This window comes from Achromobacter sp. ACRQX (assembly GCF_022346505.1).
GTDB classification, from domain to species: Bacteria; Pseudomonadota; Gammaproteobacteria; order Burkholderiales; family Burkholderiaceae_B; genus Achromobacter; species Achromobacter animicus.
This window is the reverse complement of the sequence record NZ_JAKRML010000027.1, coordinates 1-55,239: the sequence shown is the minus strand read 5'-3', so window position 1 is coordinate 55,239 and position 55,239 is coordinate 1. Positions and strand designations below refer to the sequence as shown.

Genomic DNA, 55,239 nt, shown 5'->3' with positions numbered 1-55,239 from the left:
TTCAGTTCGTCAGGCCACCCACCTTCAGGAGCGGGGGGAACGTCGATCACGGCCAAGCCATGGCGACCCACCGAGTGGGCTTCAACCCAATCGCGGGCGTACGCGGACCCGCCGGCCTTTTCTTCCATCCACTCGCTCAGCAAATCAGCCATTTCCACGCTGATCGCATCGCCTTCCGAGCGCTTGAGCTTTGCGCGCAGGCTTTCCGGGTGGATCGACTTGCCGCGGCGCTCCGTCAGAAAGCGAGCCGCGTCAGCCACACCGCCCGGCGTCTTGCGCACGCAGTTGTACAGAACGTCAAGCCAGTCAGTGTTGGTATAGCGGCAGGTCATGCGTCACCTTGAAATCTGATTTCTTTCAGCCTTTCGGCCCTTGTGCGGTGCAACTAAGATTCACCGCATGGAAAACAACAACTCTTCAACCGGACTACGAAGCGCCAACTACGGCGGCTTTTCCTCGCTTCCGAGGCTTGGCAGGAAGCCCAAGCAGCTCAGGACGCATCGACCGTCGAGCTAAGGCCGCGATAACGCGGTCTTCAATGGCTCGCGTCAATTCATCAGGCCACTTGTCGACGGCTTGATACGTGATGCCAATTTCCTTGGCTGCTGATGTCACGGTTCCGCCTAGAAGACGGATGGCTTCGGCTTTTTTCATGCCCTTATTGAACCATAGTTCACGCCCTGAAAGCAACTATGGTTAGACGAAAATCGGCTACTTTTACAACTATGGTTGAGTATCGAGATCGCCTTTCCGCCGCAATGCAGGCGGCGAACGTTTCTGCGTCCAAATTGGCAGAAGGCTTGAACACGTCCTATCAAGCCGTGAAGAAGGTGATCGACGGGAAGTCGAGTGCGTTCAACGCAGCGAACAATGCCCTTGCGGCTAGGCTTCTTGGTGTTTCCAGCGATTGGTTAGCACTTGGAGAGGGCGACATGAAGTCGGGCGCAATTGCCGCGCCACAGCCCTCCCCCTGGCCTTTCTCCACCATCCCGGAAGATCAAGTCCGAGAACTGTCCGATAGCAGAATGAGACAGCTCGAGGGAGCGATTGCCCTGGCTATCGCCCAGATGAAGTTGGGAATACAGGTAGCCCCACAGCAGCCTCAAATGCCTGCTGCTGCCGTCATCCCGCTGCGCGCTCACAAGCCGGGTGGACTGGTCGACATGGACAATGCCGATGATCCGTTTCCTATGCGCATAGCAGGCCTGCCTCCGGCGCCCTGGGAAGGGGGAGATACGACCTACCAAGCGGAGCGCAATCCAAAGATTCGGATCAGCACGCAGACTGGCGTGACCGCTAACGTGGGGCCTGGCGAACCCCATGCTGCGAATGACAAGTTTGAAAAGGTCCCCGAGCTTGCAGAGGTCCGTCTCGCCGCGGGCGATGGCATCGAGAACCAGGACGAATCTCAGACAGGCATGATCCAGTTCCGCCGTTCGTTTTTGAAAGCAGTGGGCGCGGACAATGGAAAAGCGCGTGTGGTATATGCGAAAGGCGACAGCATGGAGCCGGTCATTAGGGACGGCGCTGCCCTGCTAGTCGTGCCCAATGAGAACCTGACGCTGCAGGACGTGGCAACGGGCGGTGTGTACGCCATCAACTACGACGGCAAGATGCTCGTAAAGACGGTGGCACGCGACAAGCTCACTGGACGCTGGGTTGCCCGCTCGTTCAATCCTGCGTACTACGACATACCTCTAGAAAACGGATCGCCAGTGAGAATACTTGGGCAGGTCGTATGGTCAGGAGCCAGGCTTCGGGACGATGAGGCTGGGCAATGGATACGCTCGTAAATACATAAGGGAACGGACCGGATGAACCGACTAGCATTTATTGCCATTCTTATAGGCTTGGGTGGCTGCGCCGCCGTTCAGAACATCTCGGCCACCGATATCAGGAACCAAGCGCACCTGCGCGCAGAGAAGGATTTCCCTCTCACTATCGCCCAAATTAGCCAGGCGCTGTATGAGCATCAATCAAAGTGCAGCGATGCGGGCAAGGTTGTCCAGAACCCGGGGAACCCCAACGAAGGCTTCATAACGGTTGAAATGCCCGGTCTCTCCAAAGGTAGCGTCGCGCTCTTGATAGATCTGCGGCAGGAAGGAAACAGCACGCATGCCAAGGGCTATACGTACTACTCGACCTGGAAAGGTCACGTGGCAACCATTTTCAAGGCTATCGAGGACCCCGCAGACTGCGGTTAGTCTAGAGGTACACGAACTCTGGCGCTAGAATCGCCACATGATCGCAATCATCTTCTTCTGGTTGTTGTTCGCGCTTGTCGTGGGCATCGTTGCTTCCGGCCGAGGGCGCAGTGGGTTCGGATGGTTCATCCTGGCCTGCCTGATCAGCCCCCTGCTGGCAGGCATCTTCCTTCTGGTCAGCGCGAATCTTGCCACGAAGGCCGAACGTCCGAATCCATCGACGCACGTGAAATGCCCGGACTGCGCTGAGCTTGTGCTGGCTGAGGCGAAGGTTTGCAAGCATTGTGGTTGCAAGCTGGTCCCTGTGTCGCAGCAAAAGGATGCGGCAGGCGCTCCCGTGAAACTGCCTCCTCCGAAGTACGAACCGTCTGGCTGGATGATGTTGTTCCTGATCGGCGTTGTAGTAGCCGTGATCTATATAGCGAAGTGACCTAAGCATCCCAGGCGAACCCGCAATTAGCGGGTTTTTTTACGCCCAACACTGAACTATGGTTGACTTTTGGAAATGAACCATGGTTCAATGGAATCACTGCAAGACATCGCACCGCTTAGTGGCTCAGCCCGGCACCGCGAAGCCGCAGGGATTCCAGGCGGTGGCCCCGCCGAGAGAGAAAGCCCGGATGCCCAGACCGTAAGAGTGGTGGTGAACCACGCGGGAATTGCCTAGCCAGGGCTGCAACCTGGTGGACCGGATCGCTAGGACGAGTGCCCCTTGGGAGTCCTAGACGCTGCGAGCAAGGGAAGAGGATATGGCCTCGAAGGAGGCCACATTCACCAGCCCGTTCTATGAGCGAGCTGACGAATGAACAAGGAGAGAGATATGCCTGAACTTGACGCGGGCTACGACTTCACCGGACTGACGCAAGCACAGGAATGGCTGATCTGCTTGCAAGGTTGGCGTGTCGGCTCGAAGTACCCGGACGGTTCGCCGTGGCCGCAGCCCAGCAAGCGCACGGTGAAGAAGTTGATTGATCGCGGCTTGGTCGTTGAACGGAAAGTTGACGTTCCAGTACGCGGCGGATTTGTGATGGTCAGCGAGTACGACGTGCCTTTGGCTGTCCACCTTGCCTACTGCATGAGTCAGTAATTCCTGCGCCGTGACAGGACGCAGACACGTGAATCCTGAAAGAAGCGGCGGCGCGACGGACCTGCAACGCGGTTTCATGGCCGTGATTCGCGGAATTGCGCGGCCGACAACGTTCTAACCCCTCCCTATTAGCAGCCCGAATGGCAAAGGAGAAGATATGACAACGCATACGCCGGGACCGTGGGAAGAATACAAGGGCATCGTCAGCGCAGAGAACGGGAGCGTGTTTAGCATTGCTGACTGCCGAAATGCTTTCGTAGGGAGCAATTGGAGCGGGACCGACTTTGCCACCCGATCGCACCGCGATGCCAACGCCCGCCTGATCGCCGCAGCCCCGTTGCTTCTTGAGGCGCTGAAGGACCTCCTTGCATACCACTCGCAACCGACCGGTTTCGATACGGCTGTGTGCATGGACGACAAGCAGTTTGGCGAGTTCCTCAAGGGAATCACGGCAAATGGAGACGAGCTGGCCGCAAAGGCCCGCGCTGCCATCGCCAAAGCCACCGGAGCATAGCCATGACAACCACCCACTACACGGCATCCGCCAGCAACGCCATGGCCAGCTGGTACCAGATGTGGGACCACGCCGACGCTACGTACTGGGTAACGCTAGGCCGTGACGGCTGGTACTCGTACGGTCTTGGCGTTATGGACGACTTTGGCGATCTGGTGAAGGTTAGGTAACGCGCTCAGGGCCGCGCAAGCCCTGAACTCTCATCAGACGAAACCACGGGATTACCGCAGCGCTTTAGCAACGTTGCGTCAATCAAGCGTTAATACGTGTAGTTCGATACGTCAAGGGTACGAAACAACCGGGGCTATACACCGGGCGTGGTTTCGTCTGATGAGGGTGAATACGCAGGCTGATGCGTGACCAGCATTCCCGAAAACTCCGAATGTCGGCTAACGGCGCTAGGAAAGTAGGTTCGCTGGCATTTCTATGCCGGAGATTCAGCACCGGCCACCCTCTCCCAAATCTCCCTGGCGCCGTGCAACAGTCGGCCGTCTCCCGGACGAAACCCGGGGTCCTCAAGAGAGGCGACCTTTCCGTTGCGTAAGCGGCGGTAAATCGACCTGGCCGGGTATGGGTCGCCTCCCTTGATGGCAGCAGTACCGTGCTAGCCGGTCCGGGCCAAACCCGGCTGCTATCACCCACCCGGCTGGGTCAAGTCCGGCTGGACCGCAACGAGCGTGCAGCGCCGAGCGCGTACGCAGCAGACGAGCGGAATCAATACGGCGGTGGAAGTCCGCGCCGGAGACGTAACCGGCACATTTATAAGTTCCCCTCTTCCCCTAATTCTCCCGTGCAGGGTATGCCGGGGGAGAGCGGGGGCTTACCTGATTGGAGATCGTATGAGCGACAAGATCATCATCCTTGAGCACGAAGGCACGTCGTACATCCGCACCGGCTACCAGACGGTGAGCCCGGAAAGCATGCTGGTGAACGGCCGAGCTGGGGCCGCTCAGACCTGCCCGGGGAATCCCCGTTGGCTCATGGTCTCGGGCAGCATTCAGACGCTGGCCCGGATCCCTGCGCCGGGGCTTGAGCTTATCGGGTGGAGCCTGAAGCCTGAATACCGCGACGTCACGACGTTCCCGGCCGAGCTGGGAGCGGACGCGTTCCGCTACGAATACGACGAAGACGAAGAGCACTGCTACATCCCCACGGACCCTACTGCTGTCTACAAATCGGTCTTCTACGAGAAGAAGCACCAGAACGTCCAGCGCGAGCCACAGCCGCTCGAGTTTTTGGTAATTGACCGGGACTGCGCCCCAAAGGCCAAGCCGGACGACATCAAGGTCGAATTCCCTGCCAGTCTGCGCGAGTACCCCGAAACGTGGCACAAGCACCCGGTCACCATCGACGGCAATGCCTTGTTTGGGCGCGCAGCGACCGCGCTGGTAGAGGCGGCGCGCGAACGAAGCAGTGACTTTGCCGTCACCGACCATCGCAATATTGGAACGGTCACCCTCATGGGATACATGCACCATGAGCCGAAGCAAAACGATTACAAGGTGGGCCGCCGCACGGTGCGCCGGACGCAGACCAAATCCGAATTCAGGATCATGGAACTCGCGTCGGCGGCGTCCAACTACGCGAAGAGTGCCGACATCGTTTGCCGCGGCCTTTCCGGCAGAGACTGGGCCGATCTGGAATCCAAGATCAACAGCTTCATCGACTTGGTGCTGTCGTACATCAAGCCAGGCAGCGTGCGCGTGTGCGAGTGCTGCAAGGGCGACGGCTACATCGTGACGGTGAAGCCATGATTCTAGGCCCCGCCATGCTAGCCGCCCTCAAGCACATGCTGCACAACGCCTGGGCCATGCGCTGGTACTACGCAACCCTAATTATCCCGCTCGCGTGCGTAGTGGGTTGGAGCTAACCAATGGACAGATGGCATGGAGACGAACAATACGAAGTCCTCACCGCCACCGTGCAGGACGTATGCCAGACGCTGGGCAACCCTGCTAGCTGGGACGCAGACGGGCATGACGCGATGTGGTGGACCAAGCGGCTGGAGGATGCGGACTTCTTCGCAAATCTCGGGCATGCGGATCATCTGGCTATTTTGCAGGCGGTGATGAACAGCAATTCTCAGTGGTGCTTGCATCTTCAGAGAGATATCAAGCACGCGATCAAGATTGAATTGGAGGGATAGATGAACACTGACAAAGACGGCGGCAACGCCTTCCCGGTCCCTGGTTTGCAGGACGATCCCGACTTCAACGGCCTAAGCGTGCGCGACTACTTCGCGGCCAAGGCCATGCAGGGGTGGCTTTCCAGCTACGACCCCGGCGACAAGCACCCAGTCCCCGCCGGGGATGCCGATTACGTGGCGCAACGTTCCTACGCCATGGCCGACGCCATGCTGGCCGCGCGAGCTAAGACATGACCCGCCTACTCCGCAAGATCCTCCAAACAGATGCCCACACCGCCGTGGGCATTTTCTCGATCATCTGCGCCATCGTAGGCGCTCTGGCATGCGTCCAACAGGCCGACCAAGAATCCGCCGAACGTTGGGCGAAGGACGGCGGCACCCGATACGCCGCAAAGGAATAGACATGGCACTCTTTCAACGAGCCACCAACACCCAGGCCTACCTGAAGGCCGGGATTATGGGGTTTGCTGGTGACGGCAAGACCTACACCGCGTCGGAGATCGCCATTGGCCTGGTTGAACTGATGCGCCAGCGCGAGTTGCCTGCCGGGAACAATCCGGTCATGTTTCTGGACACGGAGACGGGGTCGGACTGGGTAAAGCCCCGTTTCGACGCCGCCCATATCGAACTGTTCACCGCCAAGACCCGGGCATTCGTCGACCTTCTGACCGCCGTTCGTGAAGCGGAGGCGTCCGGGTCTGTTCTTCTGATCGACTCCATCAGCCATTTCTGGCGCAACCTGACCGAGGAATACGCCCAGCGCAAGAACCGCAAGCGCGGCCTGGAATTCCAAGACTGGGCGTGGCTCAAGTCCGAGTGGGGCAAGTTCACCGACCTGTTCGTTAACAGCAAGTGCCACATCATCATGTGCGGCCGCGCTGGCTACGAATACGACTTCTTCGAGAACGAGTCCGGCAAGAAGGAACTCGCGAAGACAGGGGTCAAGATGAAGGCAGAAACCGAGACCGGCTACGAGCCGTCGATTCTGATCCTGATGGAGAAGAGCCAGGAACTGGTCGAGGGTGGCGGTACTCGGGTATGGCGCACGGCTACGGTTCTCAAGGATCGCAGCACCCGCATCGACGGCAAGACGTTCGAGAATCCGACCTTCCGCGACTTCCTGCCGCACATCGAGTTCTTGAACCTAGGCGGCGAGCATCTGGGGATCGATACCACCCGCACCAGCGAAGAACTGTTTGCAGAGGATGGCGAACCGCGCTGGCAGAAAGAGAAGCGCATGAAGGAAATCGCCCTGGATGAGATCGCCGAAATCGTCGGCAAGCACTACCCCGGGCAATCCGCGGACGCCAAGAAAGCCAAGGGTGACCTGCTGGAAGACGTATTCGGCAGTCGGTCCTGGGAACGCATCAAGTCGTTCGACTGGCCGACTATCAACATGTTCCGCGACGACCTCTGGGTAAAGCTGGAAGGCAAGCATTACGCCTGGGAGAAGCCCGACGCGCCACCCGAACCCGAGGAAGAACCAGACCAAACCAACCTGATCCCTGAAGGGGAACCTGCATGAGCAATGACCTGAACCGATGCGAATTCATCGGCAGACTGGGCAAAGAGCCTGACACAAGATTTTCCCCTGATGGCACCGCAGTGAGCAATTTCTCCTTGGCCGTAGGTTGGAAGACCAAGGAGAAGGAGGGTGTCGAGTGGGTCCGCGTAGTCGCCTTTGGCAAGCTCGGGCAGATTTGCGCGGACTACCTGACCAAGGGCAAGCAGGTCTACGTGTCTGGTCGGATGACGACTCGTAAATGGACGGACAAGGACAGCGGCCAAGATCGCTACAGCACTGAAATCGTCGCTGACCAGCTTCAGATGTTGGGTGGCAAGAACGACGAATCTGAGCAGCGCCCGACCTCTAAGCCAGCAGCGCGTCAGGCCGCACCAAGCACCAGCGACGACCTGTCGGACATACCTTTCTAGCCTTCCCGGCAGCTCCCAGCACAACCCACCTGGAACCCGCAGCATCCGCTGGGGGCTGCCACCCTATTCCTTGGAGGAATGCATGTCACCTACTCATGTCTGGGTGCTCGAAGCCCATATAGCTGGAGTTTGGCGTCACATGTGCTCATGTGATACCCGAGAAGAAGCAAGGCACATCCGCGCATGCTCGCCCGCAAAGAAGCTTCGCATCCGCAAGTACGTACCCGCCTAACGGAGCAGATATGGACCTCGCGCAACAACTTGAGCAAGCCGACGCCGACCGCGTTGACGGCATCACGACCGACAAGCAGTACATGCAGCGCCGTGCCGAGATTGTGGCTCGGGCCGTGGACTACGACTACCTGATTATGCAAGCCAAGGAGCGTGCGCTCCTGAGGGGGATGTGATGGAAGCGAACGAATTCCGTGACGACGATGAAGACCCGGTGGAGAGCCTTGTGATGGTCTGGGGCCTCCCGGGCTTCGTGATCGGCCTGGGGCTGGCTTGTGTGTTCTTCCTGTACATCGCCAACCGCATTGCATCCTTCTTCTACCCTGGAGCGTGAACAAATGACCCAACAATGGAAGCTTGTCCCGGTTGAGCCGACACCCGAGATTCTGGCAGCCGCCGCCGTGGCTGTGTGGCCTACCGCGTCAGAAGCCGATATCCAAATGGCCCGCGCCGCTGCCAAGATCGTGCTGATGAGCATGGATGCCGCTCCCGGCTCAAGTCTCGAATCCATCGCACTCGGGATCGCAACGATGGCTCCGGCTTACCGCGCCATGCTCGCCGCTGCCCCCACCCCTCCAGCCAGCGCACAGGACGATGCGAAGGACGAGCAGGCAGCGTTCGAAGCATGGGGAATGGCTGGCTGCGAAATGGTCGATGACCCGCAAAGCGGCCGGTTCGACATCGCACGCCATTGCGCATGGCAAGCATGGCAGGCCCGGGCCTCCGTTGCCGCTCCCGCTGCTGGCGATGCGCGGGATGCGGCTCGGTATCGAACCGTGCGTCAGTCAGTGGCTGACGAGGCAAACGGCGCGGACCAAATAAGCGCCGCCGGTGAGGCAATCGGATTGCGGCCGGGTGCCTACCCGACGCCGGAGCAATTTGACGCGATGATCGATCACATTGCAGCCTCTCAGCAGCAGGAGGGGTGATGCGAGTCGAGCACATTGGCGGAGCCACCCTGTACCTGGGCGACTGCCGCGAGATCCTGCCGACGATTCCGAGGGTCGAAGCGGTGATAACCGACCCTCCTTACGGGCAAAGCTACAAGGTGAACACCTTCTACAAGGGAGGATCGCGCGAATCAGCAGTTGTCCAGCGTAATGGGAAGACCCTGCAAATGCTTCCGAATTTGCACGCTGAAATTGATGGCGACGACGAGCCGTTTGACCCAAGGCACCTGCTCGATGTTGCGCCTGCCGTTTTGATCTGGGGAGCGCACAAGTTCGGCCATCTGCTACCACAAGGCCGCACCCTGGTCTGGGACAAAGTGCCGACTGGAAAGCTGCGCTCCCAGGGGGACGGTGAAACCGCATGGACGAACGTCAACCCGGGCGGGGCCCTTCGCATCTTCCGCTTGCTGTGGGACGGTCTGTGCGTAGGTGAAGGTGCCCGACACGAAGTTACGTCGGGCCAGAAGCGGGTTCACCCGATGCAAAAACCAGAAATCCTAATGCGATGGAGCATTGATCAAGCTGGCCGCCCTGCGTCCATCGTGGACCCTTACATGGGAAGCGGTTCAACCGGAGTGGCAGCCATACAGGCAGGTTGCAGCTTTTACGGCGTTGAGTCCGTGGCCGCCTACTTCGACATCGCCTGCCGTCGAATTGAAGACGCTCAACGACAAGAGAGGTTATTCGCATGACCACCCACACCCCCGCCCCGGCTCAGCAGGACTTCGTCGCGACCGAGATCAGCGGCATCATCAACGTTTGCGGCGACAGCCCCACCGCCATCGTCAGCGTCGAACGCATGCGCTTGTGGCTGTCCAAGCTGCGCGCCCCTGTAGCCGATGAGCAAGAAATGTCGCTTGCGGTCGCGCTTCACTTCGCCGATTTCCCGCGCCCGTATCACACACTGCAAGCGCCCGCCGATACGAATGGCGAACTGTATCGGGCACTCGCTGTGCTGGCCCGCGAATACCGCGCCGCCCAGGCAAGCGCCCCTGTAGCCGGGGAGGCGCGGCCCTTCGCGGTTCTCGCTGTCCATAAAAACGGAGAGATACGCTCGTACTCAACCGGGCAAGCCTTGGCGGACGCCCCGATCCAAGACCACGAGCGCGAGCTACAGCGCAAATATGGATACGAGTTGGTCACGGTGTATGCCGCGCCCCAGGCCAGCGAGGCGGTGCCGCGCGCTGGATATGCTGGCGTGACGGTATGGGTCGGGGATCGGCAGGCCACGCAGATCGTGACCCAGCAGGGTCTGGAGCTTTCCAACAAGGACGAGCTGCTGGAACGCTTTGAGGTGGCTCGCGCCGCCCTGTCCGCGCAACCGGGCGCGCAGAAGGAGGGCCGCGATGCAGAGTGATCGCGAATTGCTGGAACTGGCGGCACGCGCAGCACTTGGACGAACCAGCATCCCCGACCAGCACATGGAAATGGTTCGCAGAGGCTGGAATCCCTTGGAAGACGACGCAGCTGCCATCCGCCTTGCTGTTCGCCTGTACATGACAGTTCAGCGTAAGACAGACCGGGCCATAGCCCACGCTGAGCACCCTATGTGCACAAGCACTATAGAAGTGCCATTCCTGGCCGAAGACCAGGGCGAGTTCATTGGCGTGCGGAGAGCGATTGTGCTGGCGGCTGCGGAAATTGGAGCTGCCCAGATCCACCCCGACCACAAGGACGGAGGCGCTTGACTCATATATAGCGCATAGCGCCCTACTGTGATTGATTAATGAGACAGACATGACCAAAGACGAACTAGAGCAGATAGCCACCCGCGAGGCGCACTGCAAGACCTATGGCTCTGCGGTGACGCTCAGTATTGGAGAGCGCGACGAGCTGGTGGCGCTGGCGAGGGATGGGATGCTGCTGCGGGAGAAGTTCACCAGCGGCAATGCAATCCCAGTTGAGCGGGTGACTGTGCGGGCCGAGGAATTGGCGAAGGAGGGAGCGTGACAGAAGCCGCATTCAACGCGCTGCGTGCTGCGGTCACTTACGCTCGCAATTCCCCGCGCAACGTCAAGTTGGCAGAGGTTCGCACACGCCTTTCTATCATGGGCTATTCCGACGAGATCATCTGTGAGGCGCTGGAAGCCTGGGCCGTTTACTGCAAACACAACCCGCCGGCTGATGACTACTGACCAAATCCAGCGCGTGCTGGAAGTAACCCGCAAGTATTGGATGCCCGCCTAGCGCGGGCTTTGTTTTGGAGGCGATATGCTGACCCTTACCGACAAGGAAATCGGCGAGATCACCGCTCGCCAGCGTCGGCCGGCCCAGATGAAGGTCCTCAAAGCCTTGGGGATCCGCTATCAGGTCAGGCCCGATGGCTCTCTGCTGGTCTACCGTCGATACGTGGACAAGGGCCACCCCGATACAATCCCGTCTCGGGAACCGCAAATGAGGCTGAGAAATGGGCCGTCCGCGCAAATCTGACAAACATTTGCCGCCCTGCGTCTATGAAAAGCACGGCGCTTACTACTACGTCAAAGCCGGTAAGTGGACTCGCCTGGCGGCGGATCTGCCTGCCGCTTTGGCCGAGTATGCACGTCGGTTCGATAACCCGCGTGGAGGCATGCCGGAGCTTGTGGAAAAGGTCCTGACGCACATATCTCCCAAGCTGTCGAAGAACACCATCGACCAGTACAAGATCGCTGCCGCTCGGATCAAAGAGACGTTTGCCGAGTTCGCTCCGGACCAGATCCGGCCGAAGCACGTTGCCGCGCTCAAGATGGACATGTCCGACACGCCAAACATGGCGAACCGCGTGCTGTCGTTCCTGAAGACGGTTTTCAGTTATGCCGTCGAATGGCAACTGGTCGACAGCAATCCTTGCGTCGGGATCCGCCGTCATGCCGAGGGAAAGCGCCAGCGCTACATCACGGACGACGAATACGCCGCCATTTACGCGAAAGCAAACCCGCGGATGCAGGTCATCATGGATTTGCTGTACCTTACCGGGCAGCGCGTCGGGGATGTGATCGCTATCAAGCGAGCGGACATCAACGACGATGGCATAGCGTTCGACCAGCAGAAGACTGGCGCGAAACTGCTGGTCCGCTGGACGCCAGAGCTACGGGACGCGATTGCTCGGGCAAACGCTCTGAATGGTAACGTGCTGGGTCCCACCCTATTTCGCACCCGGTCCCACACTAAGGGAGCGCCTTCCTATGGCGCCACCAGGGACCGATGGAAGGAAGCGGTGGAGGCTGCCGGTGTCGAAGACGCCAACATTCATGACCTTCGCGCCAAATCCCTGACGGATGCAAAACGCCAGGGCAAGGACGCGCAATTGCTGGCTGGCCACACGACCGCCGCCATGACTGATCGATACATCCGGCTGCGTGAAGTGCCTGTAGTTGATGGCCCCACGTTCAGCCGCCAAGCAAAGAAAACCGCCTGAGTTTTAGACTGTCTAATATAAGCATGTCGCAAGTCATTGATTCACAACATACTCCCATGATGCAGCAGTACCTGCGCCTCAAAGCCGAGGCCGGGCCGTTGCTGCTGTTCTATCGCATGGGCGACTTCTATGAAATGTTCTACGAAGACGCCGAGCGCGGCGCGCGGTTGCTTAACCTCACGTTGACCAAGCGGGGCTCGTCCAACGGCGTGCCCATTCCCATGGCCGGGCTGCCCGTGCATGCCATGGAGCAATACCTGGCGCGGCTCGTCGCGATGGGCGAGTCCATCGCCATCTGCGAACAGATCGGCGATCCCGCCGCCTCGAAGGGCCCGGTCGAGCGCCGTATCGTGCGCATTGTGACGCCTGGCACGTTAACGGACGACGCGCTCCTGCCCGCCAAGGCGGACCGCGCGCTGGCGTCCATTTTCGTCAGCGGCAGCGCGCGTGCCCCGCGAGCGGGACTGGCCTGGCTGAATCTGGCCAGCGGCGAGTTCCGCGTGACCGAATGCGCACCTGCCCAGCTGGAATCCGAATTGCACCGGATCGCGCCGGCGGAAATTATTTGCGCCGACAGCGCCGAATTCGATTTTCCGTTCGAGGGCGCGCGCTCCCGCGTGCCGGACTGGCACTTCGAAAGCGACGGCGCCCGTGCGCATCTGCTGGCGCATTTCAAGACCGACACGTTGGCGGGCTTTGACATTGAGGATATGCCGGCCGGCATTTGCGCAGCGGGCGCCCTGCTGCGTTATGCCGCGCGCACGCAGTCGCAGGCGCTGGCGCACGTGCAGAGCCTGTCCGCCGAGCGGCCCGGGCAGTTCGTGTTGCTGGACCCGGTCACGCGCCGCAACCTGGAGCTGACGCAGACACTGTCGGGCGAAGACTCGCCCACGCTGTTCTCGCTGCTGGACGGTTGCCGCACGCCGATGGGCAGCCGTCTCTTGCGCCGCTGGCTGCATCACCCCTTGCGCGAGAATGAGCAGGCGCTGGCGCGGCAGCAGGCCATTTCCGCGCTGCTGGCCGGCCGTATGGACGTCGAGCAGACGTTCGGTTCGGCGGGACTGCTGGAAGCCCTGCGCGCCTCCCTGAATGCCTTTCCCGATATCGAGCGCATCGCGGCGCGACTGGCGCTGCGGTCCGTGCGCCCGCGCGAACTGGCCAGCTTGCGCGATGCGCTGCAGGCCCTGCCGGCGCTGGCCGATCTGGTCGAGCCCATGTCGGCCTCGCCGCGCATCGGCGAACTGATCTCCCACCTGTCGGTGGATCCCGCGCTGGCCGCGCTGCTGGTGCGGGCGATTGCCCCCGAGCCGGCCGTGGCGATCCGCGATGGCGGCGTGCTGGCGGCTGGCTTTGACGCGGAACTGGACGAATTGCGCGGACTGGCCGCCGATGGCGGCGACTTCCTGGTCCAGCTCGAAGCCCGCGAGCGCGAGCGCACCGGCATCAGCAATCTGCGCGTGGAGTTCAACCGCGTGCACGGCTTCTATATCGAGGTCACCAAGGGCCAGACGGCCAAGGTGCCGGAAGACTACCGCCGCCGCCAGACGCTCAAGAACGCCGAGCGCTACATCACGCCCGAGCTCAAGACCTGGGAAGACAAGGTGCTGTCCGCGCAGGACCGCTCGCTGGCCCGCGAAAAATGGCTGTTCGAGCAATTGCTCGACGTGCTGGCCGAACACGTGCGCCCGCTGTCCGACTGCGCCGCGGCGCTGGCCGAACTGGACACGCTGGCCGCCCTGGCCGAGCACGCGCAGCGCCACGACTGGGTCGCGCCCGAGCTCTCCGAACAAGCCGACATCGACATCGACGCCGGCCGCCACCCGGTGGTGGAGCGCGCCATCGAACGCTTTACGCCGAACGGCTGCCGCCTGGATCCGGCGCGGCGCATGCTGTTGATCACCGGCCCGAACATGGGCGGTAAGTCGACGTACATGCGGCAGGTGGCGCTGATTGTGCTGCTGGCGCGCATTGGCAGCTTCGTGCCTGCGTCGCGCGCCCGGATCGGCAAGATCGATCGCATCTTCACGCGCATCGGCGCGGCCGACGATCTGGCGGGCGGACGCTCGACCTTCATGATGGAGATGACGGAGGCCGCGGCCATCCTGTCGGCCAGCACGCCCAACAGTCTGGTGCTGATGGACGAGATCGGGCGCGGCACGTCTACCTACGACGGCCTGGCGCTTGCGTGGGCTATCGCCTGCCGCCTCTTGTCGCACAACCGCGCGCTGACGCTGTTTGCCACGCACTATTTTGAACTGACCCGTCTGCCCGCCGAGCAGGCCACGGCCGCCAACGTGCACCTGGCCGCCGCGGAATCGGCAAGCGGCATTGTGTTCCTGCACGAAGTGCGCGAAGGTCCGGCCAGCCGCAGCTATGGAATTCAGGTGGCGCAGCGCGCGGGCGTGCCCGCCGCGGTCATCCGCCAGGCGACACGCGAACTTGAACGCCTGGAAGCGCAAGGCGCCCCGACGCCGCAGCTCGGCCTGTTCTCGGCCGCCGCCGAGGCCGACGCGCAGGCGTACGCCGAAGCCGAACGTTCGGACGCCATCGAAGCGCTGGACTCGCTGCGCGAGGAGCTTTCCGCCATTGACCCCGACAGCCTCACCCCGCGCGAAGCGCTGGATGCCCTTTACCGCTTGAAGAAGCACCTCCAATGAACCTCGACCAACCGCTGCCGCTCCTGGGCAATCAAAGCCCCAACGACTTCATGCGCCGTTACTGGCAGAAGAAGCCGCTGCTGATCCGCCAGGCCATTCCGGCTTTCAAGCCGCCCGTCACCATCGCGGCCATCAAGAAGCTCGCGCGCCGCGACGACGTGGAATCGCGTCTGATCTGGCGCGAGAACGGCGAATGGCAGATGGAAAACGGCCCCTTCGCGCGCCTGCCCAAGGACAACGAGGGTGATTGGACGCTGCTGGTGCAGAGCGTGGACCTGCATAGCGATGCGGCGGCCGAACTGATGGCCTTGTTCCGCTTCATTCCGGACGCGCGCCTGGACGATGTGATGATCAGCGTCGCCAGCCACGGCGGCGGCGTCGGTCCGCATTTCGACAGCTACGACGTGTTCCTGCTGCAGGCTGCGGGCGAGCGCGAATGGAGCTACGGCCGCCAGAAGGACCTGTCGCTGGAGCCGGGTCTGCCGCTCAAGATCCTGAGCAACTTCCAACCCGAGGAAAAGGCGGTGCTGGCGCCGGGCGACATGCTGTACCTGCCGCCGCAGGCCGCGCATGACGGCATTGCCATGGGCGACGGCTGCATGACGATCTCCATCGGTTTCCGGGCGCCGACGCAGGCGACACTGGCGCGCGGCCTCCTGGAAGCCGCTGCGGACCAGGTGATGGCCCGCGTGGGCCTTCTGGGCGGTCCCTATGGCGAGCCTGCCCTGCCCGGCCCCAAGCTGTCGGCGGTCTACCGTGACCCGGGTCAGCCGGCGGTGGACACGCCCGCGGCGCTGCCGGACGGACTGGTGGCCGCCACGCTGGAAACGGTCGAAAAGCTGCGTTTTGACGATGCCCTGGCATCGCGCTTCCTGGGCTGCTGGCTGACCGAGCCCAGCAACCTCAGCGTGTTCGATGCGCCCGAGGGGTTGGATGTCGATCTGGAAGAAGATTGGCCCGCGTCCGGCCGCCTGGTGTTGGATCGCCGCAGCCGCATGCTGTATCGCGGCAAGCAGCTTTTCATCAACGGGGAAACGGCCATGACGCCCGCCGACGCGGCGTTGCGCCTATTGGCCGATGCGCGTAGCCTGGATTGTGCGCATCCCGCTTGCGCCCGTCTTTCAGAGGATGCGCGTTCCTGCCTGGCGGATTGGCTGGACTCGGGTTGGATTCATTACCGCCCCGAGTAGTATCTGGAAACCTGAAAGTATCCGTGTCGCACAGAAAGAAATCAGGTCTGTAAGCCGGGTCACATCAAGAAAGACATAACACCAAGCTGAAAGGTTTGTTGCTTTTGGGATGCCACCGCTTTAACTTTCACACGCGATCGGCATGAACCTTCCTGTAGCCTGAATTCTGGTTTCCCCTAACGGGGTTTCAAGAGTCGTCATCTACAGGAGTTCAAATAATGATGAGCAAAACCTTGATTATTGCCTCGGTGCTGGCCGTTGCGCTCAGCGCTTGCAACAAGAAGGAAGATGCCCCGGCACCGGCGGCCAACCCCACTCCCGGCGCGACCACGCCCGCTCCTGGTGGCACGCCGCCGGCATCGCCCGCGCCGACCCCTGGCACGACCCCCGGCACCGGTTCCACCACCCCGGGCGGCTCGACCACCCCCGCGTCGTAAATCTTCAGGCACGAACCCCCGCACTGAAAGACGCAAAAAAAACCCTGGCATGTCATGCCAGGGTTTTTTTGTGCCTTGCCGCGGCACGCTAAGCGTGCGCGGCGAGGTGGTTTCAATTACATCTTGTCCTTCAGGACGCTCAGCAGGCGCTGCGCCGTCGGGCTGTTGTCAGGCGAACCGTTGGCGTCCAGTACCGAGACGGTGGTCTGTTCGCCGTTGCCCACCAGGTGGATGCGGTACTGGGGCGCCTGTGCCTTCTTGTCACCGGAGAACATGCGGCTGAAGAAGCCGGGCTGTTCCATCTTTTCGCCGGTGTCCGTGTCGACATAGCGAACGAAGTAGTCGCCAGCCGAACGGTCGCGGTCTTCGACGGCGAAGCCGCCGCCATCGAGCGCCACGCCGACACGGCGCCAGGCGCGGTCGAAGGATTCGCTGACGATGAGCGACGCGCCCTGTGCGCGGACGTCCTGCTGAACAGCCGGACGCTGCGGCGAGGCTTCGGCCTGCTGCACCAGCCTGCGGGCGTTGTCGACGTCGGTGCCCAGGTAGACCATCATGCGCGCCAGCATGGCGGCGTTCAGGCCCGGGTCTTCCTTGCCGTTCTGCCACTGCACCTGAGCGCCGTCGGAGCCGACGCGCTTCTCAAGCATCTGGCGGTGGCTAACATAGATTTCGGTGTGGCCGTTGACGCGTTCGACGCGGGTGCGGAATTTTTCGCGCTCGCCGCTATCCCAGGCCGTTTCCAGCACGGCGCCCAGGGCTTGGCGCAGCCAGCTTTCCGGGATCTTGGCGCGGTTCTCGGCCCAGTCCGTTTCGATCAGGCCGGCGCCGGGGTTGTTGGTGGCGACGGTAAAGCCGCTTTCGGTCCAGAAGTCGATCAGGCGGGGGAAGACCTGCTCGGGCGGACGGTCCACCACGAGCCAGCGCAGGTCGCCGTCGCGCTCGACACGCATGTCGGAGCGGCTGGGAAGCACGTTGCTGGTCTTCGGGGCGCTGGCCTGGGCCACGCCTTGCTGCTGGAACTCAGAGAAGGTGGTGGAGCCGGATGCCGGCGCGCGGTAGCGGGGGTCGCTGTTGGCTTGCGTCAGGTCGGGCGGAATGCTCAGGGGCTCTCCGCGTTGGTTCACTGCGCTCTTGTAGTCGACCGATTCTTCATTGCCCAGGAATTGGTTGACCTCGGAGCACCCGGCCAGCAACACCAGAGACATCAATGCCGACAAACCGGCATGACGCTTGTTCATACGTTTCCTCACGATATTTAGAGCAGTCCCGTTTCCTGGAGCGCGTTGCGCACCGTTGCGTGATGCGGCGCGCTCAGTTCGACCAGTGGCAGTCGGTAGCCAAGCGCGCTGCGGCCCATTTCGGCCAACGCCCACTTGACGGGGATGGGGTTGGCTTCAACGAACAAAGCCTTGTTCAGACGCGCCAGGAACGCGTTAAGTTCACGGACCTTCGGCACGTCGCCCGCCAGGGCGGCGGCACAGAGGTCGCGCATGAGCTTGGGCGCCACGTTGGCCGTGACGGAAATGTTGCCGCGCGCCCCCAGCAGAATCAGAGCGGCCGCGGTGGGATCGTCGCCGCTGAAGACCTGGAAGCTGGCAGGCGCCTCGCGGAGGAGCAGGCCGCCGCGGGCGATGTCGCCAGTGGCGTCCTTGATGCCGATGATGCCCGGCACCTGCGCCAGACGCAGGATCGTGTCGTTGCTCATGTCGGCAACGGTACGGCCCGGCACGTTGTACAGGATGGTGGGCAGGTCGACGGCTTCCGCGATGGTGCGGAAGTGGCGGTACAGGCCTTCTTGCGACGGCTTGTTGTAGTAAGGCACGACCGACAAGCCCGCGTGGGCGCCGACCGCCTTGGCGTGGCGCGTCAGGTGGATCGCTTCGTCGGTGGAGTTGGCGCCCACGCCAGCAATGACCGGAATGCGGCCGGCGGCGTGTTCGACGGCAACGCGGATCAGTTCCGCGTGTTCTTCCATGGAGACCGTGGGCGACTCCCCGGTGGTGCCCACCACCACCAGCGCGTCGGTGCCTTCCTGGACGTGCCAGTCGATCAACGACCGGTAGGCAGCGTAGTCCAGGCTGCCGTCGGGTTGCATTGGGGTGACCAGGGCCACCATGCTGCCCTGGAAATTAACGCCTGCGGCGGTAGCAGGGGATGCCATAGATTCGGGCTCCAAAACCCCGCGGCGGGATTGCCCCAGGGCCTGATTCAGTGAAACCGCTGAGTTTAACGGATATTGGGGGGAATCTTACAGAAACCACTGAACGATTGTCGTTCCCAGCCCGAGCACCGGTTGCATCAATAACCAGAGCACATCGGTGACCAAAAGCACAATGACGATGATCAAGCCATACGGCTCGATTTTCGAGTATTGCCAGGCCAGACGATTGGGCAGCAGGCTGAACAGGATGCGTCCGCCGTCCAGGGGCAGGATGGGCAGCAAGTTCAGCGCCATCAGCACGAGGTTGACGTTGACGCCCGCCACAGCCATTTCGAACCAGAAGCTTTCGTGCAGGCCGCTTTCCATGAACAGACGCAGCGACAGCGCCCACAGGATGGCCATGAACATATTGGCAGCCGGACCGGCCAGCGCCACCCAGGCCATGTCCTTTTTGGGACGGCGCAGGCGGCCGAAGTCGACGGGAACCGGCTTGGCCCAGCCGAAGAGCAGCATGGAGCCGCCGATGAGCTTGGAGGCCAGCAGGATGGCGACCGGCACCAGCAGCGTGCCGACGGGGTCGATGTGCCGCGCCGGATTCAGGCTGACCCGTCCGGCCTGGTAGGCGGTCGGATCGCCCAACATGCGCGCCACGTAGCCGTGCGCGGCCTCGTGCAGGGTGATGGCGAAGATAACCGGTATCGCGTAGACCGCAATGGTTTGGATGATGTCATTCATGGCGAACCGGATTGTAGATGAGCCACGCCCGCGCGCGGCACGTCTCGTGCATCGAGGCGAGGGGTGAAATCAGACAAGTCCGAGCGTGGCGGGATCGCCGCGGCCCAGGCGCACGACAACCGGCTCGTCGGCCGTGAGGTCGATCACCGTGGTGGGCGCCTGCGGGCAGGCGCCTGCATCGATGATGGCGGCCAGATCGTGGTCGTAGCGCTCGCGGATTTCTTCTGCGTCGTTCAACGCCTCGGTTTCATCCTTGGGAATGAGCGTCGTGGACAGGAGCGGCGAGCCCGCCTGTTCCAGCAAGCCCAGGAGGACGGCGTGATCCGGCACGCGGATGCCGATGGTCTTGCGCGATGGGTGCGATACGCGCCGCGGGACTTCCTTGGTGGCTTCGAGGATGAAGGTCCAGGGGCCAGGGGTCGCGGCTTTCAGCAGGCGGTACTGCTTGTTGTCGACGCGGGCGAAGTGGCCAATTTCAGCCAGGTCGCGGCATAGAAGGGTGAGGTGGTGGCGTTCGTCGAGTCCGCGCAGGCGGCGCAGTCCGTCGGCGGCGCTTTTGTCGTCCAGGCGGGCGACGACGGCGTAACTGGAGTCGGTGGGCACAGCCACCAGGCCCCCGTCATTAAGCCATTGCGCGGCTTGCTTGAGCAGCCGCGGCTGGGGATTTGCTGGGTGGACGGAGAAGTACAAAGCCATGGGTTTATCCTAACATCCTTGAAGGCCGCTCAATTGCGCGGCGATGCAAAATGGCGGTATCGCCGATCCGCCCCGGAGAACGAATATGCGCCTTGGAAATTCGCGCCAGAGCAACAATGTGGAAGACCGCCGGTCGGGCGGCCCGCGAATGGGGGGCCGCGGCACCATCGGCATAGGCACGATAGTACTTGCCCTTGTCGCAATGTACTTCGGCGTGGATCCCCGCGTGGTCCTGGACATGGCCGAGGGGCCGGCGGTGCAGGAGCAGGCGCCCGCCACGGCCCCGCCGGCCAACGATCCGCAAGCCGTCTTCGTGTCCAAGGTGCTGGGCGAAACCGAGGACGTGTGGAATGCCATCTTCCAAAAGGAACTGAACCGCCAGTACGTCGAACCCAAGCTGGTGCTCTTTCGCGGCGCCACGCCGACGGCCTGCGGCACCGGCCAATCGGCCATGGGGCCCTTCTACTGCCCGGGCGACAGCAAGGTCTATATAGACCTGTCGTTCTTTGACGAGCTGCAGAACCGGTTCAAGGCGCCGGGCGATTTCGCGCAGGCGTATGTGATCGCGCATGAAGTCGGCCATCACGTGCAGCACCTGCTGGGCATTTCGGACCAGGTTGACCAACTGCGCCGTCGCAACCCGTCGCAGGCCAATGCGCTGTCGGTGCGGCTGGAGCTGCAGGCGGATTGCTTTGCCGGCCTGTGGGCGCAGCGCGCCGATGCGGCGCGCAATATTCTTGAAGGCGGCGATGTCGAAGAAGCGCTGGCAGCGGCCACCGCCATCGGCGACGACCGGCTGCAGAAGCAGAGCCAGGGGTACGTGGTGCCCGATGCCTTCACGCACGGCAGTTCCGCGCAGCGCGTGCGGTGGTTCAAGCGCGGCCTGGAAAGCGGCAGCATCAAGCAGTGCGACACGTTTGGTGCGACATCGCTGTGACGGCGGAGTCGCGCTGGGCGTCGGCACCGGCACCGGCACCGGCATCGGCGTCGGCGTCGGCATGTCATCATTCCAGGCAGGCCGTCCGCTTAACTGTATATCCATACAGTCAACCAACCCCTACCGTCTTCATCTTGTAAGATTACGCCCCCTCGCAATGCTGCGCGCGCGTGTTTATCTCCGCGGCGCGGCGGGCGCAGCGCACGCCACTCGCCGGTTTGCCCACGCGCCCTCCAAGACCCTTTATCTGTTTCCATGGCCAACAAGTTCGAACCGCTAATCACCGTTGATGAGGTGCAAGAGATTCTTGCCGAACCCAAGGAAACCGCGAAGCCCATCGTCTGGGTCCCGAAACCCGCGGCGGGCAGTGCGCAGTGGATGGAGTTCAGCAGCCCTTGCAAGATCAAGGGCGACGTGCGCGAAGACGTGATCTTTCGCGTCATGTACCGGGGCGCCCGCACCGCCGTGCATGGCCAGGCCACCATCTTTCTGACGGAAGCGTTCTGTGCCAGCCTGTTCGTCGGGCCGCACCGGGTGTACGGGGTGGACACCGACGACTCGTTTCACACCAGCCTGGTGGGCGCGGACCGGCCGCAGTACCGCAAGCCGCTGGCCGACCGCAGCCATGAGCACATCTGGGTCGAGGAAGGCGAAGGCTATGCCGAGCCTGTCGTGCCCGCGCTGGACACCATCGCGGCGCTGATGCAGTATTTCCTGCCGCGAGCGAATCTGACGCTGGCCGGCGGCTTTGCGCATCCCCTCAAAGGCCGCCAAATCGAACTGATCCTATGAGCAATTTTCTGGAAGCCTCCGGCTGGACCGTCCTGCCGGCGGGCGAACACGCCATCCGCGCCGTGTCTCCCATGACGCTGGGCCTTGACGGCCAGCACGCGGCCTTTTTCATCGCGCATCCGGACGAGTCATCGTTCTACCTGACCGACGCCTGTGAGACCGCGATGCACGCGTCGAGCTTCGGCATCGAGGTAGCGGCCAAACGCATCGACATCCTGAACGAGACGCCGGGCGTCACCCTCGCCCACTTCGACCGTTCGGGCGCCATCGTGGCGTCGGGCCCGAACGAACAGCTGCAGGAAGCGCTATGGGACGCGGTAAAGCTGGCGATGGCCCTGTCGTTTCAGTGCGCGAAGTGGATGCCGCGTTTCAGCCAGCTGCGCTTCCGCGCCCAGGTGGGACGCGCGCTGGCCGAAGGCGTGGGCGTGAACCGCATGGTCAAAGGTGCGCGCGCCAAGGGCAGCAGCGGTCACACGGCGGACTTCGCGTACGCGGTGCGTGCGGCGGGCAGCACCGCCCTCACCTACATCGAGCCCATCGCCCTGAAGGCGGGCAAGAAGATGGACTGGACGCAGGTCTATCAGACTCACGGCAAGATGTCGGACGTGAAGATGGCCGATGCGCGCAACTCGCGCATGGTGATTCTGGAAGACGGCGCGTCGGCCGAGGAATTCAAGAAGGCCGTAACGATCCTGGAGCAGTCCGCCACCGTGCAGACGCTGGCCAAGACGCGCGACTGGCGCGAAGTGTTTTCGACGTAGCCGCCAAAAGGCAGGCGGGTCAGGACGGCAGATTGGTCAGGCCGTCCACGATCTCACGGCCATGCAGAATGGCCGCATGGACGGCCTCGCGGGGGCTGTAGACAAAGCCGCCGCCGGCAAATTGCGGTACGGGGTATTCGTCGCCGCCTTCAAGGATGGCGCCTGCCTGCACGACCATCACCGATGCGATGAAGACAGGGCCGCTGGATTGCGCCGGAACTTCGATAGCGCCGCTGCCCCGGGAAACCTTGGCCGTGAGGCGGTATCCCTTGTAGATCAAGTTGTTCTGATGCACTTCGGTAGTCCTCTATCTGCCGTCGAGCATACTCCGTGATTCGATGACAATCCGGATAAGTTTTGTAACTCAAGCAGAAAATAGAAACACTGTTGCGCTGCCGCAAGCGCGTCCCCGTTTCTCAACCGCTGGGAAACAAAATGGCCATTTTGCCAAGAGTCAGCGTAGACGCGGCTTGCGGGGCTGCACCGCCATTTAGCGGTGCAGCATCAATAGCGGTTTCCGGGGATTTACCCTAGGCCCTGTTGCGAAAGTGCATCCTGGGACACTTTCATCCCTGTCATGCGCATGTAATCGTCCAGCCGCCAGCCTTTACCGAGCAGGATCATGCGGGTATGCAGGTCGTCCCGCACGGCCGGACTGACCTCACTTCCCAGATACGTGAGCTGCTTGCTGCGCAGGTCCACGAAGCCCAGCACATAATCGCGCGCCAGCCCCATCCACAAACGATGCGCACCCACCGACTGGCGGGCGCCGCTCAGGATGCACAACCCCGCATCCAGCGCCCAGCGGTACACCGCGGTGGCCAGTCCCATGCCCTGGTAAGGGGCGGCGTACTTGGAATGCGGGGCGCGCACGTAAGGATCGGCGCGGCGCCCCACTTCGATCAGGCGGTTGAAGACGGTGTAACCCGCCAGCCGGCCGCGCCGCACGTCCACCACATACACGTAATACTCGCCGTCGGCCTCGCGGTAGCGAAGCACGATGCCAGGGATATCGGTCTTGACCTCCGGCAATCCATGCAGGCGGTCCATCGGACGATTCATGCGGTTGTGGATGGCATCGAGTTCCTTGTCGACCTCTTCGGGACTATGGTTAACGTCGATGCGCAATTCCGTCACCATCGACATGACGTGACGGAACGCGTGCAGGGCCAGCGTAGGCAAGGCCACCTCCTGTACAGGGTTGAGAAGCTGTCCGCGAGGGACGGGACGTAAAAAAAGCCGCATCCGCGGCTTGAAAGGTTGTGTGCGGGTGCACCGCCGTATGGGGCGGTATGGATGGGGCGAGGCGCGGAGGAAGCGATCAGGCTGCTGCATGCGCGTCCCGTTGGGCGGCGGGCTGGTCGCCGGCAAGACCGAAGAAGGCCGGAAACTGACGTTCGCCCTTGGCCGTAATGCGCAGCGCGCGTGAGTCCAGATCCTTGCTGATCCAGCCGCGCGCCAAGAGCGCATCGAGCAGCGCGGCGCCCAGTGCGCCTCCCAGATGCGAGCGCCGCTCGCTCCAATCCAGGCACGCGCAGGCAAAGCGGCGGCGGCGCTGGCGCGCTTGCGCGGCATCAACGCCCACCTGCGCGAGCGACGCCTCGCCCAGCGGCGTCAGCAGATAGTCGCGGCCGTCCGGCGTCAACCAGTGCCGGGCCAGCATAGCATCGTGAATCCGCACGGCCAGCGTGCCAGCCATGTGGTCGTAGCAGGTGCGGCTGTGACGCAGCGCGGAAGGCGTCGTCGGCTTGAACGGCGTGCGATCGGCGCCGGCCACCACCAGCAGCGCCTCCAGCGCGTGGCCGACGTCGCCGCTCGCCAACCGGTAGTAGCGGTGCTTGCCCTGCACGGCCATCTCGACCAGACCCTGATCGCGCAGACGCTGGAAATGGCTGCTGGCCGTGGACGCGCCGATGTCGGCGGCCGCGGCCAATTCCGTGGCGGTGCGCGCGCGGCCATCCAGCAGCACGCACAGCATGCGCGCCCGCGCGGGATCGGCAATGGCGCCCGCCACGGCGGACAGGTTGATGTCGGCGAACTCGGATTCCATGATTCGGTATGGACCAAAGTGTTGTGTGCAGGACGTAAGCATACTTCGACTCAACGAAAACAACATCCACGCCATCCCATGCCTGCTTCCCCTTCCTTTTTCGGCTGGAAAGTCCTCTACGCCACCTTCATGCTCGCCATCTTCGGCTGGGGCGTCGGCTTTTACGGGCCGCCGGTCTTCCTGCATGCCGTCGTCCAGCGCACCGGCTGGAGCGTCGGGCTGGTGTCGGGCGCGGTCACCCTGCATTTTCTGGCGGGCACGGTGGTGGTGGCCAATCTGCCGCGTCTGTACCGGCGCATCGGCGTCGCTCGTACGACCGCAGGCGGCGCGGCGCTGTTGGCGCTGGGCGTGGCGGGATGGGCGGTGGCGCAGGCGCCGTGGCAGCTTTATGCCGCCGCGGTGGTCAGCGGAATGGGCTGGGTCACGCTGGGTGCGGCAGCCGTCAACGCGCTGATTGCGCCGTGGTTCGTGCGGCGGCGACCCGCCGCGCTGGGCATGGCGTACAACGGCGCCAGCGTCGGCGGCATCGTCTTTTCGCCGCTATGGGTGTTCCTGATTGCGCAGGCCGGCTTCGCGCAGGCAGCCCTGTGGGTTGGCATTGCGATGGTCGCCGTCATTGCCGTGCTGTCGCACAAGGTGTTCAAGGTGACCCCACAGCAAATCGGCCAGGCGCCGGACGGAGATTTGTCGGGCGGCGTCCCCTCGGGCGGCTCATCGTCGGGCGGCGTGCCGTCGGGCGGCTCATCGTCGGCCGGCTCATCGTCGGGCGGCATCCAATCTAGCGGCACGCCCCCGGCCACCGCCCCATCGCGCGCCGCGCAAGAAAGCGCCGCACCGCCCACGCCAACACTTGCGATCAAGCTGCGCCAAGACCGGGCGTTCGTGACGCTGGCCGCCGGCATGGCATTGGGGCTGTTCGCCCAGATCGGTTTGATCGCGCACCTGCTGTCACTGCTGGCGCCGATCTTGGGCGCGCAGACGGCAGGCCTGGCGATGGGACTGGCAACGGCCAGCGCCATCGCCGGCCGCTCGCTCGTCGGCTGGCTGATGCCGCCAGGGGCCGACCGCCGCAAGATAGCCTGCGCGGCATACGCCGTGCAGATTGGGGGATCGCTGGTGCTGATGCTGGCCGCCGACCATGCCTGGGCGCTGTGGACGGGCGTCGTGCTGTTCGGGTCGGGCATCGGCAACGCCACGTCGCTGCCGCCGCTGATCGCGCAGACGGAATTTTCCCGCGAGCAGGCGGCACGCGTGGTGCCGCTGATCGTCGCGCTGTCGCAAGGCGCGTATGCCTTTGCGCCCGCGGCATTCGGCGCGCTGCGCACGTGGCTGCAGCCTTCGGGATTGACGCTTCCCGGCTTCCTGGCTGCGGCCGCCCTGCTGCAAGCCGCGGCCATCGCATGCTTTGCGGCCGGCCGGGGCGCGCACGCCAAGCGCGGCGCGCCCTGATGCCTCAGGCGCCTTTGCCGCGCCGGGCCACCAGGCCGGCCATGACCGCGTCGCCGCGTTCACTGACCAGGCCTTCGGCGACGCCCTCGCGATCCGCCGCGTTGCGGTTCTGGCTGACCTTCCACTTGCCTTCGATACGGGCAATGGGGATCTCGACGCCGATAATGGCGCGCATCTGCGCGGCAATGAAATCGGCGGGCGCCTCGTCCACGCGCCACGGCTGGACGCGCGCCTTTTCCTGGCTGTCGGTCAGCGCCTCAAGCTGGGCGCGCAGCCAGGCCGGATCGTCCTGGATCACCGGCGTGCCCCACACGTGCACGGCCACGAAGTTCCAGGTCGGCACGACCTTGTGCGTTTCCGCCTTGGTCGCGTACCAGGACGGCGTGATGTACGCCTGCGCGCCATGAAAAGCCACCAGACATTCGCGTCCCGCGGCCAGCTCGGCCAACTGCGGATTGGCGCGCGCCACGTGCAGGCGCAGGACGCCATGCTCGCCTTCGGGATACAGCAGACAGGGGATGTGATTCGCCATCAATCCGCCCTCTCCGCTGGTGAAGACAACCCCCAGCGGGTGGGCGCGGATGAACTCGTGCTGGATTTCCAGCGAATCTTCGCGAAAAGCGGACGGCAGGTACATGGCAGCGGCGCGATCAGTAGGGAGGAAAACGAAAACATACCGCGCGCGTGGCACCACTGAAAGAGCCACACAACCTGCCTTTCATGGAGCCATGCGCGGCGCAAACCCGGAACACCGCCCGTGCCCGTCTTGCCCTATTGCCGGGATCGACCGTACGCCGCGTTCATGCGCTCGCGAGCCTGCGTTTCATGCGCGAAAGCGCGGTCGTAGTTTTCCAGGCACCCTGCCGTGGGATTGGGCCACTGGATTGCAGCGATTGCGTCGGTCAGTTCGTCACGTGCCCGCTGCCATTCCTTGACGGCGGCATACCATTCGTTGGCGGTGTCCATAGATACTCTCCCCCTTCTATGTGCACAGGCCAATCGTAGCGCTGGCCAATACCAGCGAGACAGCGTTTTCGCATGGCCAGATGGATGATGTGGCGGCGACGCAGCGATGCATTGCGCGAGCGAAGAAATTGCCGCGCCGCGCCGCGGTTCAGGCAGATAATTTCCAGCAAGGATCGTGCCGGTTTTGCGCCTGCCTGCCGCGGGCGCCGTTTTTCTGACAAGGGAAAAAGCCATGAAGCCCAACCTCGCACTGCGCGCGGCCTGCTGCGCGCTCATCGGACTGGCCGGCTGCACCAATCTGCCCAACGCCAAGGACTATTCCACCGCGCTCGGCGAACCGCAAAGCCAGCTTCAGCAGGATCCCAACTGGAGCGGCGGCCGCATCTGGGTCAGGCCAGGTCCGCCGATCGGCAGCCAGTTCGACAAGAAGCTGCTCATGGAAGACGTCACCTACATTCCGGGCGACCGGCCGGACGAGCTGGACTTCCGTGACGACGCCGAGATGCGCCAGCGCGTGCTGGCCTACATGAACGCGGCCCTGCGCCGGGAGTTCACGCAGGCGGGCTATCAGCTGATCTCCGCGCCAGCCCCGCGCTCGGTGCGGCTGCGCGCCGCCATCACCGGCACCTTCCGCAACGACCGCGATCCGCGGCCCGGCGAGTATGTGCCCATTGGTTATGTGCTGGGCCAGACTGCCAAGGCTGCAGGCCTGCGCGACCAGTCGGCGCGGCTGCTGATCGAAGCCTCGGCGCGCGATGCCACCACCAACCAATTGCTGATCGCGTCGTTGGGCGCAGTCACAGGCAGCAATTTGCCGGAAAACCGCAAGCCCACCGCCGCCGACGTGCAAAGCGCCATCGACGACTGGGCGCGCCGGGTCCGCGAGCAGTTCGACCGCATCTGGGTCGGCGAAATACCCAAGACCAAATGACGCGCGGCGGACATTTTCCGCCTTCATATCACGATGTGATGAATATTGACGTCAACCCTCACTTACCCAGGGCCGCCGGCTAATGCTACTGTTCCGCCTGTGCAAGGAGTACATGCAATGGATCAGAAAACGAAGCCCTGGGCATTTCCCAAACCCCACCCCGAAAACACGCCACGCGGCGAACGCAACAAACAAGAGTTCGACACGCCGCCCAAGGAAGAAAAACCCGCGGCCAAACCGCGCGCCAAAAAGCAGACGCCTGCGACCGGGCGGGCGCGCCCGTGAGGCTGGCGGCAAAGGTCTGTACGGCAGCGCTGGCGGCGCTGTCCGCGCTGTCCATGGCGGCCGCCGCCGCGCCCGACATCCAGACGGGCGACATGGTGTTCCAGCAGTCCCGGTCAGCGCAAAGCCTGGCCATCCAGCAAGCCACGCACTCGCCCTACAGCCACATGGGCATGATCGTGACGCGCGAAGGCCAGCCCTACGTGCTTGAGGCCGCGGCGCGCGTCAGCTACACCCCCCTCTCTCAATGGACCGCGCAAGGCGAGCGCGGCCATTACGTCGTCAAGCGGCTGCGCGACACTTCCCTGCTGACGCCCGACGCGCGCGATCGGCTGGCGAAGGCGGGCGCCGCCTACGTCGGCAAGCCCTACGATCTGGTATTCGCCTGGTCCGACGACCAGATCTACTGCTCCGAGCTGGTGTGGAAAATCTATCAGCGCGTCCTGGGCGTGAAGGTCGGCGCGCTGGCGCCGCTGAAAAGCTTCGATCTCGCCTCGCCTGCCGTGCAGGCCAAGATGCGGGAACGCTACGGCAAGAACATTCCGTGGGAAGAACCCATCATCTCCCCGGCCGCCATGTTCGAGTCCGACCAACTGGTCACGGTAGGCACCTTCTGATTGCAGTGCGCGGCGCAACCGCCGTCCAAGGAGCGCAATGACGGTTTCCATCCTGCTGGGCATCGCCATTGCGCTGGAAACGGGCTGGGGTGCGCTGGCATTGTGGATCCGCGCGCCGCTTTCATCGGCATGGAAATTGGTCGCAGTGCTGGCGTGGGTGATGTTGGCATTGGCGGCCATCGCCGGGCTGGTATGGCCGCGTTGGTGGCCGGGCCTGGTTCTGCATGGCGCGGCGCTAGCCGTTCTGCTCGTGTGGTGGCTGCGCATCCGCCCGTCCAACGACCGCCCCTGGCTTGCCGAAGTCGCCCGCCAAACCCACGGCGTCGTCAATGGCAACACCGTCACGCTGCACAACGTACGCAACTTCGACTGGCGTTCGCGCACCGACTTCACGCCCCGCTGGGAAACCCGTCGTTATGCGCTGGACACGCTGCAATCGGTGGACGTGGCCCTGTCGTATTGGGGCCGTCCCGCCATCGCCCACGCGCTGGTGTCGTTCGGGTTTGGCGACGACGATCACGTGGTGTTCTCGGTTGAAATCCGGCGCAAGCAGGGCGACCGGTTTTCCGAGATCGGCGGATTTTTCAAGCAGTACGAACTGAGCGTGATCGCCTCGACCGAAGCGGACAGTCTGCGGGTGCGCACCAACGTGCGCGGCGAAGACAGCTACCTGTACCGTATCCACATGCCCGAGGGCGCGGGGCGCGAACTCTTCGTGGCCTACGTCAACGCCGCCAACCGCCTCCAGACAACACCCCGCTTCTATCACACGCTCACGGCAAACTGCACCACCATCGTCTTCCAGATGGCCCGGCGCATCGTGCCCGGATTGCCGATGGATTACCGCCAGCTTCTGTCAGGCTACCTGCCGGAATACCTGTACAAGCTGGACGCCCTGCGCGGGGCCGGCAGCGCCGCAGAGTACCGGAGCCGCGGCCGCTATACGGACCGCGCCCGCGCCACCACCGACCCGGCCGAATTCTCCCGCAACATCCGGCAGGGCGTGCCCGGCATCGCGCCTGAATGATCCGGGTCCACCGCGCCGCCTAGGGAACGCCGGCCTCGGCGACGCGCCACGCGTCGGGTCTCGGCCAGCGCCACGAGCGGACGCCTCGCTCAACGGACGGGCACTGCATCCTTGTAGATGACGCCATCCTTCATGATGACCAGGAAGTTCTTGTCCGGATCGCCGATCAGCTTGATGTCCTGGATCGGGTCGCCATCGACCAGCAGCAGGTCGGCAAGCGCGCCTTCGCGCACGACACCCAGATCGCCGCGGTAGGGGTTGCGCTTGCCCGACAGTTTCAGCAGCTCCGCGTTCGTGCCGGTTGCCATGATGAGCGTCTGCGCCGGCGTGTACCACCGCGTCAGGCTTGCCAGGATGCGGCCCTGCTGCTCGGCCAACTGGCTTGAAAATAGGATGTCCGTGCCGAACGCCGTCTTGAGCTTGTGCTTGATCGCCAGCTGGTAGGTCCGGTCCGTCCCGGCAAAGACCTCCTGCGCCTTTTGCCATTGATCCGATCCTCGCGGAAAGGCGTCGGCCAGTTCGTCCGGAAAGGGCTGCGTGCTCAGCCACACGCCCGCCCGCGCCATCAGCTCGGCCGTTTCCTCGTCCATCATGCTGCCGTGCTCGATGCTCTGCACGCCCGCCTTGATGGCGCGCTGGATGGCGGTGGGCGTGTAGGCGTGCACCGCCACATACGTACCCCAGTCCGTCGCGGCATCCACCGCCGCGCGCAACTCCGGTTCGGTGAACGTCACCACATCCAGCGGGCTGTGCGGCGACGACACCCCTCCGCCACCGGTCAGCTTGATCTGCGTCGCGCCCTGCATGAGCTGTTCGCGCGTGCGAAGGCGCACTTCGTCGGGGCTGTCGGCGATCGTGCTATCGCCGGACAGATCGTGCCGCGAGCCCGGCGCGCCCAGGGTGCGCGGCAGGTCCGCCATCGAGCGGAAGTCACCATGCCCGCTGGTCACGCTGATCATCGCGCCGGACGGATAGATGCGCGGACCGGGGATCACGCCCTGGTCCACCGCCAGCTTCAGGCTGAAGGCCGAGCCGCCCAGGTCACGCACCGTGGTGAAGCCGCGCATCAGCGTCTTCTTCGCCTCGACGCCCGCGACGATGTTCAGGTAAGTGGGATCCTGCGTCATCGCCACCGCCAGCGGCACGCCCACGAACATGCTGTGCCAATGCATGTCGATCAGCCCGGGCATCAACGTGCGGCCGCCGCCGTCAATGACGCGCGCGCCGTCTGCCGCGATCTTGTCCCGCGACACTTTTTCGATGACGTTGCCGTGAACCAGAACGCTGCTCGCCGGGCTCAGGTCGCCGGACACGCCGTCGAAGATGCGCACGTTTTCAAACAGGATCCGCGAATCCGCCGCGGCCTGCGCGGTCGGCGGCGGCGCCGTGGCAGCCGGCGCCGCAGGCAAGCTATGGGAATGCGCCAGCGAAGCGCCAAGCATCAGCGATGCCGCCGTGAATGCAATGCCAGTCCTGACAAACATGATCGAACCTCCGGATGGGGTCATCCGCCCTCAGGACGGAAACAGGATCGGAATCAGCAGCACGCTGACCACCAGCGAAAACACAGCAAGTGGTGTCCCGATCTTCAGATAGTCGGCAAACCCGAAACCGCCCGCCACGCTGACCAGCGCATTAGAGGGCGTAGACACCGGCGACATGAACGCCGCCGACGACGCAATGGCCACCGTCATCGCAAATGCATAGGGAGACGCGTGCAGGCTTTCGGCGATGCTGATGGCGACCGGGCCCATCAGCACGGCCGTCGCGGTGCCGGAGACCACCACGCCCAGCGTCACCGTCGCCACGAACACCAGCGCCAACTGGCCGTAGATACCCCAATCGCCCGAATAGTGCAGCAGGAACTGCGCGGCCAGGTCCACGCCGCCGCTGCGCTTGAGCGCCAGCGCAAACGGCAGCATGCCCACGATCAGGATCAGCGCCCGCCAGTTGATCGACCGGTACGCCACGTCCAGCGTCACACAGCCGAACAGGCCCATCATCAGGGCGCCGATCAGCCCCGCCATCACGTTGGGCACCCAGTCGGTCAGCATCAGGAACACCACCGCCGCCAGCGAGAGCAGCGCATGGATGGCGCGGTTGGGCACCGGCACCAGCGAATCGGCTTCGACCGGCATCGCCAGGCTGACCAGATCGTGCTCTTCGGCCTGCAGGGAAAAAATGCCCGCCCACGGCCCGACCACCAGCAACGTGTCGCCCACGCGCATCTTCACGTCGGGCAGGTCGCGCTTGGCCTCTTTGCCGCGCCACAGGCCCACGACGAAAAGTCCATGCCGCCCCAGCACCACGGAATCGCGCGCATTCGCGCCGTCCAGCCGCGATTCCGACGGGATGATGACCTCCACCATGCCCACATCACGGGCCTGATCCGTGAAGTACACGCCGGACATCTCCAGCCGCCGCAGGTGATGCCGGCTGCAAAAGCCGTCGATATCGAACCCCTCTGCATCCCTGTCCAGGAGCAGGATGTCGCCCGCCTCCAGCACGTCGTCCGCCGTCGCGCGCATGACGGCCCGCGCGAACCGCGTGTTGCGCTCGATGGCGATGACGAATGCTGCCTTGCCGAGTTCGCCCGCCCACAGTCCGAGCTGGCGTCCCACCAGGTCCGAGTCGGTCTGCACCAGCAGGCGGCATGCCCGGTTCTGCAGCGAATATTTGGTCGCCCAGTCGCCCAGGCTGGGCCGGTTCAGCGCGCGCGGCCCCTGGCCCGCGTCGATGAGCTTGCGCGCGAACAACATGTAGGCGACGCCGCCCGCCAGGACGACGATCCCGATCGGCGTGAAGTCGAAAAAGCCGAAACCCTCGTAGCCCGCATAACCGAGCGCGCTATTGAGCACCAGATTCGGCGTGGTCGCCACCAGCGTCAGCATGCCGCTGATCGCCGCCGCCGCGCCCATCGGCATCAGGATCCGCCGGGCCGCCATGCCGGATTTGCGCGCGATCCGCAGCACGATGGGGATGAAGATGGCCACGACGGCCGTGGAGCTCATCACCGCGCCCATTGCGCCGACCGCCCCCATCACCAGCAACACCAGCCAGCCCTCGCTCTTGCCGCCGTGCCGCAGCAGCAGGTCGCCGACGGCCTGAGCCACCCCGGTCCGCACCAGCCCCTCGCCGACCACGAAGAGGCACGCGATCAGGATGATGGCGGGATTCGAGAACCCGTCCAGCGCCTCGCGGTAGGTTACGGTGCCACTCAGCGGCAGCAGCAGCATGACCAGCAGCGCGACGGCATCCGACCGCGGCCGCCCGATGACGAACAGCACGACGGCCGCACAAAGAATGGTGAGGACAATCGCCAGTTCGCTGCTCATTGCCGTGCTGCCCCCCTGCCCCTTTCGGCTAGAACGCCGTATTGCCCGTGCTGATCGCCCACACGCCGATGCCGCAGGACACCAGCACAAGCAGCAGGATCGGCCACTCGTACGGCGCGAAGATGTTGCCGCGCTGCTCGCGGCGCGATATCAGGAAAAGAATGGTGCCCGGCGCGTAGATGACGCAAGACAGGACGAAATACCGGAAACCGCCCGCATACACCAGCCCGGCCGCATAGACCGTGGCCGCGACCGCCAGCCCCAGCTCGATCTTGCGGCGCCGGCTCCAGCCGTCATAGGTTTCGCCCCGCAGCGCCAGCATCAGGCCGAACGCCGCCACGAAGAAGTACGGAATCAGGCTCATCGAACTGGCCATGTTCTTCAGGAGCACGAAGGTGTCCTCGGTGAAGAGCGTGACGATCAGAAAGAGCTGCACGATGCCGTTGCTGAGCCACAGCGCCGCCGCCGGCACGCCGTGGCGGTTTTCCCGCCCCAGAAACGACGGCATGATGCCCGCGCCCGCCGCGGCGCGAAGCACTTCGGCGGCCAGCAGGATCCACGCCAGGTAGGCGCCCGCCACCGACACCATCAGCCCCACGCTGACCAGCATGCTGCCCCACGGTCCAACCGCGGCCCGCAGCACGCCCGCCATGGACGGGTTGCGCAGCGAGGCCAGTTCCGCGCGCGGCAGCACGCCATACGACAGCATCGTCACCAGCACCAACAGCGCCAGCACCAGCAGGAACCCGACGATTGTCGCCACCGCCACGTCCTCACGGCGCTTGGCGTAGCGGGAGTAGACGCTGGCGCCCTCCACGCCCAGGAACACGAACACCGTGACCAGCATCGTGTTGCGCACCTGCTCGAAAAGACTGCCCTTGCCCCCGCCGCTGAGCCCTTCGGCAATGTTGGCGCGCAGCACGTCCAGGTCCACGGCAAACGCGGCGAAGACAATGAAGATGGCGATGGGCACGACTTTGGCGATGGTCACGACCGTGTTCATGCCCGCCGCCTGCCGGATGCCGCGCAGGATCAGGAAATGGGTGGACCACAGCAGCACCGACGACACCAGCACGGCGGCCACGGTATCGCCGTCGCCGAAGAACGGCAGCACGGCGCCCAGCGTTCCCTTGAAGATGACGAAATAACTGACGTTGCCCAGGCAGGCGGCCGTCCAGTAGCCCAGCGCCGCCAGAAAACCCAGATACAGCCCGAATCCGGCCTTGGCATACGCGAAGATGCCGGCGTCCAGATCGGGGCGCCGGCGCGACAGGAACTGGAACACCATCGCCAGCGTCAACATGCCCGTGCCGGCAATGGCCCAGGCCACCAGGCCGCCCACCGGCCCGGTATTGCGCGCAAAGACGCTGGGCAGCGAGAAGATTCCCGCGCCCACCATCGATCCCACCACCATGGCGGCCAGCGCCATGCGAGAAAGTTTGGCAGTTTCCCCGCTCACGTTCTTCTCCTGAAAGCGATCCGGTGGTTGCGCGCCCGCGCGGCCGCCCTTTTAAGGGATGGCCGCGCGCGGCAGTGCGCCGCTAGGCGGGATCCCGCGAAATCGGGCACGTCATGCAGTGCCCGCCGCCCCGGCCCCGGCCCAGTTCGGCGCCGACAAAGGTGACGACCTCGATCCCCGCCTTGCGCAAGAGCGTGTTGGTGTAGACATTGCGGTCATACGCCAGCACGACCCCGGGCGAGATGCAGACCAGGTTGGCGCCGCTGTCCCACTGCGTGCGCTCGCGCAGATAGGCGTTGCCGCCGGTCTCGACGACGCGCATCTTCTTGATGCCCAACGCCTCGCCGATCACGTCCACGAGCGACCCCTTGTCCTTGTGCAGCTCCAGCGACCCCGGCGCGCTGCCCGGCCGGTAGGAGAACGCCTGGATGTTGTTGACGATGTCGGGATACATCAGCACGCAATCGCGGTCGGCGAAGGTCAGCACGGTGTCCAGATGCATGGCCGCCCGCAGCTTGGGCATGGCCGCCACGATCACCCGGTCTGCCGCATTCTTGGCGAACAGGCTGGCCGCCAGCTGGCTGATGGCCTGGCGCGACGTGCGTTCACTCATGCCGATCATCACCGTCCGGTTGCCGATGGGCATGACGTCGCCGCCCTCCAGCGTGGCCAGTCCATGGTCGGCGGTGGGGTCGCCCCACCAGACGTTCACCTTGCCGGCAAAGCGCGGATGGAACTTGTAGATGGACGACGTCAGGATCGTCTCTTCGTGCCGCGCGGGCCAATAAAGCGGATTGAGCGTGACGCCGCCATAGATCCAGCAGGTCGTATCACGCGTGTACAGCGTGTTGGGCAGCGGCGGCAGCAGGTATTCCGTGACGCCGGCGGCTTCCTTGATGAGCGTGAGCTGTTCGCCGCCGATCGACTCGGGGAACTCCTCGGTCGACAGCCCGCCGATCAGGGTCTCGGCCAGCTTGCGCGCCGGCAAGCCGTCCAGGTAGCTGCGGATCTCGTCGAGCAAGCCAAGGCCAACCTGGTTCGCCACGACCTGGTTGTCCAGGATCCACTTCTTCGCCTCAGGTATCGCGACCGTTTCGGCCAGCAGGTTGTGCATTTCCACGACGTCCACGCCGCGGTCCCGCATCTTCGTCATGAAGTCGAAATGGTCGCGTTTCGCGTTGTCGACCCACATGACGTCGTCAAACAGCAGCGCATCACAATTGGAGGGCGTCAATCTTTCGTGGGCGCGTCCTGGCGCGCAGACCATCACCGTGCGCAATTGCCCGACTTCTGAATGGACTCCAAATTCCTCGGTATCAGCCATGACTAGCTCCCAGACGTTAGATGGCAATCCAGCCGTAGATCAGGCCCACGATGGCGGCCAGGGCTCCGACGCATGCCACGATGAAAACGACCAACTCCCAGCCGGTGAAGAATTTCCGGCCCTGCTCGCGCCGGGCCCAGAAGTACAGGACCGACCCGGGTGCATACAACAGCGCCGACAGCAGCAGGAACTTCAAGCCGCCGGCGAAGATCATGAAAAGCGTGTAGACGGCCGCGATGCTGGCAAGTGTGAGATCGCGCTTCTGGTCCTTGCCGCCGACATAGGTTTCGCCGCGCTTGGCGAGCTGCCAGCCGAACCCCGCGACCAGCAGGTACGGAATCAGCGACATCGCGCTGGTCAGGCTGAGCATCAGCGAAAATGCATCGCGTGACCAGTACGTGCTGATGACGAAAAGCTGCACGATGATGTTGGTCACCCACAGCGCGACGACCGGCACGCCGTTCTTGTTCTCGCGGGCGAACGCGCGCGGCATGTCTTCCGTCTTTGCTGCCGCGTGCATCACTTCGGCGCAGATCAGCGACCAGGCCAGATACGCGCCCAGCACCGAGATCAGCAGACCGACGCTGACGAATACGGCGCCCCACGGCCCCACCACCGACTCCAGCACGCCGGCCATGGACGGCTGGCGCAGCGCCGCGATGTCGGTCTGTTGCATGGCGGCATAGGGCAGCAGAGACACCAGCACCATCAGCAGCAGCGCGGTCACAAACCCGATCAGCGTGGCCACCCCCACGTGCGAACGCTTCGACGCGAAGCGGGAATAAACGCTGGCGCCCTCGATGCCCAGAAAGACGAAGACCGTCACCAGCATGGTTCGCCTCACCTGCTCAAACAGGCTATAGCCGCTCATGTCGCCCCAGAAATTGATGCGGAAGAGGTCAACCTTGAAGGCCACGAACAGCACGATGATGAACACCACGATCGGGATGATCTTGGCCACGGTCACCACGGCATTGATGAACGCCGCCTGCTGCACCCCGCGCAGGATCATGAAGTGGAACATCCAGATGCCCACGGACGCCACAGCGATTGCGATGACCGTGTTGCCGTCGCCAAAGACGGGAAAGAAGGCGCCGAGCGTCGATTTGATCAGCACCCAATACGACACGTTGCCGATGCAGCTGCCGATCCAGTATCCAAACGCGGACAGAAAGCCCAGGTAATTGCCAAACCCGGCCTTGGCATAGGCAAAGACGCCCGCGTCCAGGTCGGGCTTGCGCTCGGCCAGCGCCTGGAACACGCGCGCCAGCGTGTACATGCCCGCGCCCGCAATGATCCAGGCGATCACCGCCCCAACCACGCCCGTTGCCCCGCCAAAGGTCCGGGGCAGCGAAAAGATCCCGGCGCCGATCATCGACCCCACCACCATGCCCGTCAGGGCAAGCAATCCAAGCTTCTTGGGAGTACCGCTTTCCATCATGCACCTCCGATATTGAGCAAAGACGTGAGCAGGTCGGCCGCCGTCCCGAATGCTGCCCGGGACGGCCGGCTCAGCCGCGGGTAACGCGCAAACTGCGGCTGGCGCCGTACACCGTGGTCATCGTGATAAGAAGCGGCACGCCGATGAACGTGCCCGGTATGCCCCACACCAACCCCCAGAAAAACACCGCAAACATCACCATCAGCGGCGACAGCGAAAACGCGCTGCCGGCCAGCCGGGGTTCCAGATAGCAGCCGTAGACGATCTGGATGCAGTTCAAGACGACCAGCACCAGAATGCTCGTCTGCAACGATCCGTATTGCACGAACGCGAAGAACGCCGGAAACACCGTCGCCACCAGCGGTCCGAGAAACGGGATGTAGTTCAGCAGGAACGCCAGCCCGCCCCAGGCAGTCGCCAGCTCCAGCCCGGCGTAGATCGCAAACAGCCAGACGGTCACGCCCGTCAGCACGCTGGCGATGGTGCGGATCACCATGTACCAGCGCAGCTTGCTCGCCACCTCGCGTGCGACCGCCATCCAGCGCTGCGCCCTTGCCTTGCCCAGCAGGCGGGTCAGCCGCTCCGGCGCCTCGTCCAGTTCGAACAGCCCCAGCGCAATGAACACGAAGGCGATGAAGATCATGCCCAGCATGCTGTTGATCCGCAGCGCCACTTCCTGGATCGCCCGCACCAGCCATGACACGTTGAAGCTGTCCTGAAACATCTGGATCGCCATCGCGCCGTGCGGGTGCAGCGTTTCGGTCTCTAGCGTGAACAGGCGCTGGAAGCGCGCGGCGTTGGCCATGACCCACTGCGCGACCAGGCTGAAGCCCCAGGCCGCCAGCGACAGGAACACCACCGACACGACCAGCGTCACCACCAACGCCAGGATCGCGGCGAGCGGCGCGGGCATCTTGCGGCCCAGGTACTGACGCAGCGGCGCGACCAGGCAGATCACGAACAGCGCGAACGTCAACGGCACGAACACCGGGCTGGCCAGGTACAAAAGCCCCAGCAGCAGGATGGCGAAAATGCCGGACAGTGCGAAAGACATCATCTTGGTATCACCCCATCAACGCGCTTGACCAGATAGGCATAGAACGGATTGGAGGTCAGCCGGGTCAGCGTATCCATGCCGATCACGAAAGCCCCGACCTCGCCGCGCATGGACATGGCGCCCAGGCTGATGCCGAATTCCTCGATGTTGTCCGGGTGCGTGCCATACAGCGCGTCATCGGTCGGAAACGGCAGCGCCACGTGCGACAGCGAATAGACCTCGCGCGGGTAGTCCATGCCGATGGCGCGTTCCACGACCGCGGTCGCGTTCGGCTCGATGACGCGCTCGATCATGGCGCTGGACGTGGGACTGGCGTTGGTGACGAGCGTCAGCCGGTAATTGCGCTTTTCGCCTGGCAGCGTGCCCGCCAGCTGCCAGGCCACGCCACGGCGGAACAGCGGCCCGAGCTTGGTGGCGCGGTTCAGGTCGAACAGCACCAGGTCGCTGCCGTTGGCGGGCAGGCGCGCATACAGGGCGTTGATCAGCGCGCGCGTGCTGACCGTGAAATCCAGCACCGAATGGAACGTGATGATGGGCGGCAGACGCTCCAGGCCGCCGGATCGCTGCTGCGCAACCAGCCTGTCCTGCAGCGTCTGCGTCAGTTCGAACGACTGGCGCGCCGCGTGGACCGGGAAAGAGTTGTACTTGAACGGGTTGAACTCCGGCACGATGCTCAGCCACGCGGCCTTGGCGAACGCGGGCAGGATGGCGGGCAGCCCGGCCACGCCCGCAAAGCGCGCGAACGACGTGATGCCGACCATCGGCGAGAGCAGCACCAGGCGGTCGGGCTTGTCGAGCTTGGGATTGTCCAGCGCGTCCAGCGTGTGCATCAGCGCCAGCGCCCCGCCGTTGGAAAAGCCCACCATGTGCAGCGGCTTGGGCGCGGGCACCCGGCGCCGCGCTTCGCGCACCGCCAGGCGCGTCGCGGCCGCCCAGTCCTCCCAGTGCGCGTCCGTCAACCCGCCCGGCACCGTGCCGTGGCCCGGCATCCGAATGGCGATCGCCACGTAGCCGACGGATTGGTAATGCGCGGCGACGTGGCGCAGGCTGTAGGGCGAATCCGTCAGGCCATGCAACAGCACGGCCACGCCCTGCGGCTCTCCCGCCGGCGTCAGGACGAATGACCGGTTCCAGTCGTGCGCGAAGTGTTCGGGGTAGACCTTGGCGTCCGCGAAATAGCGGTTGCTGTCCACCTTGTCCTCCGGCAGCAGCTTGTCGCCTACGTTCTGCCGGACCAGCGCGAAAAGCGCGTCCTCGTGCGCCAGGTAATCGTCCCAGGTGCTGTGGTCCAGGCGTTCGGCATCCAGCTCCTGGGGAACATACGTATGCCAGGCGGCCAGCGGCGGGCCCTGCTGGATGTCGTACAGGCGCACCCCCATCAGCGTGACGACGACCAGCACGGCAAGGCCGGCAAGGATGAACACGGCTTTGCGCAGCCTGCGCCACCCCGGGCGCGGGCTGGCGCTGAAGGGCTTGCCGGCGTTCACTGGGGGGCTCCCACGCCGGGCGGCGGGACGGGGGTAGACATGGCGGGTGAATCGCCTGCCGCAGGGCCGCCTGCCGCAGGGTCACCTGCCGACCCTCCCGCGCCCGGCGGCGATCCCGCCATCACCACCTGCGGCTGCTCATCCCCGCCCCCCAGCGCGACATACAGCGACACGCCGTTCTGAAGCTGCGACGCGCGCAGCGTCAGCATCTGTTGCTCTGCATTGAACAATCCGCGCCGGGCGTCCACGACTTCCAGATAGATCGAGATGCCGTTCATGTAGCGCAGCTCGGCAGTCTCGGCCAGGCGGCGCTGCGCTTGGATCGCCGTTTCCTGCGCGGTCACCTGCTCCTGGAAGCGCTTGCGGTTCTCCAACGCGGTGGCCACTTCGCTGAACGCCGTCTGCACCGTCTTGCGGTAGTTGGCGATCAGTTCGTCGCGCTGCGCCGTGGCAAGATCCACCGCCGCGCGCCGCTGCCCGTAATCGAAGATCGGCCACCCGATTCCCGCGCCGATATTCCAGATCTGGCTGGGCGACGAAAAAAGGTCCGACAGCTCGGTGGAGGCATAACCGAACGAACCGGTCAGTGCAATCCGCGGAAACAGGGCCGCGCGCGCCGCGCCGATGTTGGCGTTGGCGCTGCGCAAGCGGTTCTCGGCCTGGCGGATGTCGGGTCTTACGACAAGCAGCGACGACGGCAGGCCGGGACTGAGCGCATCGAACTGGCCCGCGGCCTCAATCGGCGGGCCAACGGTCATCTCCCGCTGCAGGTCTTCGCCCACCAGCACCCACAGACGGTTCCAGTGCGCCGCCGTGGCGCGCTGCCACTCGGCGAGCTGGGTCTGCGCCTGCGTCAGCAGAATGGCCGACTGCTCGAAGTCGACCAGCGAGGTCACGCCGGCGTCCAGCCGGTCCTTGGCGACGCGCAGCGCATAGCTGCGGGTTTCGACCGTGCGCTGCGCCAGCGCGATGCCTTCCTCGCCCGCCCGGGCGTCGTAATAGGTCGAGGCCACGTTCGCAATCAGCGACAGACGGAATGCCCGCCGCCCTTCCACGGTCGCCAGGTATTGCTGCAACGCGGAGGCGGTCAGGTTCCGGATCCGCCCCCAGAAGTCCAGCTCGAAGGACGAGACCATCACCTGGGCGCTGAACTGGTTGAACTGCACGGTCTGCCGCGACCCCGCCAGCGCCGGATCCAGTACGGTCAGCGGCTGCTGGTTGCGCGACGCGGCCGCGCCGGCATCCAGTTGCGGCAGCTGGTTGGCGCGTTCGATGCGGTAGAAGGCGCGCGCCTGCTCGATCCGCGCCGTGGCAGCGGCCAGATCCTGGTTCAGTTCCAGCGACCGGGCGATCAGGCGCTTGAGCTGCGGATCGCCGAAGAACTGCTCCCAGGTCACGTCCTGCGCTGCCACCGCATCCGGCGGGACTTCGCCCGGAAACACCGCAGGCGTCGCGACTTCCGGCTGGCGGTGCTCCGGCGCGAAATTGCAGGCGACCAACCCCCAGCCCATCAGCGCCAAGATGGCAATGCGCGCCGGCCTCATGGGTTCTCTCCCCGCTCTTCGGCCTTGGCCGGAACGCTGGCAGCAGGCGTGGACCCGGGCTTGGCCGCATTCTTGCGCGGCCCCGACCAGCGCCGCGCAACCATGTAGAACAGCGGCGTGAAGAACACGCCGAACAGCGTGGCGGTCAGCATGCTGCCCATCACGCTGGTGCCCACCGCCTGACGGCTGGCCGCGCCGGCGCCGGTGGCCAGCACCAGCGGCAGCATGCCCAGCACGAACGTGATGCTGGTCATGATGATGGGACGCAGACGCTGCCGGGCGGCATCGACCACCGCCTCTTTGCGGTCGCGCCCTTCCAGCTCCTCTTTCAAGGCGAACTCCACGATCAGGATGCCGTTCTTGGCGGCCAGGCCAATGATCGTGACCAGCCCGATATTGAAATAGATGTCCGCCGACATGCCCCGCCCCAGCGTGAACGCCGCCGCGCCCAGAATCCCGAACGGCAGGATCAGAAGCACGGACACCGGCACGGACCAGCTTTCGTAGAGCGCCGACAGCAGCAGGAACACCACGATCAGCGACAGGCCCAGCAGCAGCGCCACCTGGTTGCCCGCCTGGCGTTCTTCGTACGCCGTGCCGGTCCATTCATAGGTGATGCCCTGCGGCAGGACGCGCCCGGCAATGGCTTCCATCTCGGCCAGCGCCACGCCGCTGGAACGGCCGGCGGCGGCCTCGCCCGAGATGGTGATGGACGGAAAGCCGTTGTAGCGTTCCAACTGCTGCGGCCCGTCGATCCAGCGCATCCGCGAAAACGCCGAGAACGGCACCATCTCGCCCCGGTTGTTCGGCAACTGCAAGGCGGCAATGTCCTGCGGCTGCATGCGCTGGTCGGCCTCGGCCTGGATGAACACCCGCTGCACCGAACCGTCGAGCAGGAAGTCGTTGACGTAGTTCGACCCGAACGCCAGCGTCAGCGCCTGGTTGACCTGCGCGACCTGCAGCCCCAATGCGCGCGCGTGCACCCGATCGATCTCGACATACAGGCGCGGTCCCGGCGGCATGCCGTCCAGCCGCACGCCGGTCAGCACGGGGCTGGCCGCAGCGGCCGCGATCATGGCCGCGCCGGTGGCGGCCAGACCCGCGCCGCCCTGCGCGGTGCGGTCCTGCACCTTCATGGAAAAGCCCGACGCGTTGCCCATCGACGGGATGGGCGGCGGATTCAGCGCGAAGATCATCGCCTGCGGAATCGACCGGAACGCCAGGTTGCTGCGCCCAACCAGCGCGTCGACGGCCTCGGCCCGATCGGTGCGCTCGCTCCACGGGTGCAGGTCCACGAACGACAGCGCCGCCGTCTGCCCCTGGCCGAAGAAGTTGAACCCGACCACCGATGCCACGTTGCGCACGGCTGGCAACTGGCGCAGCTGGCTTTCGGCCTGCTGCACGGCGGCCTCGGTCTGGTCGGCCGTGGTGCCGGGCGCGCCGGTGTACGACACGAAGAAGTAGCCTTGGTCTTCCAGCGGCAGATAGCCGCCCGGCAGGCGCGAGAACAGAAACACCGTCAGGCCGCAGACACCCAGGAATATCAGCATCCAGCGCAGCGGCCGCACCAGCATGTGTTCGACCGCGCGCACGTACTGGCGTGTCATCGCGTCAAAGCCGTTGTTGAACTTGTCGAAGACCCACTGCTTGCCCTTCGAGATCCGGCCCTTGGGCGGCTTGCCGTCCGGCAACTTGAGCAGCGTGGCGCACAACGCGGCGCCCAGCGACAGCGCCAGCACGGTCGACACCACGATCGCCACGGACAGCGTGATGGAGAACTGGCGGTAGATGGCGCCGCTGGAACCGGGAAACATCGCCATCGGCACGAACACCGCCACCAGCACCAGCGTGCTGGCGATGATCGGCCCCCACACCTGGCCGACCGCCTTGCGCGTGGCCTCGGGCGCCGAGATTTTTTCGTCCTGCATGATCCGCGCGACGTTTTCCGACACCACGATGGCGTCATCGTTCAGCACCCCGATCGCCACCACCATGCCAAAGAGCGACAGCAGGTTGATGGACGCCCCAAACAGGAACAGGCCCGCGCAGGTGCCGATCAGCGCGATCGGCACGATCAGCGTGGGGATCAGCGTGCTGCGCCAGCTTTGCAGGAACAGGAACACCATTGCCGTGACCAGCAACAGCGCCTCGACCATGGTGACCAGCACCGAACTGATGGACGTGGTGATGAAGGGTGTGGTGTCGAACGGCACCGTCCAACCGACGCCCGCGGGAAACACCGGCTCCAGCTCCGCCATCCGCTGGCGCACCTGCCGCGCGACGTCCAGCGCATTGGCATCGTTGGCCAGCTGGATGGCGATGCCGGCGGCCTCCTTGCCGTTGACGCTGAGCCGGAAGTTGTAGCTTTCGTTGCCCAGCTCAACCCGCGCCACGTCGCCCAGCCGCACCAGCGAGCCGTCGTTGTTGACGCGCAGGATGACCTGCCGGAACTGCTCGGGCGTGGAAAAGCGGCTCTGCGCCACGATCTGCGCGTTGAAGTCCGCGCCGCGCGCCAGCGGCAGGTCACCCAGCGACCCGCCGATCGTCTGCGCATTCTGTTCCTGCACCGCACGCATCGCGTCGCTGGCCGACATCTGAAAGCTGGCCAGCTTGCGCTCGTCCAGCCAGATCCGCATGGCGTACGACGAGCCGAACAGCTGCACGTCGCCCACCCCGCGGATGCGGCGCAGCTCGTTGAGGATGTTGTTGGACGCGAAATTGCCCATCTCGACGGCGCTGACGTTGCCGCTTTCCGATTGCAGCGCCAGCAGCATCAGGAAGCCGGACGACGCCTTGGTCACCGCCACGCCAAGCTGGCGGACTTCCTGCGGCAGCCGGGGTTCGACCCGGCTCAGGCGGTCCTGCACCTGGCTGCGAGCCACGTCCAGGTCCGTGCCCGGCTGTAGCGTCACCGTGATCTGCGACGTGCCGTTGGCGCGGCTGACCGACGCCATGTACAGGAAGTTGTCGACCCCGTTCATCTCCTCCTCGATGATGGAGGTGACCGTGCGGTCGATGGTGGTGGTGTCGGCGCCCCGGAAGGTCGCCTGGATGGTGATCGAAGGCGGCGCGATGTTCGGGTACTGCTCCACCGGCAGCAGCACCACCGCGATCAGCCCGAACAGCAACAGGAACAGCGCCACCACCCAGGCGAAGACCGGCCGCAAGACGAAGAATGAGCCCATGACCGACTCCGCTAGGGTTTCGCGGCTTGCTGTTCGACCGGGTCAACCTGTTGGCCTGGCCTTATCTTGTGCCAGCCATCCACGACCACTTTCTCCCCTGGTTCAAGGCCGCGGCGCACCAGCCAGCTTCCTGAGATCTGCTCACCCACCTCGATCTGCCTGGGCACCGCCGTGTTGTCGGGCCCGATGACGAACACGGTGGCCGTATCGCCGTTCAACCGCGCCGCACGCGCGGGAATCAGGACGCCCTCCTGGCGCACGCCGACGAGTATCTGACCGTTGACGAACTGGCCGGGCAGCAACTCACGCTTGGCGTTGTCGAAACGGGCGCGGATGGTCTGCGCGCCAGTGGTCCGGTCGACGCTCAGGTCCGCGAAATCCACCACGCCGGTCTCGCCAAACTCCCGGCCATTGGCCAACGTAAGCCGCACCGGAAACGTATTGCCCGCCGTCGCCAGCGCGCCGGAGCGCGCGTAGTCGGTCAGGTCCATGATGGCCGTGTTGGACTTGGTGAACGTGGCGCTGATCGGCGACAACTGGTTGACCTGCGCCAGCAGCGTGGCCGCCGATGCGCTGACCAACGCCCCTTCGGTGACCAGCGCGCGGCCCACGCGACCGGCGATGGGCGCCCTGACCGTGCAGCGGTCCAGCCGCAACTGCGCCAGCGTGACCGCGGCCTGCGCATCAGCCACATTGGCCTGCGCCTGCCCCAGCGCCGCCAGCGCGGCTTCGTATTCCTGCGCGCTGACCGCCTGACGCTGCACCAGCGGACGGAACCGGTCCGTGACCGAGCGCGCATTCTTCTGCACGGCCTGCGCGCGCTGCAGCATGGCGTTGGCCTGCGCCAACTGCGCCTTGTAGTCGCTGGGGTCTATCTGGAACAGGGGATCGCCGGCCTGTACGTCGCTGCCTTCTGTGTACAGCAGTTTCTCGACGATGCCATCAACGCGTGCCCGCACTTCAGCGGTGCGAATCGGTTCGATCCGCCCGGGCAGGTCCACGTTCAGGTCGACCGGCTGGCGGCCGACGGTCATCACGAACACCTTCATCGGCGCAATGGTGACGGCCGCCGCGTCGTTCCGGTCACCACATCCCGCCAATGCAAGCGTCCAGGCGCCCAAGGCATACAACATGACACGACGGACATTGCTGCTTACTTGCGTCATCCACTACTCCCAGGCGGTCGGACTCGGGGTCTCGCGCTGCCCTCACCTCATGGCGGAGGCGAAGGCCTTACTTGGACAGCTTGTATGCGGAACAGCATATGGGTGGACACCTTGCGGGCGCGCCTGGGCGCGCCGGACTGACGGACGTGCAGCTTATGAAACGAGGGCGCAGCAAGGCGCCATGGGGTTATCGCGTTGAAGTAGGAGAATGCCGCTGATCGGAAAAAGGCCGACCCAGGCGGGACCTGCCCAATTGAGGCCAGGCTGGCTCTGGCCCGGCGTGGGCCGGGCGCCATGCAAAACGAACAAGACCATCGACTTTCGCACAAGCATCCTTTATGTCGTTGACGAGGAAGACTGGCTGAAATGGGGCTGCATGGTCGTGCGGCGGAAAGGGAATCCGCTTGCGGGCTTTGGCACGGAACGTGCTGAGTGCGGCGCGAAAGCACAGCTTAAGTAGCGACGGCACTTAGTGCAAGCTTTTCTCGTTTGCGCCGTTGGCGAACAGGAACGAAGGCGAAGCGTTTAGAACGGGTGCCGCAGGACAGGGCCATGGGAAAAAGTGCCCCCGATTAAGCGTTTGCCCGCGCATTTGTTGCCAGACTAAACAAATAGGATCAGAAAGAATCCGCCGTGGCGAAACGAGCCGGGAAGTGGCGGCAAACGCATGTGCCGGCCTCTTCCCAAACGCGCTCATCACCCGCGCAACCGCAGCTTGCGAACCACTTCGAGCAGATCGTCCAGCGACACCGGCTTGCTGATGTGGGCGGAAAAGCCCGCGCTGACGGCTTCGCGCATGTCTTCCTTGGCGCCAAAACCGGTCAGCGCGATGGAAGGCAGATCGGCGCCGCTGTCTTTCTCGCGAATGGCGCGCATCAGCGTATAGCCGTCCATTTCGGGCATGCCGATGTCCGACAGCATCAGGTCGAAGCGCGCGGTCTCCAGGATTTCCAACGCCTGCCGGCCGTTGGAGGCGGCCGTGACTACCGCCCCTTCCATGTCCAGCAGCTCGTGCATGATGTGCAGGACGTCCTCGGAGTCATCGACCAAAAGCACCTTCAGCCCTTCCAAAGGCATGTCGGCGTTGGCTTGCGGCGCGTCCTCGGCTTCAAGGGAACCGGCCAGATCCAGCCATACCGTGAAGCGCGCGCCAAGTCCCACGCCATCGGAATGGACCTGAATCGTGCCGCCATGCGCACCCACCAGTTCGCTGACAACCGCCAGGCCGATGCCCAGTCCAGAGGTGGCGCCCGTCTTCTGGCGGACATCGCCCTGGCTGAACATGTCGAACACCCGGCCGATGAACAGCGGGTCGATGCCCTGGCCCGTGTCGGCGACTTCCAGTTTCATGCGGTTGTCCTCGACAGCCAGCGTGAGCGCGACTGACCCGCCTTCGGGCGTGAACTTGATCCCGTTGTTCAGCAGGTTCCAGATCACCTGTTCGATGCGCACGGGATCCGCGTCCAGGTAGATCGCCAGCGCGGGATCAAAGTCGCTGCGCAGATCGATGCCGGCCGACGCCGCCGCGGGCTTGAGCACCTCGAGGATGTTTTTCGCGATGGCCACGACGTCGATGATCGATTTGTTGAGCGCCAGCTTGCCCGTCCGGACGCGCGAGAGATCCAGCAGATCGTCAATGATGCGGGCCTGGCCTTTGACCGAACGCTGGATCAGGTCCGTGGCACGCGCGGCGGGGCCGAAATTGCGCACGGCCGGCGTGCGGGCCAGCAGCTCTGCATTGAGCTGGATCAGGTTGAGGGGGTGCTTCAGTTCGTGCGACACGACCGCGAAGAACTCGTCCTTCAGCACGCTATCCGCATGTGCGCGGTCCAGACGGGACTCCTGCTCGGCGTCGCGCAACTTCAGGTCAGTGACATCGCGCACGATCTTGGCAAACCCCTGATAGACAGGATCATCCATCCGGTTCACGCCGCCCGTGCAGAACACCAGGCTGCCGTTCTTGCGCTTGTGCCAGCGTTCGTCAGGGGCGTAGCCGATCTTCCTGGCGCGATTCAGCTCATGCTCGGGTCTGCCGGCCGCGATGTCCTCGTCAGTGAAGATGATCGCAATAGGCTTGCCTTCCGCCTCGGCGCTGGTGTAGCCGAACATCAGCTCGGCGCCGATATTCCAGTTGGTGATGATGCCATCGTTATCCAGCGTCATGATGCCGAAATCGCGCGCGCTCTCGGTCATGAGCTTCAAGTGGGCCTCGCCCAGTCGCACGCTTTCTTCTGCCTTGCGCCGGTCCGTGATGTCGATGAACGTGAGGACCGCGCCTTCGATGCGGTGGTCACCGCTCCGGTACGGTAGCAGCCGCGCCAGATACCAACGGTCCGTCGTGCTGTGCACCTCGCGCTCCAAGGGGCGCAGCAGTTCGAACACGCCGGCGGCATCCTTGGCCAGGTCCGGGTACTCCAGCCGGTGCGTGATGTCGAGCACCGAACGTCCGGCGTCGCTCGGGATCACATTGAAGATGTCGGACGCCCGGGGCGTGAACCACTGGATGCGCATCATGCGATCCACGAACACCGTGGCAATGTCGGTGGACGCGATCAGGTTTTGCAGGTCGTCATTGATCTTCGCGGTTTCATCGACCTTGGCCTTCAGTTCCGCATTGACCGTGATCAGTTCCTCGTTGACGGACTGCAGCTCTTCCTTGCCGGTCTCCAATTCTTCCGTGGTGGAGCGCAACTCTTCGTTGATGGCCTGAAGCTCTTCGTTGGAGGCCTTCAGTTCTTCCGTAGAGGTTTCCGCCTGCTCAATGGTCGCCTGCAACTGGCGCTTGGTGCGCTGGAGTTCGGCCTCCAGTTGCGTCAATACCATTGCGGAGCCGGTCGCGGGGCTGACAGCGCCCTCTGCGCTCATGATGTCCTCGACTTCCTCGAACAGCACAAGCAGGTAATCACTGGCCGACTCATCGTGCCGGAATGGCCGCACCACCATGTTGACGTAGGTCTGGCGCTCGCCAAGCGTCATTCTCACGCGCCGCGCCTCGACACTCTTTCGCGAATGCAGGGCCTGAAACATCGCGGTGCGCAATTCCGTGCGCAATTCCGGATGCACCGACAAGGGCAGATTGCGGGAAGGCTCGCCGCCCGGATGGCGCAGGAAGCGGCCTGCCCGCTCCGAAATGTGCACGATGTCGCTGTGAGCGTCGACGATGACACTGGGCGGCGCGAACATTTCGAGCGCACGCTGGTGCACGGCGGCGTACGAGACCTTGGGCTGGCGAACCGGCCCCGCCGAGGCGTGCACCGGCCGAACGTGATTAATCCTCCCGTCGGTCAGTTCGGGCATGCCGCTCAGTTGCGACGGCGTTTCCCGAGCGATATAGATGCGGTGGCGCTTGTCCACCACCTGAAAAAGCTGCGGGCACGCATCGGCCGATTCGGAACTGCCGAGGAAAAGATAACCGCCCGGCTTCAATGCGAAGTGGAACATGCGCAACACGTCGCGCTGCACTTCGCGGTCCAGGTAGATCAAGAGGTTGCGGCAACTGACCAGATCCAGCTTCGAGAACGGTGGGTCGCGCAGGATGTTGTGCACGGCAAACAGCACCCGCTCGCGGATTTCCTTCTTGACGCAGTACTCGTTGTCCTGCTCGCTGAAGAAGCTTTGCAGCATGGCTTCAGGCACGTCGCCCTTGATCGCCATCGGATAAGCCGCCGCCCGGCCCACGGCCAGCGCCGTTTCGTCGATGTCGGTGGCAAATAACTGGATCTTGGGCGGGTGGGGCAACGCATCGGCCTGCGCGCTCATCAGCATGGCCAGCGAATACGCCTCTTCACCTGTAGAACAACCGGCCACCCAGGCGCGCAACGCCACTTCCGGCGTGTTGCTCAGCGACTTCAGCAGCTTGGGCAACACAAATTCATCCAGATTGGCGAAAGCTTCCTTGTCCCGGAAAAACTGCGTGACGCCAATGAGCATATCGGACAGCAGTTTAGGGGTCTCGTCGATGCGTTCCTGAAGCAGCTTTCCGTATTCGGGCAAGGTTGACACGCCCGTAACCTGCATGCGGCGCTCGATTCGGCGAAGCACCGTGGCCTTCTTGTAGTGACGGAAATCGTGCGCCGTGCGGGCGCGCAAGAGGGCAAGAATGTCCCGCAACGCATTGCGTTCCTGTTGCTCCCCGTCCGTCACCTGCTCGGCATCCGCGGCGCCGGAGGCCTCGGCGTCGGTCAGCGGCGGCAGATGGATGCTGCCCATGTTTTCCGCGATCTGCTTGAGACGCTGCGGCATGGTGGACACAGGCAGCACAATGTCCACCATGCCGGTGGACATTGCATTGCGCGGCATGGTGCCGTGCTCTGCTTCCTCGGGCAACTGCGCGAACGTCACGCCGCCCTGTTCCTTGATGCGGGAAAGGCCCACCGATCCGTCGGACCCGCCACCCGACAGCACGATGCCCACGGCACGGTTCGTGTGCACATCAGCCAGCGTGCGGAAAAATTCGTCGATGGCAATCTGGCGGCCTTCCGGCCGGTTGGCGCCCGCCGAGATACGCAGATAGCCATCATTCATCGACAGCGAGGCTGCGGGGGGAATCACGTAGACGTGATCGCGCAGGATCGGCACGGGCTTGGTGACCTGCCTGACCGGTAACTCCGTGCTTGCCTGCAGAATCTTGTCGAGAATGCTTTCGTGGTCGGGAGACAGATGCACCACGACAACGAACGCCATGCCGGGCTTGGGCGGCATGTTGGAGAAGAAAGTCTTGAGCGCGTCGATCCCCCCGGCCGAAGCCCCCAGCCCGACCACCGGGAAGCTCAGGTCGCTGCGGGCAACTCCCGGTTTGTTGTTGGGAACGGACGGCGAATCGGACATTTTTAGCCTGTGGTTGCGTGCGTGGGAGTATCCGCCATGATACAGCCGCCAGTCTGCGTCAGGTGCCGCAACAGCGGTCCCAAAGACAGATGTTTGCCGTCGTCGCGCAGCGTCTTCAAATCATCCGATGGGCCCCGGCGGCAGCATCCGCTTGTGCGCCGTGGCGCGGTACTGGCGCTCGATCACCGCGACCGCGTCTTCGGCAACCTCCTCGCCTTCCAGATAGCCATCGATCTGCGCGTATGTCACACCGTACGCGTCCTCATCCGGGCGCAACGGCCGCAACGACTCGAGGTCGGCGGTCGGCACCTTGAGCACCAGCCGGTCCGGCGCGCCCAGCAGCGACCCCAGCGCCCGTACCCGCCGCTTGGTCAGACCGCGCAGGGGCAGCACGTCCGCCGCGCCGTCGCCATGCTTGGTGAAAAACCCCATCAAGGCCTCGGCGGCCTGATCCGTGCCGATCACCAGGCAGTCAAGCGCGCCCGCAATGGCGTACTGGGCAATCATGCGCTGCCGCGCCTTGATGTTGCCGGCGCCGAAATCCTCGGCCGCCTCGTCCGCGTATTCAAGGCCGGCGGCGCGCAGCGCCTCGCGTTGCGCATCCACGGCGGGCTTGATGTCGATGCGCATACGGCGGTCAGGCGCGATGAAATCCAGCGCCTGCGCCGCGTCTTCCTCGTCGCGCTGCTCGCCGTAGGGCAAGCGCACCGCCACGAATGTGGCCGGTGTCCCGTGGCCGCGGACGCGCTCGACGGCAAGCTGCGCGATCCGCGCCGCCACCGTGGAGTCCACCCCGCCGCTGATTCCCAGGACATAACCTGCGCGGCCTGACTGCATCAGGTAGTCGGCGAGGAAGGCAATGCGCCTTTCCAGCTCTTCGGTCGCGTCGAAGTCCGGGGTCACTCCCAGTTCTCCAGCGATGGCATCCCGCAAGCGCAAGGGGGTGTTACCTGAGTTCATTTTTACTTCTCCACGTTGGCGCATCTAAGCAGCAATCAGCGTTCCTGCGTTCAACGCGAGCCCTGCGCCGCGCCCGGCTTGTTCGGGCACGGCACTTGCTCGCCGTTTGATGTTTCATTGTCGGAGGCGCCACGATGGACACGGACTGGTCGACGATGTTTTCGTTTTCGCTCTCGCCGCTAGAGATTTTCATCCGCGGGACGATCGTCTATTGGTTCATCTTCTTGCTGTTGCGGCTTGCCGGCCGGCGCGACGTCGGCTCGCTGGGTGTGGCCGACATGCTGGTCCTGGTCCTGATCGCCGATGCTGCGCAGAACGCGATGGCGGGCGAGTACAAATCCATTCTGGACGGCATGGTCCTGATCTCCACGATCATCGGTTGGACCGTGCTGGTCGACCGGGTAGGCTACTTTTTCAAGCCGCTTGGCCGCCTGCTCGAATCGGACCGCGTATGCCTCGTGCGCGACGGCGTGATCGCCAAGCGCGCGCTGCGCCGTGAATACCTGACGGAAGACGAGCTGATGAGCCAGCTTCGGCTGAAAGGCGTCCTCGAGGTTTCAGAGGTGCGCCGCGCCTACATGGAGCCAGATGGAGATATCAGCGTCATCAAGCGCCGGGCGCACAACCGCTTTCGCCGGACCTAGCGCCGCGCTGCCCGATGCCGGCCCGGCGGGATTCCGGCGCCCAGCCCTGCAGCGCCGTGCCCCGGCCCTTATGGCATCGTGTGCGCGTCCTCGGTCAGCACCTGCATCAGCGCCTCGACGGAGTACGGCTTCTGCATGACCGGGAACCCCAACGCCCGCGGCCCCGCCATCGCATCGCTGTAGCCGCTGGCCAGCACGATCCGAATGCCGGGCCAATTTTCTCGAATCCGGCGGGCGAGTTCCATCCCGTTCATGCCGGGAAGCACCAGATCCAGGATCGCCAGGTCGAAGCCGCCGTCGCGCTGTTCCAGTTCGTGCAGGGCTTTTTCGGCATCGACCGTCCACGTCAGGTCCTGGCCCAGTTCCGCCAGCCACGCCGACACCACCTCGCCGACCATGCGGTTGTCTTCCACCAGCAGCACCTGGCGGCGCACCGGCACGTTGAGGATGACGCCGGCGGCAGGCGTCTCGACCACCTCGCCGGGTGACGTGACGGCCGGCAGGTAGAGCGTGAACGTGGTTCCCTTGCCAACCGTGCTGTCCACCGTCACATCGCCGCCGGACTGCTGCACGAAGCCCTGCACCTGGCTCAGACCCAAACCAGAGTTCTCATGCTGGCCTTTGGTGGTGAAAAAAGGCTCGAACACGTGCGCCAGCACGCCGGGCGCGATTCCCGCGCCGGTGTCCTGCACGGACAGGGCCACGTGCGGGCCATTGAGTTTGGTATGGCCTTCCAGTTCCGACGCGTCCGGCACAACCTTAGCCAATATCTTGAGTTGGCCGCCGGCCGGCATGGCGTCGCGCGCATTGATGATCAGATTGAGCAACGCGGATTCAAGTTGCCCCGGGTCGGCGAAGATCGTGCAGTCGCCCGGCCCGAACTCGTAGCTGATCGCCACGTGCGATCCGACCGAGGTCTCGAAGAGCTCGCGCATCGAAGCCAGGCTGTCACGCACGTCAAACGCGTGCGGCTGCAGCGGCTGCCGCTTTGCGTAGGCCAGCAACTGCCGGGTCAGCTGGGCGGCCTTTTCGGTGGTGTCGATGATGATGCCCACGTAGCGCATCAGCGAGGGGGGCAGTTCCGGATAGCGCTTGATGAACTCCGCGGAAAAGCGGATCGCGGTCAGGAAGTTGTTGAAATCGTGCGCGACGCCGCCGGTCAGGCGGCCGATGGCTTCCATGCGCTGAGCGTGATGCATGGAATCGCGGGCTTCCTGCAGTTGCTCGTGCCGCTCCTTCTGCTCGGTGATGTCGCGGGTGATCTTGGCGTAACCGACGAGGACGCCCCGGTCGTCATGGACCGGATCGATGACCACGCTGCACCAGAAGGTACTGCCGTCCTTGCGGACGCGCCAGCCCTCGGCCTCAAAGCGCCCTTCACGCCGCGCCGTCTCCAACGCACGCTCCGGCACGCCGGCATTTCGGTCTTCAGGTGTGTAAAAAACGGAGAAATGCTGCCCGATGATCTCGTCCGCACCATAGCCCTTGAATCGTTCCGCGCCGGGATTCCAGCTGCTTACGCGGCCGTTGGCGTCCAGAAGGTAGATGGCGTAATCCCGCACTGCGCCTACCAGAAGGCGATAGCGGTCCTCGGACGGAAAATCCGGTAAAGAAGTCATGCAATGTCCCCACCTGCGTATCTATTCATGCTCAGCCCCGTCAGCAAACGGCGTGCCGTCCTCCGGATTCTGCTACAGCGATCGCCCGATGGGCACGGATTTTGCTGTAACAGGAGTCAGTAGGCGGCCCATCCCTGGCGCCGTCCGGGCATAGAGGGCCTCAGCAATGCAAACCATTCGTAAAGCAGTATTCCCCGTCGCGGGCCTCGGCACCCGCTTTCTACCCGCCACCAAGGCCATGCCCAAGGAAATGCTACCCATCGTCGATCGGCCGCTGATCCAGTATGCCGTTGAGGAGGCGGTCGCAGCAGGCATCACAGAACTCATCTTCGTGACCGGCCGCAACAAACGGGCGATCGAAGATCATTTCGACCGCGTACCCGAACTGGAATACGACCTGGAGGCGAAAAACAAGAATGCCTTGCTGGAGACCGTTCGTAACGTCATCCCGGACAGCGTCAAATGCGTGTACACCCGCCAGCCGGCAGCCCTGGGGCTGGGCCATGCGGTGCTCTGCGCGGCGCCCATTGTAGGCAACGAACCGTTCGCCGTGCTGCTGGCGGACGACATGATAGACGCGGACGCCCCCGTGATCGGCGAAATGATGAAGGTCGCCCGGGAATTCGAGGGCAGCGTCCTGGCGATCCAGCAGGTGCCAAAAACCAACACGCACCAGTACGGGATCGTGTCCGGCAGCCGCAAGGCGCACAGCGTCATGAGCCTGACCGGCATCGTGGAAAAGCCCAAGCCCGAGGACGCGCCGACCGACCTGGCGGTGGTCGGACGCTACATCCTGGAACCCCAGATCTTCGCGCTGCTGGAAGCCACCCAGGCGGGCGTCGGGGGCGAAATCCAGCTGACGGACGGCATTGCAGCCCTCCTCAAATCGCGCAAGGTCTTCGGCTTCGAATACGAAGGCGTCCGCTATGACTGCGGCAGCAAGGAAGGCTTTTACCGCGCCACGATGGAAATCGGGCGCAAGTACCACAACCTGGCCTGAGAAAGGAGTCTTTCCATGACCGATTCGCAACCCGCC

At 64.0% G+C, this 55,239-nt stretch carries 58 protein-coding genes (1 of these 58 only partly in view); 34 read left to right on the top strand and 24 right to left on the bottom strand.

Annotated features, from left to right (window positions below; genetic code table 11):
- Both MHZ91_RS21345 and MHZ91_RS21340 read right to left on the bottom strand, forming a co-directional pair.
- Nucleotides 1–332: the 5' portion of a hypothetical protein gene (locus tag MHZ91_RS21345; protein ID WP_239215580.1), read on the bottom strand. It extends 178 nt beyond the left edge of the window; 332 of the gene's 510 nt are visible here — the first part of the coding sequence; it begins with the start codon at nt 330–332; the stop codon falls past the left edge of the window.
- A gap of 94 nt (nt 333–426) precedes the next feature.
- Nucleotides 427–654, bottom strand: a complete 228-nt coding sequence (locus MHZ91_RS21340) for a Cro/CI family transcriptional regulator (RefSeq protein WP_239215579.1) — start codon at nt 652–654, stop codon at nt 427–429.
- Between the two features lie 71 nt (nt 655–725).
- Between MHZ91_RS21340 and MHZ91_RS21335 the strand changes: the two genes are divergently transcribed.
- From MHZ91_RS21335 to MHZ91_RS21220, 24 genes are all read left to right on the top strand, one after another.
- Nucleotides 726–1,793: a S24 family peptidase gene (locus MHZ91_RS21335; RefSeq protein WP_239215578.1), complete on the top strand. Its 1,068-nt coding sequence runs from the start codon at nt 726–728 to the stop codon at nt 1,791–1,793.
- A gap of 21 nt (nt 1,794–1,814) precedes the next feature.
- On the top strand, nt 1,815–2,204 hold the full coding sequence (locus MHZ91_RS21330; RefSeq protein ID WP_239215577.1) for a hypothetical protein: 390 nt from the start codon (nt 1,815–1,817) through the stop codon (nt 2,202–2,204).
- 37 nt (nt 2,205–2,241) lie between these two features.
- Nucleotides 2,242–2,634, top strand: a complete 393-nt coding sequence (locus MHZ91_RS21325; RefSeq protein WP_239215575.1) for a hypothetical protein — start codon at nt 2,242–2,244, stop codon at nt 2,632–2,634.
- A 390-nt stretch (nt 2,635–3,024) separates the two neighbouring features.
- Nucleotides 3,025–3,291, top strand: a complete 267-nt coding sequence (locus tag MHZ91_RS21320) for a hypothetical protein (protein WP_239215573.1) — start codon at nt 3,025–3,027, stop codon at nt 3,289–3,291.
- Nucleotides 3,292–3,448: 157 nt separating this feature from the next.
- Nucleotides 3,449–3,805, top strand: a complete 357-nt coding sequence (locus MHZ91_RS21315; protein WP_239215571.1) for a hypothetical protein — start codon at nt 3,449–3,451, stop codon at nt 3,803–3,805.
- Between the two features lie 2 nt (nt 3,806–3,807).
- Nucleotides 3,808–3,975 (top strand): hypothetical protein, encoded by a 168-nt coding sequence (locus MHZ91_RS21310; protein ID WP_239215569.1) that lies wholly within the window; start codon nt 3,808–3,810, stop codon nt 3,973–3,975.
- A gap of 669 nt (nt 3,976–4,644) precedes the next feature.
- Nucleotides 4,645–5,559, top strand: a complete 915-nt coding sequence (locus tag MHZ91_RS21305) for a hypothetical protein (protein WP_239215568.1) — start codon at nt 4,645–4,647, stop codon at nt 5,557–5,559.
- A gap of 119 nt (nt 5,560–5,678) precedes the next feature.
- Nucleotides 5,679–5,951 carry a hypothetical protein gene (locus MHZ91_RS21300; RefSeq protein WP_239215567.1) on the top strand — a complete coding sequence of 91 codons (273 nt, stop codon included), beginning with the start codon at nt 5,679–5,681 and terminating at the stop codon, nt 5,949–5,951.
- Nucleotides 5,952–6,185, top strand: coding sequence for a hypothetical protein (locus MHZ91_RS21295; RefSeq protein ID WP_239215566.1), 234 nt, complete (start codon nt 5,952–5,954; stop codon nt 6,183–6,185).
- 169 nt (nt 6,186–6,354) lie between these two features.
- Nucleotides 6,355–7,476 (top strand): AAA family ATPase, encoded by a 1,122-nt coding sequence (locus tag MHZ91_RS21290; protein ID WP_239215565.1) that lies wholly within the window; start codon nt 6,355–6,357, stop codon nt 7,474–7,476.
- Nucleotides 7,473–7,886, top strand: a complete 414-nt coding sequence (locus MHZ91_RS21285; protein WP_239215564.1) for a single-stranded DNA-binding protein — start codon at nt 7,473–7,475, stop codon at nt 7,884–7,886. Before MHZ91_RS21290 ends, MHZ91_RS21285 begins: the two co-directional genes overlap by 4 nt.
- A 242-nt stretch (nt 7,887–8,128) precedes the next feature.
- Nucleotides 8,129–8,293 carry a hypothetical protein gene (locus tag MHZ91_RS21280; protein WP_239215563.1) on the top strand — a complete coding sequence of 55 codons (165 nt, stop codon included), beginning with the start codon at nt 8,129–8,131 and terminating at the stop codon, nt 8,291–8,293.
- A complete protein-coding gene (locus tag MHZ91_RS21275) occupies nt 8,293–8,451 on the top strand; it encodes a hypothetical protein (RefSeq protein WP_239215562.1) in 159 nt (52 codons plus the stop codon). Before MHZ91_RS21280 ends, MHZ91_RS21275 begins: the two co-directional genes overlap by 1 nt.
- A gap of 4 nt (nt 8,452–8,455) precedes the next feature.
- Nucleotides 8,456–9,046, top strand: a complete 591-nt coding sequence (locus MHZ91_RS21270) for a hypothetical protein (protein ID WP_239215561.1) — start codon at nt 8,456–8,458, stop codon at nt 9,044–9,046.
- Entirely contained in the window at nt 9,046–9,759 is a 714-nt protein-coding gene (locus tag MHZ91_RS21265) for a DNA methyltransferase (protein WP_239215560.1), read from the top strand. Before MHZ91_RS21270 ends, MHZ91_RS21265 begins: the two co-directional genes overlap by 1 nt.
- The gene (locus MHZ91_RS21260) at nt 9,756–10,424 is read left to right on the top strand and encodes a hypothetical protein (protein ID WP_239215558.1); all 669 of its coding nucleotides are present in this window, start codon (nt 9,756–9,758) and stop codon (nt 10,422–10,424) included. The genes MHZ91_RS21265 and MHZ91_RS21260 overlap by 4 nt, the downstream gene beginning before the upstream one ends.
- Nucleotides 10,414–10,755, top strand: a complete 342-nt coding sequence (locus MHZ91_RS21255) for a hypothetical protein (protein ID WP_239215556.1) — start codon at nt 10,414–10,416, stop codon at nt 10,753–10,755. Before MHZ91_RS21260 ends, MHZ91_RS21255 begins: the two co-directional genes overlap by 11 nt.
- A gap of 49 nt (nt 10,756–10,804) precedes the next feature.
- Nucleotides 10,805–11,017, top strand: a complete 213-nt coding sequence (locus tag MHZ91_RS21250) for a hypothetical protein (protein WP_239215554.1) — start codon at nt 10,805–10,807, stop codon at nt 11,015–11,017.
- Nucleotides 11,014–11,202, top strand: a complete 189-nt coding sequence (locus tag MHZ91_RS21245) for a hypothetical protein (protein ID WP_239215552.1) — start codon at nt 11,014–11,016, stop codon at nt 11,200–11,202. Before MHZ91_RS21250 ends, MHZ91_RS21245 begins: the two co-directional genes overlap by 4 nt.
- A gap of 76 nt (nt 11,203–11,278) precedes the next feature.
- Nucleotides 11,279–11,497: a DUF4224 domain-containing protein gene (locus tag MHZ91_RS21240; RefSeq protein WP_239215550.1), complete on the top strand. Its 219-nt coding sequence runs from the start codon at nt 11,279–11,281 to the stop codon at nt 11,495–11,497.
- The gene (locus tag MHZ91_RS21235) at nt 11,475–12,464 is read left to right on the top strand and encodes a tyrosine-type recombinase/integrase (RefSeq protein WP_239215548.1); all 990 of its coding nucleotides are present in this window, start codon (nt 11,475–11,477) and stop codon (nt 12,462–12,464) included. The genes MHZ91_RS21240 and MHZ91_RS21235 overlap by 23 nt, the downstream gene beginning before the upstream one ends.
- Before the next feature lie 56 nt (nt 12,465–12,520).
- Nucleotides 12,521–15,121 (top strand): DNA mismatch repair protein MutS, encoded by a 2,601-nt coding sequence (gene mutS, locus MHZ91_RS21230; protein ID WP_239215546.1) that lies wholly within the window; start codon nt 12,521–12,523, stop codon nt 15,119–15,121.
- Complete coding sequence (locus MHZ91_RS21225; RefSeq protein ID WP_239215544.1) at nt 15,118–16,311, top strand: cupin domain-containing protein; 1,194 nt, start codon at nt 15,118–15,120, stop codon at nt 16,309–16,311. Before mutS ends, MHZ91_RS21225 begins: the two co-directional genes overlap by 4 nt.
- A gap of 221 nt (nt 16,312–16,532) precedes the next feature.
- Complete coding sequence (locus tag MHZ91_RS21220; RefSeq protein WP_239215542.1) at nt 16,533–16,748, top strand: endopeptidase; 216 nt, start codon at nt 16,533–16,535, stop codon at nt 16,746–16,748.
- Between the two features lie 116 nt (nt 16,749–16,864).
- Here MHZ91_RS21220 and bamC read toward each other — a convergent pair whose 3' ends face one another.
- The 4 genes from bamC to MHZ91_RS21200 form a co-directional block, all read right to left on the bottom strand.
- Nucleotides 16,865–17,989 (bottom strand): outer membrane protein assembly factor BamC, encoded by a 1,125-nt coding sequence (gene bamC, locus MHZ91_RS21215; RefSeq protein ID WP_175124280.1) that lies wholly within the window; start codon nt 17,987–17,989, stop codon nt 16,865–16,867.
- 17 nt (nt 17,990–18,006) lie between these two features.
- A complete protein-coding gene (gene dapA, locus MHZ91_RS21210; RefSeq protein WP_175124281.1) occupies nt 18,007–18,912 on the bottom strand; it encodes a 4-hydroxy-tetrahydrodipicolinate synthase in 906 nt (301 codons plus the stop codon).
- An 87-nt stretch (nt 18,913–18,999) separates the two neighbouring features.
- Nucleotides 19,000–19,647, bottom strand: coding sequence for a site-2 protease family protein (locus MHZ91_RS21205; RefSeq protein WP_175124282.1), 648 nt, complete (start codon nt 19,645–19,647; stop codon nt 19,000–19,002).
- A 69-nt stretch (nt 19,648–19,716) separates the two neighbouring features.
- On the bottom strand, nt 19,717–20,343 hold the full coding sequence (locus tag MHZ91_RS21200) for an L-threonylcarbamoyladenylate synthase (protein WP_175124283.1): 627 nt from the start codon (nt 20,341–20,343) through the stop codon (nt 19,717–19,719).
- Between the two features lie 85 nt (nt 20,344–20,428).
- On the opposite strand from MHZ91_RS21200, the gene MHZ91_RS21195 reads away from it, so the two are divergent.
- The 3 genes from MHZ91_RS21195 to MHZ91_RS21185 all read left to right on the top strand — a co-directional run bounded on the left by MHZ91_RS21195 (nt 20,429) and on the right by MHZ91_RS21185 (nt 22,833).
- Nucleotides 20,429–21,280, top strand: a complete 852-nt coding sequence (locus MHZ91_RS21195) for a neutral zinc metallopeptidase (protein ID WP_239215540.1) — start codon at nt 20,429–20,431, stop codon at nt 21,278–21,280.
- Nucleotides 21,281–21,535: 255 nt separating this feature from the next.
- Nucleotides 21,536–22,072, top strand: coding sequence for a hypothetical protein (locus MHZ91_RS21190; RefSeq protein WP_175124285.1), 537 nt, complete (start codon nt 21,536–21,538; stop codon nt 22,070–22,072).
- Nucleotides 22,069–22,833 carry a DUF1828 domain-containing protein gene (locus tag MHZ91_RS21185; RefSeq protein WP_175124286.1) on the top strand — a complete coding sequence of 255 codons (765 nt, stop codon included), beginning with the start codon at nt 22,069–22,071 and terminating at the stop codon, nt 22,831–22,833. The genes MHZ91_RS21190 and MHZ91_RS21185 overlap by 4 nt, the downstream gene beginning before the upstream one ends.
- 19 nt (nt 22,834–22,852) lie before the next feature.
- Here MHZ91_RS21185 and MHZ91_RS21180 read toward each other — a convergent pair whose 3' ends face one another.
- The 3 genes from MHZ91_RS21180 to MHZ91_RS21170 form a co-directional block, all read right to left on the bottom strand.
- Nucleotides 22,853–23,128, bottom strand: a complete 276-nt coding sequence (locus MHZ91_RS21180) for a hypothetical protein (RefSeq protein WP_175124287.1) — start codon at nt 23,126–23,128, stop codon at nt 22,853–22,855.
- A 230-nt stretch (nt 23,129–23,358) separates the two neighbouring features.
- Complete coding sequence (locus tag MHZ91_RS21175) at nt 23,359–24,015, bottom strand: N-acetyltransferase (protein WP_239215538.1); 657 nt, start codon at nt 24,013–24,015, stop codon at nt 23,359–23,361.
- Between the two features lie 139 nt (nt 24,016–24,154).
- On the bottom strand, nt 24,155–24,883 hold the full coding sequence (locus tag MHZ91_RS21170; RefSeq protein ID WP_239215536.1) for a helix-turn-helix transcriptional regulator: 729 nt from the start codon (nt 24,881–24,883) through the stop codon (nt 24,155–24,157).
- A 78-nt stretch (nt 24,884–24,961) separates the two neighbouring features.
- Between MHZ91_RS21170 and MHZ91_RS21165 the strand changes: the two genes are divergently transcribed.
- A complete protein-coding gene (locus MHZ91_RS21165; protein ID WP_239215534.1) occupies nt 24,962–26,332 on the top strand; it encodes an MFS transporter in 1,371 nt (456 codons plus the stop codon).
- 4 nt (nt 26,333–26,336) lie between these two features.
- Here MHZ91_RS21165 and MHZ91_RS21160 read toward each other — a convergent pair whose 3' ends face one another.
- Entirely contained in the window at nt 26,337–26,969 is a 633-nt protein-coding gene (locus MHZ91_RS21160; protein ID WP_175124290.1) for an FMN-binding negative transcriptional regulator, read from the bottom strand.
- 134 nt (nt 26,970–27,103) lie between these two features.
- Nucleotides 27,104–27,298 carry a hypothetical protein gene (locus MHZ91_RS21155; protein ID WP_175124291.1) on the bottom strand — a complete coding sequence of 65 codons (195 nt, stop codon included), beginning with the start codon at nt 27,296–27,298 and terminating at the stop codon, nt 27,104–27,106.
- A gap of 232 nt (nt 27,299–27,530) precedes the next feature.
- On the opposite strand from MHZ91_RS21155, the gene MHZ91_RS21150 reads away from it, so the two are divergent.
- The 4 genes from MHZ91_RS21150 (at nt 27,531) to MHZ91_RS21135 (ending at nt 30,155) form a co-directional block, all read left to right on the top strand.
- Nucleotides 27,531–28,229 carry a DUF3313 domain-containing protein gene (locus MHZ91_RS21150; RefSeq protein WP_239215532.1) on the top strand — a complete coding sequence of 233 codons (699 nt, stop codon included), beginning with the start codon at nt 27,531–27,533 and terminating at the stop codon, nt 28,227–28,229.
- Between the two features lie 117 nt (nt 28,230–28,346).
- Nucleotides 28,347–28,514: a hypothetical protein gene (locus MHZ91_RS21145; protein ID WP_174245436.1), complete on the top strand. Its 168-nt coding sequence runs from the start codon at nt 28,347–28,349 to the stop codon at nt 28,512–28,514.
- Nucleotides 28,511–29,128 carry a YiiX family permuted papain-like enzyme gene (locus MHZ91_RS21140; RefSeq protein ID WP_239215531.1) on the top strand — a complete coding sequence of 206 codons (618 nt, stop codon included), beginning with the start codon at nt 28,511–28,513 and terminating at the stop codon, nt 29,126–29,128. Before MHZ91_RS21145 ends, MHZ91_RS21140 begins: the two co-directional genes overlap by 4 nt.
- A gap of 37 nt (nt 29,129–29,165) precedes the next feature.
- Nucleotides 29,166–30,155, top strand: coding sequence for a DUF4105 domain-containing protein (locus tag MHZ91_RS21135; protein WP_239215530.1), 990 nt, complete (start codon nt 29,166–29,168; stop codon nt 30,153–30,155).
- An 89-nt stretch (nt 30,156–30,244) separates the two neighbouring features.
- Here MHZ91_RS21135 and MHZ91_RS21130 read toward each other — a convergent pair whose 3' ends face one another.
- The 12 genes from MHZ91_RS21130 to nadE all read right to left on the bottom strand — a co-directional run bounded on the left by MHZ91_RS21130 (nt 30,245) and on the right by nadE (nt 51,940).
- Nucleotides 30,245–31,639, bottom strand: a complete 1,395-nt coding sequence (locus MHZ91_RS21130; RefSeq protein WP_239215529.1) for an amidohydrolase family protein — start codon at nt 31,637–31,639, stop codon at nt 30,245–30,247.
- 30 nt (nt 31,640–31,669) lie between these two features.
- Entirely contained in the window at nt 31,670–33,490 is a 1,821-nt protein-coding gene (locus tag MHZ91_RS21125; RefSeq protein WP_239215528.1) for an SLC13 family permease, read from the bottom strand.
- Nucleotides 33,491–33,518: 28 nt separating this feature from the next.
- Nucleotides 33,519–34,949, bottom strand: coding sequence for a basic amino acid/polyamine antiporter (locus tag MHZ91_RS21120; protein ID WP_370633050.1), 1,431 nt, complete (start codon nt 34,947–34,949; stop codon nt 33,519–33,521).
- Nucleotides 34,950–35,031: 82 nt separating this feature from the next.
- Nucleotides 35,032–36,273, bottom strand: coding sequence for an arginine deiminase (gene arcA / locus MHZ91_RS21115; protein ID WP_175124296.1), 1,242 nt, complete (start codon nt 36,271–36,273; stop codon nt 35,032–35,034).
- Between the two features lie 16 nt (nt 36,274–36,289).
- Nucleotides 36,290–37,711 (bottom strand): basic amino acid/polyamine antiporter, encoded by a 1,422-nt coding sequence (locus MHZ91_RS21110; RefSeq protein ID WP_239215527.1) that lies wholly within the window; start codon nt 37,709–37,711, stop codon nt 36,290–36,292.
- Between the two features lie 73 nt (nt 37,712–37,784).
- Nucleotides 37,785–38,771 carry an AI-2E family transporter gene (locus MHZ91_RS21105; RefSeq protein ID WP_239215526.1) on the bottom strand — a complete coding sequence of 329 codons (987 nt, stop codon included), beginning with the start codon at nt 38,769–38,771 and terminating at the stop codon, nt 37,785–37,787.
- The gene (locus MHZ91_RS21100) at nt 38,768–40,258 is read right to left on the bottom strand and encodes a serine aminopeptidase domain-containing protein (protein ID WP_239215525.1); all 1,491 of its coding nucleotides are present in this window, start codon (nt 40,256–40,258) and stop codon (nt 38,768–38,770) included. The genes MHZ91_RS21105 and MHZ91_RS21100 overlap by 4 nt, the downstream gene beginning before the upstream one ends.
- Complete coding sequence (locus MHZ91_RS21095) at nt 40,255–41,802, bottom strand: efflux transporter outer membrane subunit (RefSeq protein ID WP_239215524.1); 1,548 nt, start codon at nt 41,800–41,802, stop codon at nt 40,255–40,257. Before MHZ91_RS21095 ends, MHZ91_RS21100 begins: the two co-directional genes overlap by 4 nt.
- Nucleotides 41,799–44,987 carry a multidrug efflux RND transporter permease subunit gene (locus tag MHZ91_RS21090; RefSeq protein ID WP_239215523.1) on the bottom strand — a complete coding sequence of 1,063 codons (3,189 nt, stop codon included), beginning with the start codon at nt 44,985–44,987 and terminating at the stop codon, nt 41,799–41,801. The genes MHZ91_RS21095 and MHZ91_RS21090 overlap by 4 nt, the downstream gene beginning before the upstream one ends.
- Before the next feature lie 11 nt (nt 44,988–44,998).
- Nucleotides 44,999–46,153 (bottom strand): efflux RND transporter periplasmic adaptor subunit, encoded by a 1,155-nt coding sequence (locus MHZ91_RS21085; RefSeq protein WP_175124301.1) that lies wholly within the window; start codon nt 46,151–46,153, stop codon nt 44,999–45,001.
- Between the two features lie 696 nt (nt 46,154–46,849).
- Nucleotides 46,850–50,980 carry a CheR family methyltransferase gene (locus MHZ91_RS21080; protein ID WP_239215521.1) on the bottom strand — a complete coding sequence of 1,377 codons (4,131 nt, stop codon included), beginning with the start codon at nt 50,978–50,980 and terminating at the stop codon, nt 46,850–46,852.
- A gap of 120 nt (nt 50,981–51,100) precedes the next feature.
- Entirely contained in the window at nt 51,101–51,940 is an 840-nt protein-coding gene (nadE, locus tag MHZ91_RS21075) for an ammonia-dependent NAD(+) synthetase (protein WP_239215519.1), read from the bottom strand.
- 134 nt (nt 51,941–52,074) lie between these two features.
- Here nadE and MHZ91_RS21070 point away from each other — a divergent pair, with 134 nt between their 5' ends.
- Complete coding sequence (locus MHZ91_RS21070) at nt 52,075–52,584, top strand: DUF421 domain-containing protein (RefSeq protein WP_239215517.1); 510 nt, start codon at nt 52,075–52,077, stop codon at nt 52,582–52,584.
- Nucleotides 52,585–52,652: 68 nt separating this feature from the next.
- On the opposite strand, the gene MHZ91_RS21065 is transcribed toward MHZ91_RS21070, so the two are convergent.
- On the bottom strand, nt 52,653–54,203 hold the full coding sequence (locus tag MHZ91_RS21065; RefSeq protein ID WP_239215515.1) for a PAS domain-containing sensor histidine kinase: 1,551 nt from the start codon (nt 54,201–54,203) through the stop codon (nt 52,653–52,655).
- Between the two features lie 166 nt (nt 54,204–54,369).
- Here MHZ91_RS21065 and galU point away from each other — a divergent pair, with 166 nt between their 5' ends.
- Nucleotides 54,370–55,203, top strand: coding sequence for a UTP--glucose-1-phosphate uridylyltransferase GalU (galU, locus tag MHZ91_RS21060; RefSeq protein WP_239215513.1), 834 nt, complete (start codon nt 54,370–54,372; stop codon nt 55,201–55,203).
- The last annotated feature ends 36 nt before the right edge of the window (nt 55,204–55,239 follow it).

Excerpts from the sequence above, each read along its gene's own strand:
- bamC (WP_175124280.1), bottom strand. The coding sequence starts at position 17,989 with ATGAACAAGCGTCATGCCGGTTTGTCGGCATTGATGTCTCTGGTGTTG.
- MHZ91_RS21280 (WP_239215563.1), top strand. The coding sequence starts at position 8,129 with ATGGACCTCGCGCAACAACTTGAGCAAGCCGACGCCGACCGCGTTGAC.
- MHZ91_RS21200 (WP_175124283.1), bottom strand. The coding sequence starts at position 20,343 with ATGGCTTTGTACTTCTCCGTCCACCCAGCAAATCCCCAGCCGCGGCTG.
- MHZ91_RS21110 (WP_239215527.1), bottom strand. The coding sequence starts at position 37,711 with ATGGAAAGCGGTACTCCCAAGAAGCTTGGATTGCTTGCCCTGACGGGC.
- MHZ91_RS21205 (WP_175124282.1), bottom strand. The coding sequence starts at position 19,647 with ATGAATGACATCATCCAAACCATTGCGGTCTACGCGATACCGGTTATC.
- MHZ91_RS21155 (WP_175124291.1), bottom strand. The coding sequence starts at position 27,298 with ATGGACACCGCCAACGAATGGTATGCCGCCGTCAAGGAATGGCAGCGG.
- MHZ91_RS21260 (WP_239215558.1), top strand. The coding sequence starts at position 9,756 with ATGACCACCCACACCCCCGCCCCGGCTCAGCAGGACTTCGTCGCGACC.
- MHZ91_RS21095 (WP_239215524.1), bottom strand. The coding sequence starts at position 41,802 with ATGAGGCCGGCGCGCATTGCCATCTTGGCGCTGATGGGCTGGGGGTTG.
- MHZ91_RS21170 (WP_239215536.1), bottom strand. The coding sequence starts at position 24,883 with ATGGAATCCGAGTTCGCCGACATCAACCTGTCCGCCGTGGCGGGCGCC.
- MHZ91_RS21195 (WP_239215540.1), top strand. The coding sequence starts at position 20,429 with ATGCGCCTTGGAAATTCGCGCCAGAGCAACAATGTGGAAGACCGCCGG.
- MHZ91_RS21250 (WP_239215554.1), top strand. The coding sequence starts at position 10,805 with ATGACCAAAGACGAACTAGAGCAGATAGCCACCCGCGAGGCGCACTGC.
- MHZ91_RS21315 (WP_239215571.1), top strand. The coding sequence starts at position 3,449 with ATGACAACGCATACGCCGGGACCGTGGGAAGAATACAAGGGCATCGTC.
- MHZ91_RS21255 (WP_239215556.1), top strand. The coding sequence starts at position 10,414 with ATGCAGAGTGATCGCGAATTGCTGGAACTGGCGGCACGCGCAGCACTT.
- MHZ91_RS21225 (WP_239215544.1), top strand. The coding sequence starts at position 15,118 with ATGAACCTCGACCAACCGCTGCCGCTCCTGGGCAATCAAAGCCCCAAC.
- MHZ91_RS21305 (WP_239215568.1), top strand. The coding sequence starts at position 4,645 with ATGAGCGACAAGATCATCATCCTTGAGCACGAAGGCACGTCGTACATC.
- MHZ91_RS21220 (WP_239215542.1), top strand. The coding sequence starts at position 16,533 with ATGAGCAAAACCTTGATTATTGCCTCGGTGCTGGCCGTTGCGCTCAGC.
- MHZ91_RS21335 (WP_239215578.1), top strand. The coding sequence starts at position 726 with ATGGTTGAGTATCGAGATCGCCTTTCCGCCGCAATGCAGGCGGCGAAC.
- mutS (WP_239215546.1), top strand. The coding sequence starts at position 12,521 with ATGATGCAGCAGTACCTGCGCCTCAAAGCCGAGGCCGGGCCGTTGCTG.
- MHZ91_RS21105 (WP_239215526.1), bottom strand. The coding sequence starts at position 38,771 with ATGATGTCTTTCGCACTGTCCGGCATTTTCGCCATCCTGCTGCTGGGG.
- MHZ91_RS21090 (WP_239215523.1), bottom strand. The coding sequence starts at position 44,987 with ATGGGCTCATTCTTCGTCTTGCGGCCGGTCTTCGCCTGGGTGGTGGCG.
- MHZ91_RS21070 (WP_239215517.1), top strand. The coding sequence starts at position 52,075 with ATGGACACGGACTGGTCGACGATGTTTTCGTTTTCGCTCTCGCCGCTA.
- MHZ91_RS21270 (WP_239215561.1), top strand. The coding sequence starts at position 8,456 with ATGACCCAACAATGGAAGCTTGTCCCGGTTGAGCCGACACCCGAGATT.
- MHZ91_RS21295 (WP_239215566.1), top strand. The coding sequence starts at position 5,952 with ATGAACACTGACAAAGACGGCGGCAACGCCTTCCCGGTCCCTGGTTTG.
- MHZ91_RS21080 (WP_239215521.1), bottom strand. The coding sequence starts at position 50,980 with ATGTCCGATTCGCCGTCCGTTCCCAACAACAAACCGGGAGTTGCCCGC.
- MHZ91_RS21320 (WP_239215573.1), top strand. The coding sequence starts at position 3,025 with ATGCCTGAACTTGACGCGGGCTACGACTTCACCGGACTGACGCAAGCA.
- MHZ91_RS21135 (WP_239215530.1), top strand. The coding sequence starts at position 29,166 with ATGACGGTTTCCATCCTGCTGGGCATCGCCATTGCGCTGGAAACGGGC.
- MHZ91_RS21330 (WP_239215577.1), top strand. The coding sequence starts at position 1,815 with ATGAACCGACTAGCATTTATTGCCATTCTTATAGGCTTGGGTGGCTGC.
- MHZ91_RS21190 (WP_175124285.1), top strand. The coding sequence starts at position 21,536 with ATGGCCAACAAGTTCGAACCGCTAATCACCGTTGATGAGGTGCAAGAG.
- arcA (WP_175124296.1), bottom strand. The coding sequence starts at position 36,273 with ATGGCTGATACCGAGGAATTTGGAGTCCATTCAGAAGTCGGGCAATTG.
- MHZ91_RS21325 (WP_239215575.1), top strand. The coding sequence starts at position 2,242 with ATGATCGCAATCATCTTCTTCTGGTTGTTGTTCGCGCTTGTCGTGGGC.
- MHZ91_RS21130 (WP_239215529.1), bottom strand. The coding sequence starts at position 31,639 with ATGTTTGTCAGGACTGGCATTGCATTCACGGCGGCATCGCTGATGCTT.
- MHZ91_RS21265 (WP_239215560.1), top strand. The coding sequence starts at position 9,046 with ATGCGAGTCGAGCACATTGGCGGAGCCACCCTGTACCTGGGCGACTGC.
- MHZ91_RS21085 (WP_175124301.1), bottom strand. The coding sequence starts at position 46,153 with ATGACGCAAGTAAGCAGCAATGTCCGTCGTGTCATGTTGTATGCCTTG.
- MHZ91_RS21065 (WP_239215515.1), bottom strand. The coding sequence starts at position 54,203 with ATGACTTCTTTACCGGATTTTCCGTCCGAGGACCGCTATCGCCTTCTG.
- MHZ91_RS21275 (WP_239215562.1), top strand. The coding sequence starts at position 8,293 with ATGGAAGCGAACGAATTCCGTGACGACGATGAAGACCCGGTGGAGAGC.
- MHZ91_RS21150 (WP_239215532.1), top strand. The coding sequence starts at position 27,531 with ATGAAGCCCAACCTCGCACTGCGCGCGGCCTGCTGCGCGCTCATCGGA.
- MHZ91_RS21300 (WP_239215567.1), top strand. The coding sequence starts at position 5,679 with ATGGACAGATGGCATGGAGACGAACAATACGAAGTCCTCACCGCCACC.
- MHZ91_RS21185 (WP_175124286.1), top strand. The coding sequence starts at position 22,069 with ATGAGCAATTTTCTGGAAGCCTCCGGCTGGACCGTCCTGCCGGCGGGC.
- MHZ91_RS21310 (WP_239215569.1), top strand. The coding sequence starts at position 3,808 with ATGACAACCACCCACTACACGGCATCCGCCAGCAACGCCATGGCCAGC.
- nadE (WP_239215519.1), bottom strand. The coding sequence starts at position 51,940 with ATGAACTCAGGTAACACCCCCTTGCGCTTGCGGGATGCCATCGCTGGA.
- MHZ91_RS21290 (WP_239215565.1), top strand. The coding sequence starts at position 6,355 with ATGGCACTCTTTCAACGAGCCACCAACACCCAGGCCTACCTGAAGGCC.
- MHZ91_RS21340 (WP_239215579.1), bottom strand. The coding sequence starts at position 654 with ATGAAAAAAGCCGAAGCCATCCGTCTTCTAGGCGGAACCGTGACATCA.
- MHZ91_RS21145 (WP_174245436.1), top strand. The coding sequence starts at position 28,347 with ATGGATCAGAAAACGAAGCCCTGGGCATTTCCCAAACCCCACCCCGAA.
- dapA (WP_175124281.1), bottom strand. The coding sequence starts at position 18,912 with ATGGCATCCCCTGCTACCGCCGCAGGCGTTAATTTCCAGGGCAGCATG.
- MHZ91_RS21160 (WP_175124290.1), bottom strand. The coding sequence starts at position 26,969 with ATGTACCTGCCGTCCGCTTTTCGCGAAGATTCGCTGGAAATCCAGCAC.
- MHZ91_RS21240 (WP_239215550.1), top strand. The coding sequence starts at position 11,279 with ATGCTGACCCTTACCGACAAGGAAATCGGCGAGATCACCGCTCGCCAG.
- MHZ91_RS21165 (WP_239215534.1), top strand. The coding sequence starts at position 24,962 with ATGCCTGCTTCCCCTTCCTTTTTCGGCTGGAAAGTCCTCTACGCCACC.
- MHZ91_RS21125 (WP_239215528.1), bottom strand. The coding sequence starts at position 33,490 with ATGAGCAGCGAACTGGCGATTGTCCTCACCATTCTTTGTGCGGCCGTC.
- MHZ91_RS21285 (WP_239215564.1), top strand. The coding sequence starts at position 7,473 with ATGAGCAATGACCTGAACCGATGCGAATTCATCGGCAGACTGGGCAAA.
- MHZ91_RS21235 (WP_239215548.1), top strand. The coding sequence starts at position 11,475 with ATGGGCCGTCCGCGCAAATCTGACAAACATTTGCCGCCCTGCGTCTAT.
- galU (WP_239215513.1), top strand. The coding sequence starts at position 54,370 with ATGCAAACCATTCGTAAAGCAGTATTCCCCGTCGCGGGCCTCGGCACC.